Annotated in this window: 47 protein-coding genes and 1 riboswitch; of the genes, 23 read left to right on the top strand and 24 right to left on the bottom strand. The window is 63.6% G+C overall.

The genetic code is table 11. From position 1 onward, the window contains the following. The 7 genes from APH36_RS25100 to yccS all read left to right on the top strand — a co-directional run. Positions 1–1,673, top strand: a 1,673-nt coding sequence (locus APH36_RS25100) for an acyl-CoA dehydrogenase (protein ID WP_060500979.1), incomplete at its 5' end; no start/stop codon positions are given. A 32-nt stretch (positions 1,674–1,705) separates the two neighbouring features. Then, a complete protein-coding gene (locus tag APH36_RS25105) occupies positions 1,706–3,148 on the top strand; it encodes a TldD/PmbA family protein (RefSeq protein ID WP_060500981.1) in 1,443 nt (480 codons plus the stop codon). Beyond that, entirely contained in the window at positions 3,148–4,467 is a 1,320-nt protein-coding gene (locus tag APH36_RS25110) for a TldD/PmbA family protein (RefSeq protein WP_060500983.1), read from the top strand. Before APH36_RS25105 ends, APH36_RS25110 begins: the two co-directional genes overlap by 1 nt. A 127-nt stretch (positions 4,468–4,594) precedes the next feature. Then, positions 4,595–6,022, top strand: a complete 1,428-nt coding sequence (mdtD, locus tag APH36_RS25115) for a multidrug transporter subunit MdtD (protein ID WP_060500985.1) — start codon at positions 4,595–4,597, stop codon at positions 6,020–6,022. Positions 6,023–6,134: 112 nt separating this feature from the next. Beyond that, complete coding sequence (gene dbpA / locus APH36_RS25120) at positions 6,135–7,472, top strand: ATP-dependent RNA helicase DbpA (RefSeq protein ID WP_232333298.1); 1,338 nt, start codon at positions 6,135–6,137, stop codon at positions 7,470–7,472. Positions 7,473–7,533: 61 nt separating this feature from the next. Further along, the gene (locus APH36_RS25125; protein ID WP_060500990.1) at positions 7,534–8,715 is read left to right on the top strand and encodes an NAD(P)/FAD-dependent oxidoreductase; all 1,182 of its coding nucleotides are present in this window, start codon (positions 7,534–7,536) and stop codon (positions 8,713–8,715) included. A gap of 83 nt (positions 8,716–8,798) precedes the next feature. Then, positions 8,799–10,982, top strand: coding sequence for a YccS family putative transporter (gene yccS, locus APH36_RS25130; protein WP_060500992.1), 2,184 nt, complete (start codon positions 8,799–8,801; stop codon positions 10,980–10,982). Positions 10,983–11,050: 68 nt separating this feature from the next. On the opposite strand, the gene APH36_RS25135 is transcribed toward yccS, so the two are convergent. From APH36_RS25135 to tkt, 10 genes are all read right to left on the bottom strand, one after another. After that, positions 11,051–11,788, bottom strand: a complete 738-nt coding sequence (locus APH36_RS25135; RefSeq protein ID WP_060500994.1) for an ABC transporter substrate-binding protein — start codon at positions 11,786–11,788, stop codon at positions 11,051–11,053. A gap of 104 nt (positions 11,789–11,892) precedes the next feature. Further along, positions 11,893–12,189, bottom strand: a complete 297-nt coding sequence (locus tag APH36_RS25140; protein ID WP_016395304.1) for a helix-turn-helix domain-containing protein — start codon at positions 12,187–12,189, stop codon at positions 11,893–11,895. A gap of 12 nt (positions 12,190–12,201) precedes the next feature. Next, positions 12,202–12,702 (bottom strand): M48 family metallopeptidase, encoded by a 501-nt coding sequence (locus APH36_RS25145; RefSeq protein ID WP_060500996.1) that lies wholly within the window; start codon positions 12,700–12,702, stop codon positions 12,202–12,204. A 39-nt stretch (positions 12,703–12,741) separates the two neighbouring features. Continuing rightward, positions 12,742–14,874 (bottom strand): bifunctional diguanylate cyclase/phosphodiesterase, encoded by a 2,133-nt coding sequence (locus APH36_RS25150; RefSeq protein ID WP_060500998.1) that lies wholly within the window; start codon positions 14,872–14,874, stop codon positions 12,742–12,744. A gap of 209 nt (positions 14,875–15,083) precedes the next feature. Next, entirely contained in the window at positions 15,084–16,148 is a 1,065-nt protein-coding gene (fba, locus tag APH36_RS25155) for a class II fructose-bisphosphate aldolase (protein ID WP_012274520.1), read from the bottom strand. Between the two features lie 100 nt (positions 16,149–16,248). Next, positions 16,249–16,578, bottom strand: coding sequence for an MliC family protein (locus APH36_RS25160; protein ID WP_016712384.1), 330 nt, complete (start codon positions 16,576–16,578; stop codon positions 16,249–16,251). A 63-nt stretch (positions 16,579–16,641) separates the two neighbouring features. Next, positions 16,642–16,893, bottom strand: a complete 252-nt coding sequence (locus tag APH36_RS25165; RefSeq protein ID WP_060501000.1) for a hypothetical protein — start codon at positions 16,891–16,893, stop codon at positions 16,642–16,644. Beyond that, positions 16,893–18,056, bottom strand: coding sequence for a phosphoglycerate kinase (locus tag APH36_RS25170; RefSeq protein WP_060501003.1), 1,164 nt, complete (start codon positions 18,054–18,056; stop codon positions 16,893–16,895). The genes APH36_RS25165 and APH36_RS25170 overlap by 1 nt, the downstream gene beginning before the upstream one ends. 12 nt (positions 18,057–18,068) lie before the next feature. Continuing rightward, positions 18,069–19,130, bottom strand: coding sequence for an erythrose-4-phosphate dehydrogenase (gene epd, locus APH36_RS25175; RefSeq protein ID WP_012274524.1), 1,062 nt, complete (start codon positions 19,128–19,130; stop codon positions 18,069–18,071). A gap of 151 nt (positions 19,131–19,281) precedes the next feature. Next, positions 19,282–21,279 (bottom strand): transketolase, encoded by a 1,998-nt coding sequence (gene tkt / locus APH36_RS25180; RefSeq protein ID WP_060501005.1) that lies wholly within the window; start codon positions 21,277–21,279, stop codon positions 19,282–19,284. Between the two features lie 229 nt (positions 21,280–21,508). On the opposite strand from tkt, the gene APH36_RS25185 reads away from it, so the two are divergent. The 4 genes from APH36_RS25185 to APH36_RS25200 all read left to right on the top strand — a co-directional run bounded on the left by APH36_RS25185 (position 21,509) and on the right by APH36_RS25200 (position 26,081). After that, positions 21,509–22,501: a metalloregulator ArsR/SmtB family transcription factor gene (locus APH36_RS25185; protein ID WP_060501006.1), complete on the top strand. Its 993-nt coding sequence runs from the start codon at positions 21,509–21,511 to the stop codon at positions 22,499–22,501. An 18-nt stretch (positions 22,502–22,519) separates the two neighbouring features. Continuing rightward, positions 22,520–23,710, top strand: coding sequence for a methionine adenosyltransferase (gene metK, locus APH36_RS25190; protein ID WP_060501008.1), 1,191 nt, complete (start codon positions 22,520–22,522; stop codon positions 23,708–23,710). 145 nt (positions 23,711–23,855) lie between these two features. Next, complete coding sequence (ligB, locus tag APH36_RS25195; protein WP_060501010.1) at positions 23,856–25,556, top strand: NAD-dependent DNA ligase LigB; 1,701 nt, start codon at positions 23,856–23,858, stop codon at positions 25,554–25,556. A 132-nt stretch (positions 25,557–25,688) separates the two neighbouring features. Next, complete coding sequence (locus APH36_RS25200; protein WP_016712391.1) at positions 25,689–26,081, top strand: DUF1090 domain-containing protein; 393 nt, start codon at positions 25,689–25,691, stop codon at positions 26,079–26,081. A gap of 91 nt (positions 26,082–26,172) precedes the next feature. Here the strand turns inward: APH36_RS25200 and APH36_RS25205 are convergent, their stop codons facing one another. Further along, positions 26,173–26,619, bottom strand: coding sequence for a cytochrome c (locus APH36_RS25205; RefSeq protein ID WP_060501012.1), 447 nt, complete (start codon positions 26,617–26,619; stop codon positions 26,173–26,175). A gap of 119 nt (positions 26,620–26,738) precedes the next feature. Between APH36_RS25205 and APH36_RS25210 the strand changes: the two genes are divergently transcribed. Continuing rightward, positions 26,739–27,890, top strand: coding sequence for a murein transglycosylase A (locus APH36_RS25210; protein WP_060501014.1), 1,152 nt, complete (start codon positions 26,739–26,741; stop codon positions 27,888–27,890). Between the two features lie 111 nt (positions 27,891–28,001). On the opposite strand, the gene APH36_RS25215 is transcribed toward APH36_RS25210, so the two are convergent. After that, entirely contained in the window at positions 28,002–28,388 is a 387-nt protein-coding gene (locus tag APH36_RS25215; protein ID WP_060501016.1) for an MAPEG family protein, read from the bottom strand. Between the two features lie 27 nt (positions 28,389–28,415). Further along, the gene (locus tag APH36_RS25220; RefSeq protein WP_016712395.1) at positions 28,416–29,249 is read right to left on the bottom strand and encodes an EamA family transporter; all 834 of its coding nucleotides are present in this window, start codon (positions 29,247–29,249) and stop codon (positions 28,416–28,418) included. A gap of 188 nt (positions 29,250–29,437) precedes the next feature. On the opposite strand from APH36_RS25220, the gene APH36_RS25225 reads away from it, so the two are divergent. Next, a complete protein-coding gene (locus tag APH36_RS25225) occupies positions 29,438–30,676 on the top strand; it encodes a sodium:proton antiporter (protein WP_060501018.1) in 1,239 nt (412 codons plus the stop codon). Positions 30,677–30,749: 73 nt separating this feature from the next. Here APH36_RS25225 and APH36_RS25230 read toward each other — a convergent pair whose 3' ends face one another. Continuing rightward, on the bottom strand, positions 30,750–31,151 hold the full coding sequence (locus APH36_RS25230) for an acyl-CoA thioesterase (protein ID WP_016712397.1): 402 nt from the start codon (positions 31,149–31,151) through the stop codon (positions 30,750–30,752). A gap of 178 nt (positions 31,152–31,329) precedes the next feature. After that, positions 31,330–31,426, top strand: a riboswitch (S-adenosyl-L-homocysteine riboswitch). A 20-nt stretch (positions 31,427–31,446) separates the two neighbouring features. Between APH36_RS25230 and ahcY the strand changes: the two genes are divergently transcribed. From ahcY to APH36_RS25255, 5 genes are all read left to right on the top strand, one after another. Next, a complete protein-coding gene (gene ahcY / locus APH36_RS25235) occupies positions 31,447–32,856 on the top strand; it encodes an adenosylhomocysteinase (RefSeq protein WP_060501020.1) in 1,410 nt (469 codons plus the stop codon). 166 nt (positions 32,857–33,022) lie between these two features. After that, complete coding sequence (gene metF, locus APH36_RS25240; RefSeq protein ID WP_060501022.1) at positions 33,023–33,868, top strand: methylenetetrahydrofolate reductase [NAD(P)H]; 846 nt, start codon at positions 33,023–33,025, stop codon at positions 33,866–33,868. A gap of 93 nt (positions 33,869–33,961) precedes the next feature. Further along, entirely contained in the window at positions 33,962–35,035 is a 1,074-nt protein-coding gene (locus APH36_RS25245) for a hypothetical protein (protein WP_060501024.1), read from the top strand. A 67-nt stretch (positions 35,036–35,102) separates the two neighbouring features. Beyond that, positions 35,103–35,891, top strand: a complete 789-nt coding sequence (locus APH36_RS25250) for an ABC transporter substrate-binding protein (protein ID WP_060501026.1) — start codon at positions 35,103–35,105, stop codon at positions 35,889–35,891. 218 nt (positions 35,892–36,109) lie between these two features. Beyond that, complete coding sequence (locus APH36_RS25255; RefSeq protein ID WP_060501028.1) at positions 36,110–38,002, top strand: DEAD/DEAH box helicase; 1,893 nt, start codon at positions 36,110–36,112, stop codon at positions 38,000–38,002. A 51-nt stretch (positions 38,003–38,053) separates the two neighbouring features. On the opposite strand, the gene APH36_RS25260 is transcribed toward APH36_RS25255, so the two are convergent. The 3 genes from APH36_RS25260 to APH36_RS25270 form a co-directional block, all read right to left on the bottom strand. Next, the gene (locus APH36_RS25260; protein WP_060501030.1) at positions 38,054–38,632 is read right to left on the bottom strand and encodes a YceI family protein; all 579 of its coding nucleotides are present in this window, start codon (positions 38,630–38,632) and stop codon (positions 38,054–38,056) included. A 32-nt stretch (positions 38,633–38,664) separates the two neighbouring features. Further along, positions 38,665–39,216: a cytochrome b gene (locus tag APH36_RS25265; protein ID WP_019096619.1), complete on the bottom strand. Its 552-nt coding sequence runs from the start codon at positions 39,214–39,216 to the stop codon at positions 38,665–38,667. Positions 39,217–39,489: 273 nt separating this feature from the next. Further along, on the bottom strand, positions 39,490–41,334 hold the full coding sequence (locus APH36_RS25270) for a flavin monoamine oxidase family protein (RefSeq protein ID WP_060501032.1): 1,845 nt from the start codon (positions 41,332–41,334) through the stop codon (positions 39,490–39,492). A gap of 209 nt (positions 41,335–41,543) precedes the next feature. Here APH36_RS25270 and APH36_RS25275 point away from each other — a divergent pair, with 209 nt between their 5' ends. From APH36_RS25275 to APH36_RS25285, 3 genes are all read left to right on the top strand, one after another. Then, positions 41,544–42,035, top strand: coding sequence for a hypothetical protein (locus tag APH36_RS25275; protein ID WP_060501034.1), 492 nt, complete (start codon positions 41,544–41,546; stop codon positions 42,033–42,035). A gap of 79 nt (positions 42,036–42,114) precedes the next feature. Then, positions 42,115–43,521 (top strand): adenosylmethionine--8-amino-7-oxononanoate transaminase, encoded by a 1,407-nt coding sequence (locus APH36_RS25280; RefSeq protein ID WP_060501036.1) that lies wholly within the window; start codon positions 42,115–42,117, stop codon positions 43,519–43,521. A 130-nt stretch (positions 43,522–43,651) separates the two neighbouring features. After that, a complete protein-coding gene (locus tag APH36_RS25285) occupies positions 43,652–44,371 on the top strand; it encodes a 16S rRNA (uracil(1498)-N(3))-methyltransferase (RefSeq protein WP_060501038.1) in 720 nt (239 codons plus the stop codon). Here the strand turns inward: APH36_RS25285 and APH36_RS25290 are convergent, their stop codons facing one another. The 7 genes from APH36_RS25290 to APH36_RS25320 all read right to left on the bottom strand — a co-directional run bounded on the left by APH36_RS25290 (position 44,372) and on the right by APH36_RS25320 (position 53,973). Then, positions 44,372–44,989, bottom strand: a complete 618-nt coding sequence (locus APH36_RS25290) for a hemolysin III family protein (RefSeq protein WP_060501040.1) — start codon at positions 44,987–44,989, stop codon at positions 44,372–44,374. 106 nt (positions 44,990–45,095) lie between these two features. Further along, positions 45,096–45,569: a chemotaxis protein CheW gene (locus APH36_RS25295; RefSeq protein WP_060501042.1), complete on the bottom strand. Its 474-nt coding sequence runs from the start codon at positions 45,567–45,569 to the stop codon at positions 45,096–45,098. Further along, positions 45,562–50,511: an Hpt domain-containing protein gene (locus APH36_RS25300; RefSeq protein WP_060501044.1), complete on the bottom strand. Its 4,950-nt coding sequence runs from the start codon at positions 50,509–50,511 to the stop codon at positions 45,562–45,564. Before APH36_RS25300 ends, APH36_RS25295 begins: the two co-directional genes overlap by 8 nt. 9 nt (positions 50,512–50,520) lie before the next feature. After that, positions 50,521–52,560, bottom strand: coding sequence for a methyl-accepting chemotaxis protein (locus APH36_RS25305; RefSeq protein ID WP_223623663.1), 2,040 nt, complete (start codon positions 52,558–52,560; stop codon positions 50,521–50,523). A 47-nt stretch (positions 52,561–52,607) separates the two neighbouring features. After that, positions 52,608–53,162: a chemotaxis protein CheW gene (locus APH36_RS25310; protein WP_012274550.1), complete on the bottom strand. Its 555-nt coding sequence runs from the start codon at positions 53,160–53,162 to the stop codon at positions 52,608–52,610. Continuing rightward, on the bottom strand, positions 53,159–53,524 hold the full coding sequence (gene pilH, locus APH36_RS25315) for a twitching motility response regulator PilH (RefSeq protein WP_016712413.1): 366 nt from the start codon (positions 53,522–53,524) through the stop codon (positions 53,159–53,161). The genes APH36_RS25310 and pilH overlap by 4 nt, the downstream gene beginning before the upstream one ends. Positions 53,525–53,571: 47 nt before the next feature. After that, a complete protein-coding gene (locus APH36_RS25320; RefSeq protein WP_060501047.1) occupies positions 53,572–53,973 on the bottom strand; it encodes a PleD family two-component system response regulator in 402 nt (133 codons plus the stop codon). Positions 53,974–54,126: 153 nt separating this feature from the next. On the opposite strand from APH36_RS25320, the gene gshB reads away from it, so the two are divergent. Both gshB and APH36_RS25330 read left to right on the top strand, forming a co-directional pair. Beyond that, positions 54,127–55,080 carry a glutathione synthase gene (gshB, locus tag APH36_RS25325; protein ID WP_060501049.1) on the top strand — a complete coding sequence of 318 codons (954 nt, stop codon included), beginning with the start codon at positions 54,127–54,129 and terminating at the stop codon, positions 55,078–55,080. Positions 55,081–55,171: 91 nt separating this feature from the next. Continuing rightward, a partial coding sequence (locus APH36_RS25330; RefSeq protein WP_060501051.1) for an energy transducer TonB occupies positions 55,172–55,979 on the top strand: 808 nt, incomplete at its 3' end.

The following is a 55,979-nucleotide window of genomic DNA, read 5'->3' on the forward strand; positions in this document are numbered from 1 at the left end:
CCGCCCGCACCATCGCCGAAAAGTACTTCGCCCCGCACAACCGCAAGTCCGACGAAAACGAGCCGCGCTATGTTGACGGCCGCGCCGAACTGATCCCCGAGGTGAAACCTGCCGTCGATGCGTTCCTTGAAGCCGGTTTTCTCAACGCCAACCGCGACTTCGAAGCTGGCGGCATGCAACTGCCCAGCCTGGTCTCGCAGGCCTGCTTTGCCCACTTCCAGGCCGCCAACGCCAGCACCACGGCCTACCCGTTCCTGACCATGGGCGCAGCCAACCTCATTGAGAGCTTCGGCACCGACGAACAGAAGCGCCTGTTCCTGCAACCCATGATCGAAGGTCGCTACTTCGGCACAATGGCGCTCACCGAACCCCACGCAGGCTCATCGCTGGCCGACATCCGCACCCGGGCAGAACCGGAGGGCGACGGCAGCTACAGGCTCAAGGGCAACAAGATCTTCATCTCCGGCGGCGACCACGAGCTGTCGGAAAACATCGTGCACATGGTGCTGGCCAAGCTCCCGGACGCCCCGCCCGGAGTTAAGGGCATTTCGCTGTTCATCGTGCCCAAGTACCACGTCAATCCGGACGGCAGCCGTGGCCCACGCAACGATGTGCTGCTGGCCGGGCTGTTCCACAAGATGGGCTGGCGTGGCACCACCTCCACCGCGCTGAACTTCGGCGACAACGGCCAGTGCATCGGCTACTTGGTCGGCCAGCCTCATCAGGGCCTGGCCTGCATGTTCCAGATGATGAACGAGGCACGCATCGGTGTTGGCATGGGCGCAGTAATGCTCGGTTACGCCGGTTACCTGTACTCGCAGGAATACGCCCGCCAGCGCCCGCAGGGTCGGCTGCCGGATAACAAAGACCCACACAGCCCGGCCGTGCCGATCATCGAGCACAGCGATGTGAAGCGCATGCTGCTGGCCCAGAAGGCCTACGTAGAAGGCGCCTTCGACCTGGGCCTGTACGCCGCTCGCCTGTTCGACGACACCCAGACCGCCAGCGAAGAAAGCACTCGCAAGCAGGCTCAGGCATTGCTCGACCTGCTGACCCCTATCGTCAAATCCTGGCCCTCGGCCTTCTGCCTTAAGGCAAACGAACTGGCCATCCAGATTCTCGGCGGCCACGGCTATACCCGCGAATACCCGGTAGAACAGTACTACCGCGACAACCGCCTGAACCCGATTCACGAAGGCACCGAAGGCATCCAGTCGCTCGACCTGCTCGGCCGCAAGCTGGCACAGAACAACGGCGCCGGCCTCAAGCAACTGATCCGCCTGATCGCCAGCACAGGCGAACGTGCCAGCCATCACCCGAACCTCGACCCGCTGCGCCAGCCGCTGGAGCAATTGGTCAACCGGCTGCAAAGCGTGACCCTGGCGCTGCTCGGCGACCTGGCCCAGGGCAAAGTCGCAGGCGCCCTGGCCAACTCGGCCCTGTACCTCAAGGCGTTCGGCCACTGCGTGATCGGCTGGCGTTGGCTGGAACAGGCCATTCACGCCGAGCTTGGCTTATTCAAGGGCAACCCCGCTGACCGCGACTTCTACCTCGGCAAGCTGCAAGCGGCGCGTTATTTCCTGACCTGGGAAGTACCGGGCTGCCATAATGAGCTGGCATTGCTAGAGGCGCGCGACGACACTTGCCTCACCATGCAGGACGAGTGGTTCTAAGGGGGAGCCACCGGGTACACGGAGGCTTGTGCATGTTTGATTCCAGCGCCCTGCTGCGCCAGCGCTTTGCCGCGCTGCGCAGTACGGCCGAATTGTTTTCCCTGCGGCATGTGAAACAGTCGCACCAGGCGCTGTCGGTTCGCCGCAATGTTGCCGAACCACCCTTCTTCAGCCAGGACGAAGGCGCCATGCTCACCGTGCGGGTCAATGGTGTGGAGGCTTACGCGGCCACCGCCGACCTGTCCCAGGCGGGCCTGCAACACGCGTTGGAGCAGGCCGAGGCCCTGGCCCGGCAGATCGCCCGGCACAGCTTGCTCGATCTGCGCGACCAACCCGTGACCAACGCCCGTCACGACCATGTTTCACCCAACTTCGACCAGCCTGTGCCGTCCCTCGCCGACTGCCTTGGCTTGCTTGCCGCCGAGTCGGCCAGCGTCCCCAAGGACGACCGCCTGGTGGACTGGCAAGCCAGCCTGGGCCTGACCCTGGTCGAGCAAACCTACCTGAACTCGGCCGGCGCCGAACTGCGCCATGCCCAGCGTTTCCTGTTCCCGGGGCTGGGCGTGACCGCTAGCGACGGGCAGGACAGCCAGAGCCGCAGCCTGGGCCGCGACAACTTCGGCCAGCAGGGTGGCTTCGAGATCATCGAGCGCTGCGGGTTGGTGGGCGCCGCCCGACAGGTCGCCGACGAGGCGCTGCAACTGCTGCTGGCCCCCAACACCCCAAGCGGCCCGCGTGACCTGCTGCTGATGCCGGACCAGATGATGCTGCAGATCCACGAGTCCATCGGCCACCCGCTGGAAATGGACCGCATCCTCGGTGACGAGCGTAATTACGCTGGCACCAGCTTCGTCAAAGCCAGCGATTTCGGCCACCTGCAATACGGCTCCAGCCTGCTGAACGTGACGTTCGACCCGACCATCGGCGAAGAGCTGGCCAGCTACAGCTTTGACGACGACGGCACCCCGGCCAGCAAGCAGTTCCTGATCCGCGACGGCCTGCTGTTGCGCCCGCTGGGCGGCGCATTGTCGCAATTCCGCTCTGGTCTGGACGGCGTGGCCAACAGCCGCGCCTGCGGGTGGAACCGTGCACCGATCGACCGCATGGCCAACCTGAACATCGAGCCGGGCGACCAGAGCCTGGCGCAACTGGTGAAGGGCATCGAGCATGGCATCCTGATGCGCACCAACCGTTCCTGGTCCATCGACGACGCGCGCAACAAGTTCCAGTTCGGCTGCGAATGGGGCCAGCTGATCGAAAACGGCGAGCTCAAGGGCATCGTCAAGAACCCCAACTACCGCGGCATCTCCGCACAGTTCTGGCGCAACCTGGCGGCGGTTGGCGACCGCAGCACCTTCCAGGTACTTGGCACGCCCAACTGCGGCAAGGGCGAGCCCAACCAGGTGGTGCGGGTCGGTCATGCCTCGCCGGCCTGCGTATTCCGCCAGATTGACGTATTTGGAGGAGACGCCTGATGAAGCACGCTTTCGAAACCCTGGTCGGGGATGTGCGCGCCGCCCTGCAAGCAGGCGAGCAGTTCACCCTCGGCTACAGCGCCGAACAGTCGCAATTCGTGCGTTTCAACAATGCCAAGGTGCGCCAGGCCGGCACTGTAAGCCAGGCCAGCGCGCAACTGCGGTTGGTCCGTGATGGCCGCCAGGCGGAACAGCAGGTGACCTTGAGTGGCGACGCGCAACTGGACCGCCAGCGCCTTGGCGATGCGCTGGAGCAACTGCGCCAGACCTTGCCACTGTTGGCCGTTGACCCTTATCTGTGGCTAGACGAAAGTGCCTGGCAAAGCCACAGCCTGCAGGTGCAGCCCCTGCCCGAACTGGACGAAGTACTGGCCCTGCTCGACCACGAAGCAGGCGAGCTGGACCTGGTCGGTATCTACGCTGCCGGTCCGATCTGCCGGGGCTTTGCCAGTTCGTTCGGTGCCTTTGGCTGGCACCAGGCCAACAGCTTCAACTTCGACTGGAGCCTGTTCCATGAAAACGGCCAGGCGGTGAAGGCCAACTATGCCGGCCAGGTGTGGAGCGCGGATGACTTCATCGCACGTCTGCGACAGGCGCGGGAACAGCTGGGCTTCCTTGGCCGCCCGGTAGTCACCCTCAAGCCCGGCAGCTATCGCGCCTACTTGGCACCAGCCGCCATGGACGAAATCGCTGGCATGCTGTGCTGGGGCGGCTTTTCCGCACAGGCCCTGGCCACCGGCAATAGCGCATTGCAACGTTTGTACAACGGCGATGCACGGCTGAGCCCGCTGGTGAGCTTTACCGAGCAGGTCAGCGGCTCGCTGAGCCCGGCGTTTTCCGATGAGGGGGCTCCACGCCTGGATGTGCCATTGATCCAGCAAGGTGAGGCTCGGCAGCGATTGATCAGTGCGCGCAGTGCGGCCGAATTCGAGTTGCTGGCCAATGGTGCCGACAGCTACGAGTCGCCGTGCGCACTGAGCCTGGCACCGGGTAACTTGACGAGCGAGCACATTCTTGAGCGCCTGGGCACCGGGCTGTACATCAGCAACCTGTGGTACCTGAACTACTCTGACCTGCCGGCAGCGCGCATGACCGGGCTGACCCGGTTCGCGACTTTCTGGGTGGAAAACGGGCAGATCCAGGGGCCCGTGAGCACCATGCGCTTCGATGACAGCCTGTACAGCTTGCTCGGCAGCCAGTTGGAGGACCTGACCCGCGAGCGCGAGATGATCTTGTCGACCAGCACCTATGGACAGCGCAGTACCGGGTCGAGTCATTTGCCGGGGGCACTGGTCAAAGGCCTGACCCTGACACTGTGATAGGCATTAGCGGCCTCTTCGCGGGCAAGCCCGCTCTCACAGGGTATTCACCACCCTCAGATGTGGTGCAGTACCTGTGGGAGCGGGCTTGCCCGCGAAGGGGCCGGCACTGACAAACGAGGAAGTCATGCCCGATCGAGCACCGCTAGACCCCGTCACCGCCCGCTGGATCCCCTGGGTGGTGGCCATCGCCTTCTTCATGCAGTCCCTGGACGGCACCATCCTCAACACCGCGCTGCCGGCCATGGCCCGCTCGCTGGCCGAAGACCCGCTGCGCATGCAGGGCGTGATCATCGCCTACATGCTCACCGTAGCCCTACTGATCCCTGCTTCGGGCTGGATCGCCGACCGTTTCGGCACCAAGCGCATCTTCTTCAGTGCCATCCTGCTGTTCAGCTTCGGCTCGCTACTGTGCGCCGCAGCCAATAGCCTGGGCTTTCTGATCTTCGCCCGCGTCGTGCAGGGCCTGGGCGGTGCGCTGATGCTGCCGGTCGGGCGGCTGGTGGTGTTGCGCGCCTACCCGCGCAGCGAGCTGGTGCGAATCATGAGTTTCATCACCATCCCCGGCCTCCTCGGCCCGTTGCTGGGCCCGACGGTCGGCGGCTGGCTGGTGGAAATCCTCAGTTGGCACTGGATCTTCCTGCTCAACCTGCCCGTCGGCCTGCTCGGCTGCCTGGCCGTGTGGAAGTTCATCCCGGACCTGCGCGGCGCCGAGCGCACCACGTTCGACGGCCCCGGTTTCCTGCTGTTCGGCGCCGCGATGGTACTGATCACCATCGCCATGGAAGGCCTGGGCGAGCTGCACCTGCCGCACTTGCGGGTGATGTTGCTGCTGTTCGCCGGCATGGCGTGCCTGGCCGCCTACTGGCTGCGTGCCGGGCGCGACCCGGAGCCTTTGTTCTCGCCCAGCCTGTTCCGCGTGCGCACCTTCGCCATCGGCATCCTTGGCAACCTGTTCGCCCGCTTGGGCAGTGGCGCCCTGCCGTTCCTGGTGCCGTTGCTGCTACAGGTCGCACTGGGTTACTCACCGGCCCAGGCCGGCATGAGCATGATCCCGCTGGCGGCAGCGGCCATGCTGGCCAAGTCCGTTGCCCGCCCGCTGATCGAGCGCTTCGGTTACCGCATCATCCTCACCGGCAACACCCTGCTGCTGGGCCTGCTGCTGGCCAGCCTGGGGCTGGTCGACGAGCAGACGCCCTACGCCGTGCTGCTGATTCAGTTGGGCTTGCTGGGGGCGGTCAACTCGATGCAGTTCACCGCGATGAACACCGTGACCCTGATCGACCTGGACGACGCCAGCGCCAGCAGCGGCAACAGCCTGCTGTCGGTGGTCGCGCAGCTGGCCCTGAGCCTGGGCGTAGCCTGTGCTGGCGCACTACTCGGTGGCTTCACCGCTGCCGGCAGCGCTGAAGGCGTGGAGTCCACCTTGGGCGCCTTCCAGCTGACCTTCGTCACCATCGGCGTGATGGCCATGCTGGCGGCAGCGATCTTCCTGCAACTGGCGCCCACGGACGGAAGGCGTGCCCGTCGTCCGGAAGAACACATGGAGTCGTAGGGCGAATGGCCATGAGGCTGGTAGACTATGCGGCATTTTTCGCTTCGCACCGCAGGCCAGCCTCGTGACCACCGAATCCACCGCCTTTGCCACTCTGCCGTTGTCCGCCGCCATGCTGGCGAATCTGGACGCCCTCGGCTATGCCTCGATGACGCCGATCCAGGCCCAGAGCCTGCCGGTCATCCTCAAGGGCCAGGACCTGATCGCCCAGGCCAAGACCGGCAGCGGCAAGACCGCCGCCTTCGGCATCGGCCTGCTGAACCCGATCAACCCGCGCTACTTCGGCTGCCAGGCGCTGGTGCTGTGCCCTACCCGCGAGCTTGCCGACCAGGTGGCCAAGGAGCTGCGCCGCCTGGCCCGCGCCGAGGACAACATCAAGATCCTCACCCTGTGCGGCGGCGTTTCGCTGGGCCCGCAAATCGCCTCGCTGGAGCACGGTGCGCACATCATCGTCGGCACCCCGGGGCGTATCCAGCAACACCTGGACAAGGGCACTCTGGTACTCGATGGCCTGAACACGCTGGTACTGGACGAAGCCGACCGCATGCTCGACATGGGCTTCTTCGACGCCATCGCCAGCATCATCGGCAAGACCCCGTCACGCCGCCAGACCCTGCTGTTCTCGGCCACCTACCCGGCCGGCATCAAGCAACTGGCCGCCGACTTCATGCGCAACCCACAGCAGGTGAAAGTCGAAAGCCTGCACACCGACAACCAGATCGAACAGCGCTTCATCGAGATCGACCCGCAGCAGCGCCTGGAGGCCGTCACCCGCGTGCTCGGCCACTACCGCCCGCAGTCCTGCGTGGCGTTCTGCTTCACCAAGCAGCAGTGCGAGGACGTGGTTGCCCACCTGACCGCCAAGGGCATCGTCGCCCAGGCGCTGCACGGCGACCTGGAGCAGCGCGACCGCGACCAGGTGCTGACCATGTTCGCCAACCGCAGCAGCTCGGTGCTGGTGGCTACCGACGTGGCCGCGCGCGGCCTGGATATCGATGGCCTGGACATGGTCATCAACGTGGAGCTGGCGCGTGATGCCGAAATCCACGTACACCGCGTGGGCCGTACCGGCCGTGCAGGTGAGAAAGGTGTTGCAGTCAGCCTGGTGGCACCGGCCGAAGGCCACCGTGCCCAGGCTATCGAGGAGCTGCAGAATAGCCCACTGCGCTGGGACCAGCTGGACAGCCTGAAGAACAAAGGCGGCGAGCCGCTGCTGCCGGTGATGAGCACCCTGTGCATTGCAGCCGGGCGCAAGGACAAGCTGCGCCCAGGCGATATTCTCGGGGCACTGACCGGTGATGCCGGCATCCCGGGCAAGCAGGTGGGCAAGATTGCCATCTTCGACTTCCAGGCGTTCGTTGCCGTGGAGCGGGCGCTGGCCAAGCAGGCCATGCAGCGGCTGAACAGCGGCAAGATCAAGGGCCGCGCCCTGAAAGTCCGTATCGTTTGATATTTTTTGGGGCTGCTTCGCAGTCCATCGCAGCGGCCCCGGCTATTCATGAGGTAACACCGTGCATTCCACCGACGTCATCATCCTCGGCGCCGGCGCCGCCGGCCTGATGTGCGCCCAGCTCAGCGCCCGTCGTGGCCGCCGGGTGCTGCTGCTCGACCACGCCAACAAGCCCGGCAAGAAGATCCTCATGTCCGGCGGCGGGCGCTGCAATTTCACCAACATGTACACCGAGCCGGCCAACTTCCTGTCGCAGAACGCGCACTTCTGCAAGTCGGCCCTGGCCCGCTACACCCAGTGGGACTTCATCGAACTGGTGTGCAAGCACGGCGTGGCGTACCACGAGAAGAAGCTCGGCCAGCTGTTCTGCGACAACAAGGCCAGCGACATCCTCGACATGCTGCTGGCCGAGTGCGACGAGGCTGGCGCCGAAATCCGCATGCACACCAGCATCGAACAGATCGAAAAGACCGAAACCGGCTACCTGCTGCAGACCAGCGGTGGCCAGTTCGCCTGCCAGTCGCTGGTGATCGCCACCGGCGGCCTGTCGATCCCGACCCTGGGTGCCACCGGTTTCGGCTACCAAGTGGCGCGCCAGTTTGGCCACACCCTGCTGCCGACCCGCGCCGGGCTGGTGCCGTTCACCATCACCGAGCCCCAACTCAAGGCACTGTGCACCGAGTTGTCCGGCACCTCGCTGGACTGCACCGCCAGCTGCAATGGCAGCAGCTTCCGCGAGAACCTGCTGTTTACCCACCGCGGCCTGAGCGGCCCGGCGATCTTGCAGATTTCTTCGTTCTGGGAAGCCGGTGACACGGTGGAGATCAACCTGCTGCCGGACCGCGATGCGCTCACCTGGCTGCAACAGATGCAAACCGAGCGCGCCAACGCCGAACTGAAGACCGTGCTGGGCGAGGTGTTCACCCGCAAGCTGGCCAACCTGCTGGCCGAGCAATGGTTCGAGTCCAGGCCGATGAAGCAGTACACCCCGGCAGAGCTGGCACAGATCGCCGAAAAGCTGGCGAACTGGCAAGTGGTACCGGCCGGCACCGAAGGCTACCGCACCGCCGAAGTCACCCTGGGCGGCGTGGATACGCGCGAAGTGTCGTCCAAGACCATGGAATCGCTGAAAAGCCCGGGGCTGTACTTCATTGGCGAAGTGCTCGACGTCACCGGCCACCTGGGCGGGTTCAACTTCCAGTGGGCCTGGGCATCGGCCAACGCCGCAGCGCAGTTCGTGTAGAGTAGAATCCATTCAGCAGCACGGAACGCTTCTTGCTGGCCCGTGCTGCAATGCATTCTTCGCTTACTGCCTAGCAGGCCATCATGTCATCGAGCTCGTTCCGTCAGTCACTGCGTCGCCTGTGGGGCCAAGACAAGTTCAGCTACAGCATCCGGGTCACCATCGCCCTCACCGGCAGCCTGGCCCTGTGCTGGTACCAGAACGAGATGGCCCTGCTGATCCCCCTGTTCCTCGGCATCATCGCCAGTGCCCTGGCCGAAACCGACGACAGCTGGCAAGGCCGTCTCAGCGCCCTTGCCGTTACCCTCGTGTGTTTTGCCATCGCCGCGTTGGCGGTGGAGCTACTGTTCCCCTACCCCTGGGTTTTCGTTGTTGCCTTGGCCTTGGCCGCATTCGGCCTGACCATGCTCGGTGCCTTGGGCGAACGCTACGGTGCCATCGCTTCAGCGACCTTGATCACAGCGGTTTACACCATGATCGGCGTGGACCAGCGCGGAGGCCAGGTGACGGACTTCTGGCACGAGCCTTTGCTGCTGGTGACGGGGGCGGCCTGGTACGGGCTGCTGTCGGTGCTGTGGCAGGCACTGTTCTCCAACCAGCCGGTGCAGCAAAGCCTGGCCAAGCTGTTCTTCGAGCTGGGCAGCTACCTCAAGCTCAAGGCCAGCCTGTTCGAGCCGGTACGCACCCTCGACGTCGAGGCCCGGCGCCTTGAGCTGGCGCAGCAAAACGGCAAGGTGGTGGCGGCGCTCAACGCAGCCAAGGAAATCATCCTGCACCGGGTCGGCAACAGCCAGCCGAACTCCAAGGTCAGCCGCTACCTCAAGCTGTATTTCCTGGCCCAGGACATCCACGAGCGGGTCAGTGCCTCGCACTACCCCTATAACGCCCTGACCGACGCGTTCTTCCACAGTGATGTGATGTTTCGCTGCCAGCGCCTGCTGCGCAAGCAGGGTTCGTCCTGCCAGGAACTGGCGCGCTCGATCCGCCTGCGCCAGCCGTTCGTGTTGGCCAGCGGTTATCCCGAAGCCCTCGAAGACCTCAACGCTTCGCTAGAGCACCTGCGCATCCAGAGCAACCCGGCCTGGCGTGGCCTGTTGCGTTCGCTGCGGGCACTGGCCGCAAACCTGGCAACACTGGACCGCCTGCTAAGCGCCGCCAGCAACCCGGACAGCCTGGCCGACGCCAGCGACAGCAGCCTGCTCGACCGCTCCCCACGCTCGCTTAAAGACGTGTGGACACGCCTGCGCACCCAGCTGACGCCGACCTCGCTGTTGTTCCGTCATGCCCTGCGGCTGCCGCTGGCACTGTCGATCGGCTACGGCATGGTGCACCTGATCCACCCCACCCAAGGCTACTGGATCATCCTGACCACGTTGTTCGTGTGCCAGCCCAACTACGGCGCAACCCGGCGCAAGCTGGTACAGCGAATCGTCGGCACCGCCGTCGGCCTGACAGTGGGCTGGGCGTTGTTCGACCTGTTCCCCAACCCGGTCATCCAGTCGCTGTTCGCCGTGGTCGCCGGGGTGGTGTTCTTCGTCAACCGCACCACCCGCTACACCCTGGCCACGGCGGCGATCACCCTGATGGTACTGTTCTGCTTCAATCAGATCGGCGATGGCTATGGGCTGTTCCTGCCGCGCCTGTTCGATACCCTGGTGGGCAGCCTGATCGCCATCCTGGCGGTGTTCCTGTTCCTGCCTGACTGGCAAGGGCGGCGGCTGAACAAGGCACTGGCCAATACCCTCGCGTGCGCCAGCGTATACCTGCGCCAGATCATGCAGCAGTATGCCCACGGCAAGCGCGACGACCTGGCCTACCGCCTGGCCCGGCGCAATGCCCACAACGCCGACGCGGCGCTGTCCACCACCTTGGCCAACATGCTGATGGAGCCTGGGCATTTCCGTAAGGAAGCGGATGTGGGCTTCCGTTTCCTGGTGCTGTCACACACCCTGCTCAGCTACCTCTCCGGGCTGGGTGCACACCGCGACACGGCGTTGCCGGCGGAGGTCCAGGAGCAGCTGATCGAGGGTGCCGGGCAAAGCCTGGCCAGCAGCCTGGACGAAATAGCCAATGGGCTGGCGGCGCGCTTGCCGGTGGCGATTCACAGTGATGAAGAAGAGGCGCTGGCCAATGCCCTGGAGCAGATGCCGGAAGAACTGGATGAGCACCAGCGGCTGGTGCAGACGCAGTTGGCGTTGATTTGCCGGCAGTTGGCGCCGTTGCGGACCTTGGCGGCGCATTTGATCAAGGAAGGAGCACCCGCCTGACTTTTGTGTGGCCTGTGCCGGCCCGTTCGCGGGTTTACCCGCGAACGGGCCGGCACAGGCAAAAGAGATCAGAAGCCATGTTCACGCAGCAGCCGGGCATAACTGCCATCCGCCTTCATCGCCACAACCGCCCGTTCGAACCGCTCGACAATCCGCGCATGCTCCGGATGCTTCAGGCTAACCAGTATATGCAAGGTGTTCTCCCCCAGCGGCGGCTCCACCAGCATCACCCCATCGCGCACCTCCTGCGGTTCACGCTGCAAGTTGTAACGCGCCACATACTCGTCCTCCACCGCCAGGTTCACCCGCCCGGCCGCCAGCATGCGCACCGCCGACGAAAAGTTGCGCACCGCCACCTTGTTCAACCGGGTATCGCCGTCGAACTCAGGTGAGTAGGCGTAATCACGCACCACAGCAATGCTGTAAGGGTACAAGTCCGATTGACGCTGATAGCGGAACTCATCGCCCGTGCGTTGTAGCAAGCGAATGCGGTTAGTCAGGTAGGCGCTGGAGAACTGCCCGATGCGGGCGCGCGAATCGCTCTGCCAGGCATTGATCAGCACGTCGTAACGCCCTTCGCTTATCCCCAGCAACGCCCGGGCCCATGGTGCCTCTTCGACTGCACTGGCATAACCGGCTCGGGTTAGCGCCGTAGTGACGATACTGGTCGCCAAGCCACCACCCGGCATGCTGGCATCAGTGAACGGTGGCCAGTTGTCGGCCACCAGGCGTAGCTTGGCGTGACCCGGTACGGGTGTTGCCAGCATCATTGCCAGTAAACCCAGAACACAAAGCAGTGGCCGCATGCTCACGTCCTTTCGCAATGGGGGGACACACTGGCGATGAGATTACACAAACCTGTTGCCGGGAGCAGCGGCCAATAGTGTCAATTTGCCTCTATTTTGGCCGTTCAGGGATACCCGAGCACTTCCCGGATCTGCCGCAGATGCTGGATGATCCACTGCTTGTCGATGGCGCCCCAGTCATGAATGCGGTAATGCCCGGCGTGGTTGCGTGCGCCCTCTTGCTGTTCGAACTCGCAGACGATGTCCAGGTCGGCCAGGGCGGCGATGGTGTCCTGGGCCGTGCGCCGTGGCATCCCGGTGGCCTCCATCAACGCGGGTACGCTGGTCGCGGTCTGGCTGTCGATCAGCCAGGCCACGTACAAACGGCGGTAGAAGCTGCTCTTGGTCTTGCTCACTTCCATGCTGCGTGGTCCTTAAACGTTGCCCGGCAGCTCCCGATAAGTCAGGTAGACGCGCAGGTCGAATTCCAGTTGGTGGTAGTCCGGCTCCATGTGCTGGCAGAGCTGGTAGAACGCCTTGTTGTGATCGCGCTCGCGCAGGTGCGCCAGTTCGTGCACCACGATCATGCGCAAGAACTGTGGCGCGGCCTCCTTGAACAACGAGGCAATGCGGATTTCCTTTTTCGCCTTGAGCTTGCCGCCCTGCACCCGCGACACCGCCGTATTGAGGCCCAAGGCCCGATGGGTCAGGTCGAGGCGGTTGTCGAACAATACCTTGTCCAGGCCCGGCGCGGTGCGCAGGTACTGCTGGCGCAGGTCCTGGGCATAGCCGTACAGCGCCTTGTCGCTTTGCACGTCATGGCGGTCGGGGTAGCGTCGCTGCAGGTACTCGCCCAGGCGGCCGCTGTCGATCATCTGCCGCACCTGCGCTTGCAGGTGCGGGGGATAGGCTTGCAAGTAACGTAATACGGTCATGGCGCTGCATTCGGCGTAACGAATGCCGATTCTAGCCAATCATGGCCCAGGCCACGAGAAAATTGCCGGAAAGCCGCTGGCGTCCGCTGCGATCATTGGGTAAGCCACCAGGAAGCCCTGCACATATTCACAACCATTGGCCTTGAGCCAGGCCGCCTGAGCCGGGGTCTCCACCCCTTCGGCAATCACCGTGATGCGGTAGTCGGCACACAGGCCAATCACACTGCGGACCAAGGCCGCATCCACCGCCGAGTCGGGCAGGCGTGCCACCAGGTGGCGGTCAAGCTTGAGGGTGTCGATTGGCAGGTCGCGCAGCATGCGCAATGAACAGTCACCCGCCCCAAAGTCATCCAGCGCTACCCGCACCCCCAACTCGCGGAGGCGGTGTATCTGTTTCACGGCCGCATCGATGTTGTACATCAACGAGGTTTCCGCCACTTCCACCTCCAGCTGCGCCGGGTCCAGTTGGTAAAGCTGGATGACCCGCTGCAACTCTTCAACCAGGCTGGGCATGACGAACTGCGCACGGCTCAAACTGATGCCGAGTACCAGGTCTGCGGGGAAGCGTTCATACCAGGCCTGGCGCTGAGCGGCCCCCTGCCGATAAATCCAGCTGGCCAGCCGGTTGATCAGCCGTGCTTCCTCCAGCAACGGAATGAACAGCCCCGGCGGCACATCGCCAACGCTAGGGTGCTGCCAGCGCAACAATGCTTCGAAACCACGCAGACGGCCATCGATGAACGACACCTGCGGCTGATAGACCAAGGTGAAGTCCTGCTGCTCGATGGCGGCGCGCACGCTGTCTTCAAGCATCAGGCGCGAACGTGCCCGGCCGTTGAGTTCCTGGTCATAGAAGCGGTACTGCTGGCGCCCGGCCTGCTTCGCGGCGTACATCGCCGCATCGGCTGCACGCAACAGGCCTTCCACATTGGCGCCGCAGTCCGGGTAGGTGGCGATGCCGATGCTCACCCCAAGGCTCACATCGAGCCCTTCGATCTGGTGACTGATCGAAATACGCTCAAGCAGTTTCTCGGCGTAACGGCCCGCCTGCTCGGGGTAAGGCAGGCTATCAAACAGCGCGGTAAATTCATCACCGCCCATCCGCGCCAGCAACGCCTCGCTACCCAGGCAGTCCTTGAGTTGCTCGCCTACCCAGCGCAGCACGCGATCACCGGTTTCGTGGCCCAGCGAGTCGTTGATGCGCTTGAAGCCATCCAGGTCCATGTACATCAGCGCCTGCGCCTTGTCCGAGCGCTCGTTACGCAGCAGCGCACCTTCGGCGGCCTGGTAGAAACCCCGCCGGTTGAGCAACCCGGTGAGCGGGTCGGTAACCGCCTGGTACTCCAGCTGCTGGTGCAGGTTGCGCACCACCGACATGTCCAGCACCGTCACCACCATGGCCTGCTGGTCGGCCGGCAGCGGTGCACAGGACAGCGCCACCGGCACCAGCTCGCCCCCCAAAGTGCGCAACTGGGCATCGTGTACGCGGAAAATGCGCCGCCCCAGGTAGGCCTGGTAGAAGTCGGACTCACCCCACAGGCTGGCATTGGCCAGTTGCACCAGGTCAAGCAGGTGAGCGCCCTGCAATTGCTGCACCGGTGCCGCCAGCAAGCGCGAAATGGCCGGGTTGGCAAAACTGATGACACCTTGGGCATCTACCACCAGGATGCCCTCGGCAGCATTCTCCAGGATCGATGCGTTGAATGCCCGCGCGGCTTCCAGCTCTCGGCTCAGACGTTGCAGCATGCGCCGGTTGCGCTGCTGTTCGAGCAAGGCCTGAACCTTGGGCTTGAGGATTTGCGGGTCGAACGGCTTGAACATGTAGTCGACGGCGCCGCTGGCGTAGCCTTTGAGTACGGCGGCTTCGGACTGTTCGTTGGCGGTGAGGAAAATAATCGGGGTCAGCCGGGTGCGTTGGCTGCCACGCATTAACCGGGCGACTTCGAAACCGTCCATTTCCGGCATTTGCACATCCAGCAGGACCAGGTCGACATCGTGCTCGAGCAACGCGCTCAAGGCTTCCATCCCTGAGCTTGCCGTCAACACTTGCCAATCCTGCCGGGCCAGCAAGGCCCGCATGCTGATGAGGTTCTCGGGGTAGTCGTCTACCACCAGAAGAACCGAGCTGCCATCCAGTGGCTGCGGTTGAGCTTGAGCTTGAGCGCCATCCATGCTGCTTCTCTGTTATGTGACCGACTTCAAAATACGGTTGGATCCATTAATACTCTAGACCCAAGGCCGTAACGCGCAATGCAATCAGAACGCTATCAGTGGCTCAACTGTACCGTAGCCGACTAACGGTAAGTCTGCCGGGATTATGTGCAGGTTCTGTCGCCCATAAAAAAACCCGCATCGCTGCGGGTTTTCATGCTGCCGGTCGATCAGTTGACCTTGGCGGCCAGCTCACCTTTCAGGTAGCGCTGGTACATGCCTTCCAGGGAGATCGGCTTGATCTTGGAGGCATTGCCGGCGGTGCCGAAGGCTTCGTAACGGGCGATGCACACGTCGCGCATGGCCTTGACGGTTTCACCGAAGAACTTGCGTGGGTCGAACTCGCTCGGGTTGGTCGCCATCAGGCGGCGCATGGCACCGGTAGAGGCCAGACGCAGGTCGGTGTCGATGTTGACCTTGCGTACGCCGTACTTGATGCCTTCGACGATCTCTTCAACCGGTACACCGTAGGTTTCCTTGATGTCGCCGCCGTACTGATTGATGATCGCCAGCCACTCTTGCGGTACCGAGGAAGAACCGTGCATCACCAGGTGGGTGTTGGGGATGCGCTTGTGGATTTCCTTGATACGGTCGATGGCCAGCACGTCACCGGTAGGTGGCTTGGTGAACTTGTAGGCACCGTGGCTGGTACCGATGGCAATCGCCAGGGCGTCGACCTGGGTCTTCTTGACGAAGTCGGCAGCCTCTTCCGGGTCGGTCAGCATCTGGCTGTGGTCCAGCACGCCTTCGGCGCCGATGCCGTCTTCTTCACCGGCCATGCCGGTTTCCAGCGAACCCAGGCAGCCCAGCTCGCCTTCTACCGAAACGCCACAGGCGTGTGCCATAGCAACGGTCTGCTGGGTAACGCGGACGTTGTACTCGTAGTCGGTCGGGGTCTTGCCGTCTTCACCCAGCGAGCCGTCCATCATCACCGAGCTGAAGCCCAGCTGGATCGAGCGCTGGCAGACGTCAGGGCTGGTGCCGTGGTCCTGGTGCATGCACACCGGGATGTGCGGGAATTCTTCGATGGCCGCCAGAATCAGGTGGCGCAGGAACGGGGCGCCAGCGTATTTGCGGGCACCGGCCGAAGCCTGGACGATCACCGGGGAGTCGGTCTTGTCGGCCGCTTCCATGATGGCGCGCATCTGCTCGAGGTTGTTGACGTTGAAAGCTGGTACGCCGTAACCGAACTCGGCGGCGTGGTCCAGCATCTGGCGCATGCTAATGAGTGCCATTGTGTATCTCTCTCCCGACAAGCGTCGTTTGTTTCGTGCAAGCCTGCCGCAGGGGCGGTTGCTGTTCAAGTAGTGTGGGCCACCGTCGCGGCCCGGCCAGTCACGGTGCCTTGCAGCCCCGCCCAATCAGATCGTTGGTTGCCACCCAGTACACCAAGCCTTCTTCGCCCTTGGTGTGGAAGGCCAGCATGCCATCGCTGTACAGCGCACCCGAGGCACCCGGCTCGGACTTGAGCCGGTAGACCTGGTCGCCGCCACCCAGGCGCACGTCGACCTGGTCGCGTTGTGCATCGGCGAAGCGCCACAGCACTTCGGCCTGGGTGTCGCAGACCCAACGGGTCCAGTTGTCTGCCGGGGCGGGTTGCGCCGGCTGCAGCAGTGAGCATCCTGCCAGTGTCGCCAGGGCCGTAGCGGCCAAAAGCGCTTTCATTACATATCCTCTAGATGACCACACAGCGGTCGCTTGGTTGCCTGAGCCGACGAAACGCCGGGCTCAAGGGCAACCCAGCGCCTTGCGCTGGTGGTCTTCGTCGTACTTTTCCAGGCCTTCCGGGCCCACGCGCTTGCTGATGACCGGCACGGTTTCGGCCTGCCATTCGGACTGATAGCAGCCGCCCTTGGGCGAATGCGCCGGATCGGCATCGGAAGCCGGGCTGCCAGAGCAGGCGCTCAGCAGGCCGGCCAGCATCATCACAGGCAATTGCTTGACCATCAGGCCACTCCCTTTGCCAAGCGCCGACGTCATCAGGCCTTGGCCCGCTCTTCCAGGATTGCCACGGCGGGCAGGACCTTGCCCTCGACGAACTCGAGGAAGGCACCACCACCGGTAGAAATGTAGGAGATATCCTTGCTGACGCCATATTTGTCGATGGCTGCCAGGGTGTCACCGCCACCGGCGATGGAGAATGCAGCGCTGTCGGCGATGGCCTTGGCCAGTACCTGGGTGCCGTTGCCGAACTGGTCGAACTCGAACACGCCGACCGGGCCGTTCCACAGGATGGTCTTCGACGACTTCAGCAGCTCGGCGAAGTTGGCCGCGGTTTGCGGGCCGATGTCCAGGATCATGTCATCGGCTGCCACGTCGGCAATGGCCTTGACGGTAGCTTCGGCCGTTTCAGCGAATTCCTTGGCAACCACCACGTCCACCGGCAGTGGCACGCTGACCTTGGCGGCGATGGCCTTGGCGGTGTCGACCAGGTCAGGCTCGTACAGCGACTTGCCCACCGGGTGGCCAGCAGCAGCCAGGAAGGTGTTGGCGATGCCGCCACCGACGATCAGCTGGTCGCACACGGCGCTCAGGCTGTTCAGCACGTCCAGTTTGGTGGACACCTTAGAACCGGCAACGATGGCCGCCATCGGCTTGGCAGGCGCCTTCAGGGCTTTGCCCAGCGCGTCCAGCTCGGCAGCCAGCAGCGGGCCGGCAGCAGCGACCTTGGCGAACTTGGCCACACCATGGGTCGAACCTTCGGCGCGGTGAGCAGTGCCGAATGCGTCCATGACGAACACGTCGCACAGGGCAGCGTACTTCTGCGCCAGTTCGTCAGCGTTCTTTTTCTCGCCTTTGTTGAAGCGCACGTTCTCGAACAGCACCAGGTCACCGGCCTGTACCGCGACACCGTCCAGGTAGTCGCCAACCAGCGGCACGTCGCGGCCCAGGGCCTTGCTCAGGTAGTCGGCAACCGGCTTGAGGCTGTTCTCGGCAGAGAACTCGCCTTCGGTCGGGCGGCCCAGGTGCGAGCAGACCATTACCGCTGCGCCTTTCTCCAGGGCCAGCTTGATGGTCGGCAGCGCTGCCAGGATACGCGCATCGCTGGCTACCACACCGTCCTTCACAGGTACGTTGAGGTCTTCGCGGATCAGTACGCGCTTACCTTGCAGGTCGAGGTCGGTCATCTTCAACACGGTCATGAATGCAGTCCTTCAGGGCTGTTTGTTGCGGGTTGGGTGAACGACGTGCAGAAAGTGTTCGGCAACGTCGAGCATTCGGTTGGCAAAACCCCACTCGTTGTCGAACCAGGCCAGCAGGTTCACCAGGCGGGGGCCGGAAACGCGGGTCTGGCTGGCATCGACGATCGCCGAATGCGGGTCATGATTGAAATCACAGCTGGCGTGCGGCAGCTCGGTGTAGGCCAGCAAGCCTTTGAGCGGCCCTTCCAGTGCCGCCTCGCGCAGTACCCGGTTGACCTCGGCCGCGCTGGTGTCGCGGGCGGTCTGCAGGGTGATGTCCAGGCACGAGACGTTGACGGTGGGCACACGTACCGCTTTGGCCTGGATTCGCCCGGCAAGTTCCGGCAGCAGGCGCTCGATGCCACGCGCCAGACCAGTGGACACCGGGATCACCGACTGGAAGGCCGAACGCGTGCGGCGTAGGTCTTCGTGGTGGTAGGCGTCGATCACCGGCTGGTCGTTCATCGCCGAGTGAATGGTGGTGATCTGCACGTATTCGATGCCGAACGCCTGGTCCAGCACACGCAGCAGCGGCACACCGCAGTTGGTGGTGCACGAGGCGTTGGACACCAGGCGTTCGCTACCCGTCAGGCAGGCCTGGTTGATGCCGTAGACCACCGTGGCGTCAACGTCGGCTTCGCTGGCCATGGGCTGCGAGAACAGTACCCGGGGCGCACCGGCGTCGAGGAAACGCTGGCCATCGGCGCGGGTGTTGTAGGCGCCGGAGCATTCCAGCACCAGGTCGATGCCAAGCGCTGCCCAGTCGATGCCTTCAGGGGTAGCACTGCGCATGACTTTCACGCAATCGCCATTGATATGCAGACAATCGCCATCGACCTTCACCTCACCGGGGAAACGCCCGTGGGTGGAGTCGAAGCGTGTCAGGTATTCCAGGCTGGCCTGGTCGGCCAGGTCGTTCAGCGCGACGATCTCGAAACCGGCCTTTGCCCCCCGCTCGAACAGCGCGCGCAGGACACAGCGGCCGATACGGCCATAACCGTTGAGTGCAACTTTGTAGGGACGCAGGTGGGGCATTCGGGGCTCACGAGACAATATTATTTTCGTCAGCCTGCGGGAATTGCTGTGTGGCATTCGCGGGCAAGCCCGCTCCCACAGGGGTCGCATGTAACCCTGTGGGAGCGGGCTTGCCCGCGAATGCAGGCGACACCGCCCGCAGATCTTTACATCAGTCTTCCAACAGTTCTTCGGCAGTACCCAGGATGTTTTCCAGGGTGAAGCCGAATTCTTCGAAGAGTGCCGAAGCCGGCGCCGACTCACCGTAGGTGGTCATGCCAATGATACGGCCTTCCAGGCCGACGTACTTGTACCAGAAGTCGGCGTGGGCCGCTTCGATGGCGATACGCGCACCCACTTCCAGCGGCAGCACCGACTGCTTGTAGGCAGCGTCCTGGGCATCGAACACGCTGGTGCACGGCATGGAAACCACACGCACCTTGCGGCCTTGCTCGGTCAGCTTGTCGAACGCCTGAACGGCCAGGCCCACTTCGGAACCGGTGGCGATCAGGATCAGCTCCGGCTCGCCAGCGCAGTCCTTGAGCACGTAGCCACCACGGCTGATGTCGGCGATCTGCTGAGCGTCGCGTGCCTGGTGCTGCAGGTTCTGGCGCGAGAAGATCAGCGCCGAAGGGCCGTCCTTGCGCTCCAGGGCGTGTTTCCAGGACACGGCGGATTCCACCGCGTCGGCCGGGCGCCAAGTGTCCAGGTTCGGCGTGCTGCGCAGGCTGGTCAGTTGCTCGATTGGCTGGTGAGTCGGGCCGTCTTCACCCAGGCCGATGGAGTCGTGGGTGTAGACGTGGATCACACGCTGCTTCATCAGTGCCGACATGCGCACGGCGTTGCGGGCGTATTCCATGAACATCAGGAAGGTCGCGCCGTAAGGCACCAGGCCACCGTGCAGGGCAACGCCGTTCATGATGGCGGTCATGCCGAACTCGCGCACGCCGTAGAACACGTAGTTGCCGCTGGCGTCATTGGCTTCGACGCCCTTGCAGCCCTTCCACAGGGTCAGGTTGGAGCCTGCCAGGTCAGCCGAACCACCCAGGAACTCGGGCAGCAGTGGGCCAAAGGCGTTCAGGGCGTTCTGGCTGGCCTTGCGGCTGGCAATGGTTTCGCCCTTGGCGGCCACTTCGTTGATGTAGGCCTGGGCCTTCTCGCTGAAGTCGGCCGGCAGCTCGCCGCTGTCACGGCGCTTGAATTCGGCAGCCAGTTCCGGGAAGGCCTTGGCGTAGGCGTCGAAACGCTGGTTCCAGTCGGCTTCGGCCTTGGCACCGGCGGCCTTGGCGTCCCACTCGGAATAGATGTCGGCCGGGATTTCGAACGGGCCGTGGTTCCAGTTCAGTTCCTTGCGGGCCAGGGCGATTTCGTCGTTGCCCAGCGGGGCACCGTGGCAATCTTCCTTGCCCTGCTTGTTCGGCGAACCGAAACCGATGATGGTCTTGCAGCAGATCAGGGTCGGGCGGTCGCTCTTGCGCGCCGTCTCGATGGCCATCTTGATTTCTTCGGCATCGTGGCCGTCGACGTTGCGAATCACCTGCCAGTTGTACGCTTCGAAGCGCGCCGGGGTGTTGTCGGTGAACCAGCCGTGCACTTCACCGTCGATGGAGATGCCGTTGTCGTCGTAGAAGGCGATCAGCTTGTTCAGGCCCAGGGTGCCGGCCAGCGAGGCGACTTCGTGGGAGATACCTTCCATCATGCAGCCATCGCCCAGGAACACGTAGGTGTTGTGGTCGACGATGGTGTGGCCTTCACGGTTGAACTGGGCAGCCAGTACTTTTTCGGCCAGGGCGAAGCCCACGGCGTTGGCGATACCCTGGCCCAGTGGGCCGGTGGTGGTCTCGACGCCTGGGGTGTAGCCGTATTCCGGGTGGCCCGGGGTGCGGCTGTGCAGCTGGCGGAAGCCTTTGATGTCATCGAGGGTGACGTCGTAGCCGGTCAGGTGCAGCAGCGAGTAGATCAGCATCGAGCCGTGGCCGTTGGACAGCACGAAGCGGTCACGGTCGGCGAAGCTCGGGTTGCTCGGGTTGTGCTTCAGATAGTCGCGCCAAAGCACTTCGGCGATATCCGCCATGCCCATAGGGGCACCTGGGTGGCCGCTGTTGGCCTTTTGCACGGCATCCATGCTGAGGGCACGAATGGCGTTGGCACGTTCACGACGGCTGGGCATCGCTGATCTCCTGGGGGGCTTGAATAGGTGGTGTCACGAAAAAAGGCGGCCATTTTCGCCCACTGGGGGGGCTTGGGGCAATGACGTATGGTCGCAGTCGGGGGATTTTCCTGTGATTGGCCTTCAATTCGGGGCAAAACCGGGATAACCGCCCCGCCCATCACTCAATATCAAAACTTTTTGATATTGGCCTTGCTAGGGCATTGATGCCTGTCTAGACTGCCGCCCCATGAACCTCCGTGCGCAATCGATCACCGAGCAACGCGAAGCATTGGCCGCCCTGTGCAAGGCCAGTGGCGACGCGCTGCGCCTGAACGTATTGCGCGCCCTGGCCAACGACTCGTTCGGTGTGCTGGAACTGGCGCAGATCTTCGACATCGGCCAGTCGGGCATGAGCCACCACCTGAAGGTGCTGGCCCAGGCCGAGCTGGTGGCAACCCGTCGCGAAGGCAACGCCATCTTCTACCGCCGCGCCCTGCCCGACGGGCTGCGCCTGGGTGGCCGGCTGCACGCGGCGTTGCTTGAAGAAGTGGATGACATGGCCCTGCCGCCTGATGTGCAAGCGCGGATCGCCCAGGTGCAACAGCGCCGCGCGGCCACCAGCCAGGACTTCTTCCTGCGTGTGGAAGAGAAATTCCGCGCCCAGCAAGACCTGATCGCCGGCCTGCCGCAATACCGCGAAAGCCTGCTGACACTGCTCGACAAACTCAATTTCGACCCGGCCGCCAGCGCCTTGGAGGTTGGCCCCGGCGACGGCGGCTTCCTGCCAGACCTGGCCCGGCGCTTTGCCCAGGTCACCGCCCTGGACAACAGCCCGACCATGCTTGAGCTGGCGCGCCAGGTGTGCCAGCGCGAAGGGCTTCACAACGTCAACCTGCAGTTGGCCGATGCACTGGGTGCAACGGATGTGGCCGCCGACTGCGTAGTGCTGAACATGGTGCTGCACCATTTCAGCGACCCGGCCCTGGCCTTGCGCCAGCTGGCCAAACGGGTAAAGGCAGGCGGCAGCCTGCTGGTCACCGAACTGTGCAGCCATGACCAGGGGTGGGCGCGCGAAGCCTGCGGCGACCTGTGGCTTGGCTTCGAGCAGGACGACCTGGCCCGCTGGGCCAACGCTGCCGGGCTGGCCCACGGGGACAGCCTGTACGTAGGCTTGCGTAACGGTTTCCAGATCCAGGTCCGCCATTTCCAGCGGACGGCTGGCGACATACACCATCGGTAAATTTCAGGAACCTTCGAGATGAGCGAATACTCCCTTTTCACCTCCGAGTCCGTGTCCGAAGGGCATCCGGACAAGATCGCCGACCAGATTTCGGACGCAGTCCTCGATGCCATCATCGCCCAGGACAAATACGCCCGCGTAGCTTGCGAAACCCTGGTCAAGACCGGTGTTGCCATCATCGCCGGCGAAGTCACCACTTCGGCCTGGGTCGACCTGGAAGACCTGGTGCGTAAAGTCATCATCGACATCGGCTACAACAGCTCCGATGTTGGCTTCGACGGCGCCACCTGCGCCGTGATGAACATCATCGGCAAGCAGTCGGTGGACATCGCCCAAGGCGTGGACCGCTCCAAGCCTGAAGACCAGGGCGCCGGTGACCAAGGCCTGATGTTCGGCTACGCCAGCAACGAAACCGAAGTGCTGATGCCGGCACCGATCTGCTTCTCGCACCGCCTGGTCGAGCGCCAGGCCGAAGCGCGCAAATCCGGCCTGCTGCCATGGCTGCGCCCGGACGCCAAGTCGCAAGTCACCTGCCGCTATGAAGACGGCAAGGTGGTCGGTATCGACGCCGTGGTGCTGTCGACCCAGCACAACCCTGAGGTTTCGCAGAAAGACCTGCAAGAAGCCGTGATGGAACTGATCGTCAAGCACACCCTGCCTGCCGAGCTGCTGCACAAGGGCACCCAGTACCACATCAACCCGACCGGCAACTTCATCATCGGTGGCCCGGTGGGTGACTGCGGCCTGACCGGCCGCAAGATCATCGTCGACTCCTACGGCGGCATGGCCCGCCACGGTGGTGGCGCGTTCTCCGGCAAGGACCCGTCCAAGGTCGACCGCTCCGCTGCCTACGCTGGCCGCTACGTGGCCAAGAACATCGTTGCCGCCGGCCTGGCCGAGCGTTGCGAGATCCAGGTGTCGTACGCCATTGGCGTGGCCCAGCCGACCTCCATCTCGATCAACACCTTCGGTACCGGCAAGGTTTCCGACGACAAGATCATCCAGCTGGTGCGCGAGTGCTTCGACCTGCGTCCGTACGCCATCACCACCATGCTCGACCTGCTGCACCCGATGTACCAGGAAACCGCGGCCTACGGCCACTTCGGTCGCACCCCGCAGCAGAAGACTGTCGGCGACGACACCTTCACCACCTTCACCTGGGAGCGCACCGACCGCGCCCAGTCGCTGCGTGACGCTGCCGGCCTGTAAGTTTCCTACAGAGGCTGGCGAAAGCCCCTGCCGAGTGATCGGCAGGGGCTTTTTTGTGACATATCGGCTGACAATCGCGCTGCGGCAAGCACCAGTGAACCCGCCTAGGCTGGGGGCTCCTACACGCCACGCAAGGATGCTGGCCATGCGTTACCCTCTGTTGCTTACCCTGCTGCTGTTGCTGCAGGCCCCATTGGCCCGGGCCGAGCAGTGCCCCGACTGGTCTGCACAACACGTCGACGCCGAAGTAGCGCAACTGCGGGCCACACTTGCCCGCTGGGACGATCACTACCACCGACAAGGCGTTGCGCTGGTGGCCGACGCGCTTTACGACCAGAGCCGCCAACGCCTGGAGCATTTGCAGCAATGCTTTGGCCTGGCTACCGCTTCATCCCCCCTGGCCAGCGCGCGAGGCCCAATCCCCCACGCGGTACCGCACACCGGCATCGACAAGCTGGCCGACCGCCAGGCCGTCGCACGTTGGCTGGTCGGCAAAACCGGTGTATGGGTGCAGCCCAAGATCGACGGTGTTGCCGTCTCGCTCACCTATCGGCAAGGCCAGCTGGTGCAGTTGGTCAGTCGCGGAGACGGCGTGCAGGGGCACGACTGGAGCCGGCACATTCCCCAGCTGGGCACCCTCACCCGGCAGTTGCCTCAGGCAATCGACCTGCAATTGCAGGGTGAGCTGTATCTGCGCCTGGACCAGCATGTGCAAGCCCGGGCAGGCAGCGCCAACGCCCGGGGCACCGTGGCCGGGCTGCTCGCACGCAAACAGCTGACAACTGAACAAGGCGCCGGCATCGGCCTGTTCGTCTGGGACTGGCCGCACGGCCCCAGCCAGCAGGCTGAGCGCCTCAAGCAACTGGCGCAACTGGGCTTTCCGGAAAGCCTGCGCTACAGCATTGCCATTCGCACCACGGACGAGGCAGCCCATTGGCGCGACCACTGGTACCGCTCTGCCCTGCCCTTCGCCACCGATGGTGTGGTGCTGCGCCAGGGCAGTCGGCCGCCCGCAGCGCGCTGGCAGGCCAAGGCGCCTTACTGGATTGCGGCCTGGAAATACCCCTACGCGCAGGCCTTGGCCGAAGTGCGTGACGTACGCTTCCGGGTCGGTCGCACCGGCAAGGTCACGCCAGTTTTGCAATTGCTACCGGTTACCCTGGACGACCGGCGCATTACCCAGGTGAGCCTGGGCTCGCTGGCGCGCTGGCACAGCCTCGACATCCGCCCCGGTGACCAAGTGGCCATCAGCCTGGCCGGGTTGACCATTCCGCGTCTGGAGCAGGTGGTGCATCGCGCAGTCGAACGCCAGGCGGTCAGCGCACCGGCGCCCGACCGTTACCACGCCCACAGTTGCTGGCAGGCCAGCGAGGGCTGCGAGGAGCAATTCATTGCCCGCCTGACGTGGCTCAGCGGCAAACACGGGCTGGCCCTGCCACGCACGGGGCCTGGCACCTGGCGCCGGCTGGTGGACGCCGGGCTAGTGACATCGATGGCCGACTGGTTGTACCTGGATGCCGAGCGCCTGGGCCAGGTGGCAGGCATCAGTGATGCGACATCTGCGCAGTTGGCGAGCAGCTTCGATGCGGCCCGCTCAAGGCCTTTTGCCCAATGGTTGCGCGGGCTGGGTACACCCCTACCGTCGAGCCTGCAGCTGGCAGACGACTGGCCGGGGCTGGAAAAGCGCAGCAGCCGTGAATGGCAAGCCTTGGCCGGGATTGGCGAAAAGCGTGGGCAGCAACTGGCGGCGTTTATTGCTGCCGATGAGGTCAAAGCCCTTGCCGCAGAGCTGGCCCTGGCAGGGATCAACGGGTTCCAGAACGGCAGCGAACCCATCGAGCAATGATTTTTTACCAATTTACTTGCAGGGAAACCCTGAGATCGCACCAGAAAAGACCGACAAGGGTTTCTAAATGGGCAAAACCAAGGCAGGATTTCCACCAACTTTTGCTGCCCCGCCCCGTCCAGGAGGCTTTTCATGAAACGTATTTCGACCCTTTTGCTGCTTGCGACACTTGGCCTGGCCGCAGGCACCGCACAGGCTGCCCAGCCGGATGCCGGCCTGACCGGCTGCGCCGCCAAGCGCAGTGCCATCGAAAACCAGCTGAAAATTGCCCGTGACCATGGCAACAGCGACCAGGTTGCCGGACTGGAAGAAGCCCTGCGCGGGGTGGACAACTGCACCGACGCCAGTCTGCGCAAGGAACGTGAGCAGAAGGTGCTCGACGCCCGCCATGAAGTGGCGCAGCGGGAAAAAGACTTGAAGAAGGCCGAGAAAAAAGGCGACGCCGAGAAGATCAACAAGCGTAAAGACAAGCTGGCCGAGTCGCGTAAAGAATTGCAGGAAGCCGTGGACGACCTGGATCGCTGATAAGACGAACATAGCTTGATCAAGCACCGCTCCCACAGGGTTCCTGCCAGATCAGACGGTTATGCGCTGGTATGTAAAAGCGATGCAGTGTTCAGTGATTGCGGAATTCGGTATGACAGGCCTTGCACGCCGCTTCGACCTTGTCCATCGGCGCCTTCAACTGCGCGGCATCCAGCGGTTGGCTGCGGGTGACGCCGACCAGTTCGCCGGTAACGCCCTCCAGCTGCCGGGCCAGGTCATGAAAACGCGCCTGGCGCTCCCATACTTCGGCGCGGGCGGCGCTGTCGCCGCCATCGCGTACCTGTGGAAAATGCTGCCAGGGCTGATGTGCAAGGCTGTCCAGCTTCAGCGCACCGTCAGCAAACTTGATCCCGTCGAACGGCAACCGGCCACGCAGCATGCCACCCAGGTCCTCGCTGGTCTTGAGCATGTCCTTGAAAATCACTTTGCGCTTGCCCAGTGGCGAGTTCGGGTCAACCCCGTCACACCCCCCCAGGGCCAGTGCTGCCAGCAGAACAATGGTCAATCGCTTCAACATCACGGTCACTTCGGCCTACGCAAATGGGTGGCCAGTATCGCTGCCAACAGGCCAAAGACCAATAGCCACATAAAATACAGGGGCGAATATTCATGTTCGCCCATGACAGGAATGCACTCATGAACTCTGCCCTGCGCCACCTGGCCTGGACACTCCCTGTACTGGCGTTGTTGGCCGGCTGCAATGGCGGCGAGAACGCCAAGCCCGAGCCCCACGCCATCGCCACCTATGCCCCGGCCACCTGGAAAGACCTGCCGGCGGTCAGCGATGAAGACCTGCTGGCCGGTTTCTACGCCTGGCGCAGTGGCTGCGAGAAGCTCAAGCGCGACCCGGTTTGGGCCGCCACCTGCGAAGCAGCCGGAAGCGCCACGGCAAGCGCCGCGCAAGTGCGCACCTTTCTGGAGCAGAACCTGGAGGTGTACGGCCTGCGCTCTGCCGAGAACAACCCCAACGGCCTGATCACCGGCTACTACGAGCCGGTCTACCCCGGTAGCCTGAAGCAGTCGTCGACCAACCATGTGGCGGTTTATGGCATTCCTGAAGACATGATCGTGGTCGACCTGGCCAGCGTGTACCCCGAGCTGAAGGGCAAACGCCTGCGCGGTCGCCTCGATGGCCGGGTGCTCAAGCCTTACGACACTGCCGAGGTGATCAACCGTGACGGCGTCAAGGCGCCGGTGCTGGCCTGGCTGACCGACCCGATGGACCTGCAATTCCTGCAGATCCAGGGCTCTGGCCGCGTCCAGCTGGAGGACGGCCGGCAACTGCGCCTGGGCTACGCCGACCAGAACGGCCACCCCTACCGGCCAATCGGCCGCTGGCTGGTGGAACAGGGCCAGCTGAAAAAAGAAGAGGTGAGCATGGGCGCCATTCATGCCTGGGCCCAGGCCAACCCGCAGCGCGTGCCGGAACTGCTGGCCAGCAACCCCAGCTACGTGTTCTTCAGCACCCGCCCGGACAGCAACGAAGGCCCGCGCGGGTCGCTAAACGTGCCACTGACTGCCGGCTACAGCGTGGCCATCGACCGCAAGGTGATACCGCTGGGCAGCTTGTTGTGGCTGTCCACGACTCGCCCGGATGGCTCGCCAGTGGTGCGCCCGGTGGGAGCGCAAGACACTGGCGGGGCGATTGCTGGTGAAGTGCGTGCGGACCTGTTCTGGGGTACCGGGCCGCAAGCCGGTGAGCTGGCCGGGAACATGAAGCAGCAAGGGCAGATCTGGATGCTGTGGCCTAAGGGGCAACCACTGCCAGAAGTCCCTAAGGTGCCTTGATCGGCGCTGGGTTCTTCGCGGGCTCGCCCGCTCCCACAGGTACACCAAAGTATTCAAGGGCTGTGTTGTACATGTGGGAGCGGGCAAGCCCGCGAAGAAGGCAACCCGGTCTCAGATGGAAACCACAAAGAACGCCACAATCAGCGCCAACCCGGCAAACCACACCAGCGACCTTAAGGCAGCCCAATCCGCCAGATAGCAGATGATGTAAAGCAGGCGGCTGGTGATATACATCACCCCCAGCACATCCTGCGTCACCTGCTCGGCATTGCCGACGATATCCGCCACCAGGACCGCTGCGGCAAACGCCGGAAACGCCTCGTAGCCATTCTGCTGCGCAGCATGGGCACGCCGTGGCAAGCCCGACAAGGTATCGAGGAAGGCGCGCGGGTCATGGTTGTCCTTGAGACCAAAGCGGCCACTGCTCACCTTGGCGATCAAGGCACACAGCGGATTCAACAGCAGCGCGATCAAAATGCACCAGAGGGCAACGGTCATGCTCAGGACTCCTTGTTCGAAAATGGGTTAGAGCTTCATCACCAGCATGCCTGCCAGGACCAGCCCGCAAGCTAGGAGTCTTGGCCCACCAAAAGGTTCTTTGAGGTAGCGCATGCCCAGCAGCACCACCAGGATCACGCTTAACTCCCGCAACGCAGCTGCCTCGGCCACCGACCCCAGATGCATGGCCCAGAGCACCAGGGCGTAGCTGAACAATACACAAAAGCCCACCGCCAGCCCCAGGCGCCATTGTGTTCGCCAGAACAGCATGAACGGTGCGCGCCGAGCCACGCTGGCCAGCAGCGGAAATTGCCAGGCGCTGAGCAGGGTCAACCACACCAGGTAGTCCCAAGGCTTGCCCCATAAGCGCACGGCCTGGCCATCGAACCAGGTATAGCAGCCGATGCACAGGCCAATCAGGGCAACCACCGGCAGCATCGACCAAGGCAGCCGGTCGCCGCCACCGCCCTGCCACAACAGGCAGGCCATGCCACACGGGATCAACAGGATGCCGATGATTTGCTGCTGGCTCAGCGATTCCCCGGCGAAGGCCAGGGTCAGCCCCAGCACCACCAATGGTGACAACCCGCGCATCAGAGGATAGACCAGCCCCAGGTCGCCCACGCGATACGCCTGGATCAGCAAGTAGCGGTACAACTGCTCGGCGAGTGCCGAAGCGATCAACCAAGGCCAGATTTCAGCAGGCGGCACATCGACGAACGCCACGGCCAGCACCGCGAAAGCGAGTGCAACCGTGTCCATGCTGGCGATTACCAGCAGGCGCTCGCCGCTGAATTTGATCAGGGTGTTCCAGGTCGCATGCAGCAGGGCGGCGACCAGCACCAGGGATGTTGCCAACACGCCTTCTTATCCTTGCAGGGTTGTAAGGCGTCGAATATAGGGCATTCCGGGGGCCGCTGCGCCCCCGGCATGGGAACGATTTCAGGGAATCCGGTCAAACCCTGTGTCCCGACCCCCGCGCCAGGTCATCAAAGAACTGCCCGAGCTATTCGGGTAACGACTTGGAAGCCACTGTTACAGGATTCGGGATGCTTGAATTAGTTGCCGCGTTTATCTGCCTCACCACCCTTCTTACCTACGTCAATTACCGCTTCATCGGCCTGCCCCCCGCCATCGGCGTGATGGTCACGGCATTGCTGTTCTCCCTGATGCTGCAGGGCCTGAGCCTGATCGGCTTCCCTGGCCTGGAAGAACGCGTCGAAGGCTTGATGAACCAGATCGATTTCAACGACCTGCTGATGCACTGGATGCTGGCCTTCCTGCTGTTTGCCGGCGCACTGCACGTCAACCTCAGCGACCTGCGCAGTTACCGTTGGCCCATTGGCCTGCTGGCGACATTGGGCGTGCTGATCGCCACCGTGGTTATCGGCTACTTGTCGCACTGGGTATTCGCCCTGTTCGGCTGGCAGGTGCCGTTGATTTACTGCCTGCTGTTCGGTGCGCTGATTTCGCCCACCGACCCGATTGCCGTGCTGGGCGCGCTGCGCACCGCCAACGCCTCCAAACCGCTGAAAACCACTATCGTTGGCGAGTCGCTGTTCAACGATGGCACGGCGGTAGTGGTGTTCACCGTGCTGCTGGGCATCATCCAGCTGGGTGAAACACCGAGCATGACCGACACCGCCATCCTGTTCGCCCGGGAGGCCATCGGCGGCGTGGTGTTTGGCGGCCTGATCGGCTACGCCACCTACCGCATGATCAAAAGTGTCGAGCAGTACCAGGTCGAGGTCATGCTGACCCTGGCACTGGTCATTGGTGGCTCGGCCATGTGCTACGAGCTGCACGTCTCGGCGCCGATCGCCATGGTGGTGGCCGGCCTGATCATCGGTAACCTGGGCCGCAACCTGGCGATGAATGACATGACCCGTCGCTACATGGACGGTTTCTGGGAGTTGATCGATGACATGCTCAACGCCTTGTTGTTCGCGTTGATCGGCCTGGAGTTGTTGCTGCTGCCGTTCAACTGGATGCACCTGGCGGCCGGCGGCGTGCTGGCGCTGGCGGTGCTGCTGTCGCGGTTGCTGACCGTGGCCCCGGCCATTGTGCTGCTGCGGCGCTGGCGCCCGGTGCCGAAAGGCACGGTGCGGGTGCTGACCTGGGGTGGCTTGCGGGGTGGGGTGTCGGTGGCCCTGGCGCTGTCATTGCCGCTGGGCGAGGAGCGTGACCTGCTGCTGTCGATCACCTACATCGTGGTGCTGTCGTCGATTCTGGTGCAGGGGTTGAGCATCGGGCGGGTGGTGCGCAAGGTCAGCGCCCAGCCTCAGTAGCTACAAGCTACAAGCGAACCGCGTGCGGTCTGCTTTTTCTTGTAGCTTGCAGCTTAAGGCTTGCGGCGTCTATTTACTCCACCGCAGAATCCGGGAACTGGTCCTGGATGTACTTGATCTCGGTGCGCCCATGCGGCGCCGGCAGGCCGTCTTCACCCAGGTTGACGAAGACCATCTTGTCGACCGTGAGGATGGCCTTGCGGCTGATCTTGTTGCGCACTTCGCACTTGAGGGTGATCGAGGTGCGACCAAACTCGGTGGCGGTGATGCCCAGCTCGATGATGTCGCCCTGGCGCGAAGCGCTGACGAAGTTGATTTCCGAAATGTACTTGGTCACCACGCGCTGGTTGCCCAGCTGGACGATGGCGTAGATCGCCGCCTCTTCATCGATCCAGCGCAACAGGCTGCCACCGAACAGGGTGCCATTGGGGTTGAGGTCTTCGGGTTTAACCCACTTGCGGGTGTGAAAGTTCATCTGTACTCCTGACCTGCTTGGCTAACGTAGAGCAATGATGGCAGAGCGGCCGCCATCGCTCCATTGAACATCGACTATCGTCGCGATTAATCGACAGAAAACCTTGGGCAAGCGGGCGGGGGCGGCTATAATCTGCGCCGCTTCACATGGTTGCCCACAGCGGTGCCATGCCCGCCACCTGTCCGAGGGGCGCTGCAGCAGGCTAGGCCTGTCAGGCTCGGATGGGGCGTTGCTCGCGCTTGCGGGCGCTTAACGCACAACGGCGCCCATTCGCACACTACGAATGGAGGCTCTCATGAGCGCTGCAAACATGCCTGCTGGTTTTACCGATTACAAAGTCGCCGACATCTCCCTGGCCGCCTGGGGCCGTCGCGAAACCATCATTGCCGAATCGGAAATGCCTGCGCTGATGGGCCTGCGTCGCAAGTACCTGGCCGAGCAGCCGCTCAAGGGTGCGAAGATCCTGGGCTGCATCCACATGACCATCCAGACCGCCGTGCTGATCGAAACCCTGGTAGCCCTGGGTGCCGAAGTGCGCTGGTCGTCCTGCAACATCTTCTCCACTCAAGACCAGGCCGCCGCATCCATCGCCGCCGCCGGTATTCCGGTATTCGCCTGGAAAGGTGAAACCGAAGAAGAGTACGAGTGGTGCCTGGAGCAGACCATCCTGAAAGATGGCCAGCCTTGGGACGCCAACATGGTCCTCGACGACGGCGGCGACCTGACCGAGCTGCTGCACAAGAAGTACCCGCAGGTACTGGACCGCGTGCACGGTGTGACCGAAGAGACCACCACCGGCGTACACCGCCTGCTGGACATGCTGGCCAAGGGCGAGCTGAAAGTGCCGGCCATCAACGTCAACGACTCGGTCACCAAGAGCAAGAACGACAACAAGTACGGCTGCCGTCACAGCCTGAGCGACGCCATCAAGCGCGGCACCGACCACCTGCTGTCGGGCAAGCAAGCCCTGGTGATCGGCTACGGTGACGTGGGCAAGGGCTCGGCCCAATCCCTGCGTCAGGAAGGCATGATCGTCAAGGTCACCGAAGTTGACCCGATCTGCGCCATGCAGGCCTGCATGGACGGCTTCGAGCTGGTCTCGCCGTTCATCGACGGTATCAACAATGGCACCGAAGCCAGCATCGACAAGGCCCTGCTGGGCAAGATCGACCTGATCGTGACCACCACCGGTAACGTCAACGTCTGCGACGCCAACATGCTCAAGGCCCTGAAGAAGCGTGCGGTGGTCTGCAACATCGGCCACTTCGACAACGAGATCGACACTGCCTTCATGCGCAAGAACTGGGCCTGGGAAGAGGTCAAGCCGCAGGTGCACAAGATTCACCGTACCGGCGCTGGCAGCTTCGACCCACAGAACGACGACTACCTGATCCTGCTGGCCGAAGGCCGCCTGGTCAACCTGGGTAACGCCACCGGCCACCCAAGCCGCATCATGGACGGTTCGTTCGCCAACCAGGTTCTGGCCCAGATCTTCCTGTTCGAGCAGAAGTTCGCCGACCTGTCGGCCGAGAAGAAAGCCGAGCGCCTGACCGTTGAAGTGCTGCCGAAGAAACTCGACGAAGAAGTGGCCCTGGAAATGGTCCGCGGCTTCGGCGGCGTGGTTACCCAGCTGACCAAGCAACAAGCCGACTACATCGGTGTGACCGTCGAAGGCCCGTTCAAGCCGCACGCCTACCGCTACTAAGCGGCAAGCTTGAAGCTTCAAGCGGCAAGCAAAAGCAGCGCGTGCCGTTGCCGCTTGCAGCTCTCGCTTCAAGGATCTTGAATGATGCCCAAGCCAGATCGGCCAACACCGATCTGGCTTTTACTTGCAGCTTGCCGCTAGAAGCTCGCTGCTTGAGGAACGAGTGATGTCACAAGAACGCCGCTACAGTTTCGAGTTCTTCCCAACCAAGACCGACGCCGGTCACGAAAAGCTGATGGGCGTTGCCCGCCAGCTGGCCACCTACAACCCGGACTTCTTCTCCTGCACCTACGGTGCCGGCGGCTCCACCCGCGACCGCACGCTGAACACCGTGCTGCAGCTGGAAAGCGAAGTGAAGGTACCTGCCGCGCCGCACCTGTCGTGCGTGGGCGACTCCAAGGATGACCTGCGCGCCCTGCTGGCCGAGTACAAGGCCGCCGGCATCAAACGCATCGTCGCCCTGCGTGGCGACCTGCCGTCGGGCATGGGCATGGCCAGTGGCGAACTGCGCTACGCCAGCGACCTGGTCGAGTTCATCCGCCAGGAAACCGCCGATCACTTCCACCTGGAAGTGGCCGCCTACCCTGAGATGCACCCACAGGCGCGCAACTTCGAGGCCGACCTGGCCAACTTCGTGCACAAGGTCAAGGCCGGTGCCGACAGCGCCATTACCCAGTACTTCTTCAACGCCGACAGCTACTTCTACTTCGTCGAGCGTGCACAGAAGCTGGGCGTGGACATCCCGGTGGTGCCTGGCATCATGCCAATCACCAACTACAGCAAGCTGGCCCGCTTCTCCGACGCCTGTGGCGCCGAGATCCCGCGCTGGATCCGCAAGCAGCTGGAAGCCTATGCCGACGACACCGCCAGCATCCAGGCCTTCGGCGAAGAAGTGATCACCCGCATGTGCGAACAGCTGCTGCAAGGCGGCGCACCGGGCCTGCACTTCTACACCTTGAACCAGGCCGAACCGAGCCTGGCGATCTGGAACAACCTCAAGCTGCCGCGCTGAAATCTTTTGGCAAAGTCTGCTTAAGAAATGATTAAGGCTTTGGTCATAGACTAAAGCCTTATTCATTTTCGGGTTACACAGGTCTTGCCTGCCATGCAGCATCCCCAGCCACCGCGTCCACAGCTTGTCTACCTGGCTTTTGGCCCGGCAACCTATCACCAGGAAGCCTGCTTCAGCATCGTCAGCGCCCTTGCCCACCTGGGTACGGCACGTGAAGCCATGGACATCCAGGTGTACACCGACAACCCGCAGCCCTATGCCGAACTGCCTGTCAGCATCCAACTGCTGGACGAAGCCACGCGCCAGGCATGGAACGCCCCCCACGGTTATCACTTTCGCAGCAAGCACGTGCTGTTGCGCCAGGTGCTGCAGCAACACCCGCTGGCGGTGCTGATCGACACCGACACCTTTTTCCGGGCCTCGCCACTGCAGCTGTTCGCCCGCGTGGCACCGGGCAAGCTGCTGTGCAATGCCATCGGCCCGCGCTACGGCGCGAACCAGAAGTGCCTGCTGTACAAGAACCTGCTGACCATTTTGCAAGGCCGGGGCCTGGCCGACTGCCAGATGCCACTGATCAACTCCGGCGTGATCGGCCTTACGGCCGAGGACGCCAGCACACTCGACAGTTCCATCGCCATGATGGACGAGTTCTACCCGCTGGCGCGCGAGGCCTACACGCTAGAAGAGTTCTGCCTGGCGGTGGCGGCATACCGTAGGATGGCGGTGGCCGAGTGCACCGATGTCATCCACCACTACTGGAGCCGCAAGGCGCAATTCCGTGCCAAGATCCAGGCCTGGCTGCGCAAGCACGGCCACGACCCGCTGAGCCAGGCGGCGCTGGCTGACGTCAAGCTGGTCAACGACCAGCTACCCCGGCCACCCGCGCTGCACCGCCTGGGCTACAAGGCGTTGAGCATGACCCTGCCCAGGCACGAGCGCCAGTTCGCCCGCGAGTTGCTCTATGGCTGCTACCCCTACCCCAATGAGTTCGACCGTGCTTGCGCGCCGGCCTGGTGGGACAAGGCCCTGGAAAACCTCAACGCCCGCTACGGCCGGCTGCAGCCCGAGCAACTGCGCCAGTGCTTGCGCCACCCAGGGCTGCGGCTGTCGCTGGGTGAGCGGCGCAAGGAAATCGAGACACATTTGCTGAGGTCCTCCCACATTTGAGTGGGCCGGCACAGGAGAACGCCAGCCCCCTCTGGCCTAGAACAGGCCGAGCGCGTAATCTCCGGCCATGCCTCTCGTCGCCCGCCTGTTCTGCACCCTGCTGCTCGCCTGCCTGAGCCCGTCGGCCTTGGGCGAGCGTCTGCGCCTGGTGTCCGATGACTGGGCACCCTACATCTACCAGCAGAATGGCCAACCCCACGGCATCGACTACGAAGTCACCACCGAGGTGTTCAAACGCCTCGGCGTCCAGGTGGAATGGCAGTTCCTTCCATGGAAGCGCTGCCTGGCAATGATCGAGCAAGGCCTGGCTGACGGGATTATGGACATCTTCCAGACCGAAGCCCGGCGCCCCTACCTGGTCTATGCCCCCGAGCCCTTGTCGCAAGTCGAATTCGTGTTGTTCCAGGCGCGCGCACGCCGCCACCCTGTGACCGGCCCAGACGACCTCGCGGGCCTCACCATCGGCACCTCGCCCGGCTATGCCTACGGCGCCGCGTTCAACGAGGCTACAGATTTCCGTCGGGAAGCCGCCCCCACCCAGGAAGCCAACTTCGGCAAGCTGCTGCTGGGCCGTATCGACCTGGCAATCACCGATCGCACGGTTGGTCATTACCTGCTCCGGCAACTGGGCCTGGAACAGCAAGTCGAGGCGCTGCCGCTGGTGATCAACCGCCAGGCCCAGTACCTGGGGCTGGTACGCAAACCCGGGCGTGAGGCATTGGCCCAGGCCTTTGCCGAAGCACTGCAGCGCTTCAAACAGGAACCGGCCTTCGCCGCCATCAACCAGCGCTACACCGGCGACATCGGAAACATTCTCAACGCCGTTGAGCAGCAGGAAAGCAGCACAGCGCGTTAGCTCTGTTATACTCGGGCCTTCCCGCCCGGCTCACGCCCGGACGCTCGGCCTCGCAACAGGCATCCCGATCGGCACCGACGCCCCTTCGCGTCCACCCTCCGTTTCCCGGATGTGCAGTGAAAGCCCAGCTGGACCGGACGCGATCGCATCCCGCCGATGCCCGTCGCGCCAGGCAGAACATCCCAACGGGCCCAGCCCACACGAGAACAGGATCGCCCATGTCCTTTGCTTCCCTCGGTCTCTCCGAGGCTCTTGTCCGCGCTATCGAGGCTGCGGGCTATACCCAGCCGACCCCCGTGCAACAGCGGGCCATTCCCGCCGTGTTGCAAGGCCGTGACCTGATGGTTGCCGCACAGACAGGTACTGGTAAAACCGGCGGTTTCGCCCTGCCGATTCTCGAGCGCCTGTTCCCGGCCGGCCACCCCGACAAGTCGCAACGTCACGGCCCGCGCCAGCCACGCGTGCTGGTCCTGACCCCGACCCGCGAACTGGCAGCCCAGGTGCACGACAGCTTCAAGGTGTATGCCCGCGACCTGCCACTGGTCAGCGCCTGCATCTTCGGCGGCGTTGGCATGAACCCGCAGATCCAGGCCATCGCCAAAGGCGTTGACGTGCTGGTTGCCTGCCCGGGCCGCCTGCTCGACCTGGCCGGCCAAGGCAAGGTCGACCTGGCCCACGTGGAAATCCTGGTGCTCGACGAAGCCGACCGCATGCTCGACATGGGCTTCATCCACGACGTCAAGAAAGTACTGGCCCGCCTGCCGGCCAAGCGCCAGAACCTGCTGTTCTCGGCCACCTTCTCCAAGGACATCACCGACCTCGCCGACAAGCTTCTGCATAACCCGGAGCGTATCGAGGTCACCCCGCCGAACACCACGGTCGAGCGTATCGAGCAACGCGTCTACCGCCTGCCTGCCAGCCACAAGCGCGCGCTGCTGGCACACCTGATTACCCTGGGTGCCTGGGAACAGGTGCTGGTGTTCACCCGTACCAAGCACGGCGCCAACCGCCTGGCCGAGTACCTGGAAAAGCACGGCCTGACCGCCGCTGCGATCCACGGCAACAAGAGCCAGAACGCCCGCACCAAGGCGCTGGCCGACTTCAAGGCCAACAGCGTGCGCGTGCTGGTCGCCACCGACATCGCCGCTCGCGGTCTGGACATCGACCAACTGCCTCATGTGGTCAACTTCGAGCTGCCCAATGTCGAGGAAGATTACGTTCACCGCATTGGCCGTACCGGCCGTGCCGGTCGTTCGGGCGAGGCAATTTCCATGGTCGCGCCAGATGAAGAGAAGCTGCTCAAGAGCATCGAACGGGTGACCAAGCAGCGCATCCCGGATGGCGACCTGATGGGCTTTGACGCCAGCCAGGTAGAAGCCGAAAAGCCTGAAGTGCGCGAGCGCCCGCAAAACAACGGACGCGGTGGTCGTAACCAGCAGGCCCGTGGCGAAGGCGGCAAAGACGCCAACGGCGGCCGCAAGGACAAAGGCAAGGATAAAGGCAAGGCCAAGCAGCAGGCTGCGGACAAGCCGGCTGACAAGGAAAAGAGCGGCGACAAGCAACAGCAGCCGCGCAAGCCGCGTGACAAGAAGCCGCGCCAGCAGCAACAGCAGCAGGCCAGCAACAGCAGCGTGCCGAAAGCGCCAGCCGACCGTGACCCAGAAGAGTTCTTGGACGACGATATCGACAACTTCGGTAACCGCGCTGACTACGTCAGCCCCTACCAGGGCAAGAACCAGGGCCGCAACCGCCGCCCAGGTGGTGCCGGTCAGGGCCAGGGCAATGGCCAGCGCAGCAATGCCGGTGGCCAGGGCCAGGCCCGCAGTGGTGGCCAACAGCGCAGTGGCGGCGGCGGCGAAAAACGCCCACCTCGCGCCAACAACGGTGGCGGTGCCCGTCGCGATGGCGGCGGCGCAGGCCGTGGCCGCCCTGCCCGTGACGATGCCGCCCGGCAAGAGCCGGCCGTGCGCAACCCGCGCCAGCCGGAAAAACAGCCGGTGATCATCCGCAAGGAATCCAAGCTCGACCGTTACCCAACGCCTGAGCAGCTGGATGACCTGCCAAGCCGCCCGCGCGGTGAACGCCCAGCCTTGTTGACCCGAAAAGGCTAAGAAACGAAAACGCCGCCCAAAGGGCGGCGTTTTTTATTGCCGAAGCATCACTTACTTCTGCTTCACGCCTTCAACACTGATGTCCAGGTCCAGGGTCTGCGAAGTCGGGCCTGGGCCCTTGATGCCGAAGTCGTTCAGGTTCAGCGTGGTGGTGGCGTTAAAGCCAGCACGCTCGCCGCCCCATGGGTCCTTGCCTTCGCCATTGAAGGTAGCCTTGAAGGTGACCGGCTTGGTCACGCCGTGCATGGTCAGGTCGCCAGTCACGTCAGCCGTCTTGTCGCCAGTCGACTTGACGCTGGTGGAGACGAACTTGGCTTCCGGGTACTTCTTCACGTCGAGGAAATCGGCACTGGCGATGTGCTTGTCACGCTCGGCGTGGTTCGACCACAGGCTGGCGGTTTTCAGGTCGACGTTGATCTTGCTGGCTTCAGGCTTGGCGCTGTCCCAAGTGAAGTTACCGTCGAAGTCCTTGAAGGTACCGTGGATGAAGCTGTAGCCCAGGTGGCTGATTTTCCAGTCAACGAACGCGTGCTGGCCTTCCTTGTCGATCTTGTACTCGGCGGCCATGGCCTGGCCAGCGGAGAGCAGTGCGGTACCGAGCGCCAGAGCGGCAAAAGTCTTTTTCAACATCCTGTTCCTTCCTATGCAATTGAGGTTGAGGGTCAAGCTTTGCGGCCCAGCATGCGGGTCAGGGTCGCATCACGGTCGATGAAATGGTGCTTGAGCGCTGCCAAGGCATGCAGCACGGCAAAAATGACCAGGCCCCAGGCCAGCCACAGGTGAATCACACCCGCCACGTCTGCCTGATCGGGCAAGTCGCTGATCAATGCCGGCACTTCGAACAGGCCGAACACCGGAATGCCGACCCCGTCGGCGGTGGAAATCAGATAACCGGCCGCCATCACCGCAAACAGCCCAAGGTACAGGGCCAGGTGCCCCAGCTTGGCCGCCAGGCGGGTGAAGGCGCCATGGTTGGCCGGCGCCGGAGGTGGCGGGCTGACGAAGCGCCAGACTACGCGCAGCAACATCACCGCCAACAGCACCAGGCCGATGCTCTTGTGCAGGTCCGGGCCGGCTTTGCGCCAAGGGCTGTAATAGTCGAGGCCGACCATCCACAAGCCCAGGCCAAACAGGCCGAAGACTGCCAGCGCCACACCCCAGTGCAAGATGATGCTGACCACGCCGTAGCGAGAAGATGAATTGCGCAGTTGCATGTTGGCGTGTTTCCCCGTGAAAGCTGTACACAGACTAACGCGAAATGTATCGAATAAAAGCGGAAAAAATTGCTTCGGATTATCGAGAAATCCGATAGTTATTCTGTAACCTTCCCATTAAGGAAACATTAACGATAGCCGGAGAGTTCAGGGTTGCCAGTGCCGGCCCTTTCGCGGGTAAACCCGCTCCCACAAGGATCGCGCTGCTCTTGAAAACTATGCCGGACCTGTGGGAGCGGGTTTACCCGCGAAAGGGCCGGCACTGTCGATCAGTCAGCCAGCCTTGGCCTGGGTATTGGCCACAGGTTTCTTGGTCGGTTCGGACTTGGCAGTCGCCTTCTTGGTCTCGGCAGGCTTGTGCGCCGGCGCATGCTTGGCCGGGGCCGCCTTGGTCGCTGCTGGCTTGGCAGCCGCCTCCTTGACCACAGGTGCAGGCGCAACCGGGGCCGGCGCGGCTTGTGGAGCTGGCGCGGGTGCCGGCGCCACTTCCTCAGCCTTGGCGATCGGCTCGGCCTTCACTTGCGGCTTGTCCGCCCCGCCAAACAGGCGCTTGAAGAAGCCCGGTTTGTCCTGCTTGGCCTCTTCGACCTTTTTCGGCTCCTCTTTCACTGGCGCCTTGTCAGCCTTGTCGGACGAACCACCGAACAGATTGGAGAAGAAACCGCCCTTGCTTTCCTTGGCGGCCACCGCACCGGCTGCCGCTGCCGCCGCAACCGGCGCCACTTTGGCCGGGTCGAACGACTTGCCGGCCAACAGGTCCTGCACTTGGCTGGCCGCACGCTGGCCGCTGCGCAGGGCACCTTCCAGGGTGCCAGGGTACAGGGCATCGGTATGCTCACCGGCAAAGGTGATGCGTTGCACCGGGCGCTCCCACAAGCGCCAGTACTTGCTGATCTGCCCCGGGCCATAAGCCAGGTAGGCGCCACCGGTGCCGGCGTCGGTGCTGTAGCGCTTGAGCTCGTAACCGGTAAACGCACCACGGGCCTGTGGGTAGAACGCATGCAGGCGGATCAGCACCTGGTCGACCATCTGCTTGTCGCCAAATGCCTGCAGCAAGCGGGCGTTGTCGCCGGACAGGTTGATCACCACATTGGCGCCGCCCTTGAGCGCAGGCTCGATCCACAGCATGCCGAGGCCGGCGTTACTGAAGATTTCGCCCGACATGCGTGCGCGGCTTTCCCACACCGGCTTCTTGAACTTGAGCATCAGCTGGTCGCGCCAGCCATAGTTGGTGCCCTTCAACGCTGCCAGGTGCTGGTTGTCCAGGCCCGGGGTCATCTGGATCTTGGCCAGGGCGCGCAGCGGCACGGCCATGACCAGGTAATCGGCCTGGTAGCCGACGCTGCCGACTTTTACCGTTACCCCGTCCTTGTCCTGGACGATGGCGGTAACCGGCGAGCTGGTCTTGATGGTTTTCAGCTGTTTGACGAACGCCTGGGCCAGCACCGGGCTGCCACCTGGCAGGCGTGCGGCACGCAGGTCGCGGTCGCTGACGCCACGGTACACGCGGTTCTGCTGGGCGAAGTACAGCAGCGACAGGCGCGACGGCTCATCGTAGCGGGTACGGATCTGCTGGTTGACCAGCTGACGGGCCGTGGCCGGCAGCTGCAACTTGTCGAGCCAGGTAGAGACGTTGATCTGGTCGAGGGCAAACAATGTGCTGGTTGCCTGCGGGTTCAGCGGGTCGTCGATGGAGCGGGCCAGGTCGTCGAGGGTTTTCTCGTAGCGCTTGAGTGCTTCGGCGGTAGCCGGCTGCTTGGTGGCCAGGTCGGTGGCGCTGAAATACTCGCCGTCGATCAGGTAACCGGGGGTACGCACGAACTCCGGCGCCGGCAGTGTTTCAAGCTTGAAACGGTCCAGGTACTGATTAAGCACCGGCTGCGCCTTGGCGTTGCCGATCCATTCACTGGTGGCCAGGCCCGAACGCCCGCCCATGCCCGATTTGGCTTCCAGCAGGGTCACCTGCCAGCCTTTGTTCTGCAGCTCGTAGGCTGCCGTCAGGCCTGCCAGGCCGCCACCCACCACGATTGCCGTAGGCGTCTTGTCCTTTGCCAGCGCGGCGCCGCTGGACACACCAATCAATACCAACGCGCACAGGCGCACCCAAGCAGCAGCCATGTCGGCGAACTCCGAGTCAGAGGTTACAGATACGGGAAGAGGCAGGAATGCCCCGAGAAATGCGTTAAGAATACGTCACCTCCGCCAACCCTGCCAGCGCAGTGACATCAAGTGCTTTTGGCAACTGACATTTTTGCCAGTAGTCATGTCACACGGCCGCAGGCGAAGCTGGCGAAGATGGCCAAAAGCCCCGCCAGGAGGGCATGCGCATGATCTTCGAGGAGCATTTCCAGCACGTCGAACGGCAGTTTCTGTGGCACAAGCAGACGCTTCATATGGCCTCCGGCCTGAGCATCCGCTCGAATAGCACCTCGTGGACCGGCTTTCATGAAGCGTTCAAGGGTGAAGATGGCACCGAGCTGGTGATCGGTGAGCACAGCGATGTGGAAATCGTCTTCGCCCAGGAAGTCGAGTGCCTGCGGCTGGAATACTATGTGGTCAGCGACTTTCTTTGCGACGACCTGCACATGTTGTTCAATACTGAAAGCGTTGACTACGACCTGATTGCCCCGATCCCACGCAACTTCTACTGGCTCACCGTGGAAGGCAGCGGCTTACGCGACTTGCGCCCCGGCCCCATTGCCACGCATCCCTACCATCAGGTGATCGACGGCCCGTTCCGCCGCCTGACCATCTCTACCTCCCAGGCCGGCACCGTACACATCCGGCGCCTCGAATGGACCGGCACTCACCGCCATTGAAAGGCAGCGGTTGTCCTGCCCTGCGGCTTTGCTTAGGCTTACGCGGTCGAACCACGCCGCAAAGCCAGGAGAAGCGCCCATGGGCCTCAATGATCAGTGGATGCAACGTGACCTCAAGGTCCTGTGGCACCCCTGCACCCAGATGAAAGACCACGAGCAGCTGCCGCTGATCCCGATCAAGCGCGGCGAAGGTGTGTGGCTGGAGGACTTCGAAGGCAAGCGCTACCTGGACGCGGTGAGCAGCTGGTGGGTCAACGTGTTCGGCCATGCCAACCCGCGCATCAACCAGCGCATCAAGGACCAGGTCGACCAGCTGGAACATGTGATTCTGGCCGGTTTCAGCCACCAGCCTGTGATCGAGCTGTCCGAGCGCCTGGTGGCCATGACGCCGGCCGGACTCGACCGGGTGTTCTATGCCGACAATGGCTCGTCGTGCATCGAAGTGGCGCTGAAGATGAGCTTCCACTACTGGCAAAACGTCGGCAAGCCAGGCAAGAAGCGCTTCGTTACCCTGACCAACAGCTACCACGGCGAAACCATTGCCGCCATGTCGGTGGGCGATGTGCCGCTGTTCACCGAAACCTACAAGGCGCTGCTGCTGGATACCCTCAAGGTGCCCAGCCCCGACTGCTACCTGCGCCCCGAGGGCATGAGCTGGGAAGAGCACTCGCGCAACATGTTCCATGCCATGGAACAGACCCTGGCCGAGCACCACGCCTCCATCAGCGCCGTGATCGTCGAGCCGCTGATCCAGGGCGCTGGCGGCATGCGCATGTACCACCCGGTGTACCTCAAGCTGCTGCGTGAGGCCTGCGACCGCTACGACGTGCACCTGATCCACGACGAGATCGCCGTGGGCTTTGGCCGCACCGGCACGATGTTCGCGTGTGAACAGGCGGGCATCCGCCCAGACTTCCTGTGCCTGTCCAAGGCCCTGACCGGTGGTTACCTGCCGTTGGCCGCCTGCCTGACTACCGACAAGGTGTACCAGGCGTTCTACGACGACTACCCGACCCTGCGCGCATTCCTGCACTCGCACAGCTACACCGGCAACCCGCTGGCATGTGCTGCAGCGCTGGCCACCCTGGACATCTTTGAGCAGGACAACGTGATCGAGGCCAACAAGGCCTTGGCTACGCGCATGGCCAGCGCCACCGCGCACCTGGCCGATCATGCTCATGTTGCCGAAATTCGCCAGACCGGCATGGCCCTGGCCATCGAGATGGTCAAGGACAAGGCTGGCAAGGTTGCCTACCCTTGGCAGGAGCGGCGTGGCCTGAAGGTGTTCGAGCATGCCCTGACCCGCGGCGCACTGCTGCGCCCTCTGGGCAGCGTGGTGTACTTCCTGCCGCCTTACGTGATCACACCCGAGCAGATCGACTTCCTGGCGGAAGTGGCCAGTGAAGGCATCGACATTGCTACCCGGGAAAGCGTCAGCGTTGCCGTGCCGGCCAACTTCCACCCCGACTTCCGCGACCCGGGCTAGGTCCGGCGGCCAACCACCAAACCCTGTGGGAGCGAGTTCACCCGCGAATGCGATAGTGGATCCAGCATCGCATTCGCGGGTAAACCCGCTCCCACAGGGTCACATGATCCTTTTTCGTTCGAGCTGATCCATGAGACTGTCCCGCTTCTTCATCGACGCCCCCCTGAGCCTTGGCGAGCACGACCTGCCCGAAGCCCAAGCCCACTACATCGGCCGGGTACTGCGCATGGCCCCCGGCGATGCCGTGCAGCTGTTCGACGGCAGCGGCCAGGAATACCTCGGCCAGTTGCTTGAAGTGGGCAAGAAAACCGTACGCGTCAGCCTCGACCGGGCCCTGCCCGGCCAGGCCGACTCGCCACTGCACGTGCACCTCGGCCAGGGCCTCTCCCGTGGCGAGCGTATGGACTGGGCGATCCAGAAGGCCACCGAACTGGGTGCCAACGAGATCACCCCGATCGTCAGCGAACGCTGCGAAGTGCGCCTGAAAGACGAACGCGCCGACAAGCGACTGGCCCACTGGCGCCAGGTGGCGATCAGCGCTTGCGAACAATGCGGCCGGTCGACCTTGCCCGTCATCCACCCACCGATCACGCTGGCCGAATGGCTGAACAGCACCAAAGCCGAGCTGAGACTGGTATTGCACCCGGTGGCCGAGCCGCTCACCAGCCACGAAAAGCCTGCGACCCTGGCCTTCCTGATCGGCCCCGAAGGCGGCCTGAGCGAGGCCGAAGTCGAACAGGCCAAGGCATCCGGCTTCCATGCCGCACGCCTCGGCCCAAGGGTACTGCGTACCGAAACTGCGCCCGTGGTGGCGCTGTCGGTGGCACAGCAACTGTGGGGCGATTTTTAATTAGCGTACGTAGAACGACACCGCCACGAAGTGCATGAGGCTGCCGGCGATCACGAACAAGTGCCAGATGCCGTGCCCGTGGCGCAAGCGGCTGTCCAAGGCGAAGAAGATGATGCCGACGGTGTAGAACACCCCGCCGGCAGCCAGCCAGGCAAAACCGGCAGTGCCCAGCGAGTGGAGCAAGGGATTGACCGCCACCAGCACGATCCAGCCCATCACCGCGTAGATGATGATCGACAGAATCCGCGCCTCGGAGCGCGGTTTGATCTCTTGCAGCATGCCGATCACCGCCAGCCCCCAAACCACGCCAAACAAGCTCCAACCCCAGGGGCCGCGCAGGCTGACCAGGCAGAAGGGTGTGTAGCTTCCGGCGATCAGCAGGTAGATCGACAGGTGATCGAGCTTGCGCATGATCACCTTCGCCCGCCCACGGGTGCTGTGGTACAAGGTGGAGATGCTGTACAGCAACAACAGCGTGCTGCCGTAGATGGAGAAACTGACGATCTTCCAAGGGTCGCCTTGCAGGCCTGCGACCACGATCAGCCAGATGGCACCGATACAGGCCAGGACAGCACCCACCAGGTGGGTCCAGGCGTTGAAGCGTTCACCGTAATACATGCAAACACAGACCTCCCCCAACAGCTGTAAGTTTCAAGCGGCAAGCAGCAAGTGAATCGCGATAGCATTGATGTCATCGCTCTGGCTTGCAACTTTCCGCTGCAGCTTACAGCGCTCCTGGTTGCAGTTCCGCGTCACGCACCAGCCTTTCCAGCCCGGCCAGGTCCGGCACCCGCGCCACTTGCTCCCCCACCTGCACCGCCGCCAGTTCCAGGCGCCCCAGCGCCACATCCACATAATTCAGCTGGCTGTCGAGCTTGCACGAACGCGGAATGTCCTGCAGCAACAGCGCCAAATAACGCAGCCCGGTGTCGCCCAGGGCGTTGAGCACCACAACCCGCGCCCGCTCGCCGCACGGCGTCTCACCACCACACGCCGCTTCGAACCCGATCAGCGGCAGGCGCTGCTGTCGCCAGTCGATCCAGCCCAGGTGCCAGGCCGGCTCACCGCGCTGGCACACCAAATTGCGCTGACCGCTCAACTCGGCCACCGCAACGTTAGGCAACACCAAAGTACGGTCGCCCAAGGGCAGCAACAGCCCGGTCAGGCTGCTGCGCTGCCCGGCAATCAGTTCAAGCATGGGGCTGGCTCCAGTGTGCAATGCTCTGCAGCAACAACGACTCCTGATACGGCTTGCCCAGGTATTCGTTGACGCCGATGGCCATGGCGCGGTCGCGGTGCTTCTGCCCGGTACGCGAGGTGATCATGATGATCGGTAGGTCTTTCAGCCGCGCGTCACGGCGAATGCGGGTGGCCACCTCGAAGCCGTCCATGCGCGGCATCTCGATATCCAGCAGCAACACGTCGGGGCGGTGCTCTTCCAGCAAGGCCATGGCATCGACCCCGTCCTTGGCCGTCAGCACGCTCATGCCGTGGCGTTCCAGCAAGCGGCTGGTGACCTTGCGCACAGTCACCGAGTCGTCCACTACCATCACCAACAATGCGCGGCGCGGCACCGGGCCGAGCAACTGGCGCGGGGTGCCGCCACCGGGCAAACGGGCCAGGCGCCGCTGCTGGCCGCGCAGTTGGCCAAGCAGGTCGAGAATCAGCACGACCCGGCCATCGCCCAGCAGCGTCGCCCCCGACAGCCCGGCAACCGCAGCAAACTGCGGCCCCAGGCTCTTCACCACGATCTCGCGGCTGGGCGACAGGCTATCGGCCTGAATGGCGAACGATTGCTCCTTGGCGTGCACCAGCAGCACCGGCAACGGCACACTCTGCCCCAGCAAGGCGGGGCGCGGCAGGCCTTGCAGCAACTCGCCCAGATAACGCAGCTCATATTCATGGCCGGCATACACATAGCGGGGCGGGTCCAGCTGATAACACGCCGCCAGCTCTGCCGGCGGCACACGGACGATGCCCTCGATGGTATTCAGCGGGATCGCGTACTGCTCTTCGCCCAAATGCACCATCAGCGCACGGTTGATCGATACGGTGAACGGCAGGCGGATCAAGAAGCGTGCGCCCTTGCCCTGGGCCGACTCGATGCTCATCGAGCCCCCCAACTGCTTGACCTCTTCGTGCACCACGTCCATGCCCAGGCCACGCCCCGAAATCTGGGTGATCTTTTCAGCGGTGGAAAAGCCCGGGCGCAGGATGAACTGCAAGATCTCGTGATCGCTCAACTGTGCCTGCGGGTCCAGCAGGCCACGCTTGATCGCCTTGCGCCGCACGGCTTCAAGAGGCACACCGGCACCATCGTCGGTCATTTCGATGACGATATCGGCGCCTTCGTGCAGCAGGTTCAGGTGGATGGTGCCCTGCTCCGGCTTGCCGGCAGCCAGGCGCGCTTCGCGGCTTTCCAGGCCATGGTCCACAGCATTGCGCAGCATGTGCTCCAGCGGCGCCACCATGCGCTCCAGCACGCTGCGGTCAAGTTCGCCTTGGGCGTTGCCGACCACCAGTTCTACCTGCTTGCCCAGCTCGCTGGCCACCTGCCGCACCACGCGCTGCAAGCGCGGCACAAGGCGCTCGAACGGCACCATCAAGGTCGCGGTCAGGCCTTCCTGCAACTGGCTGTTCACCCGCGCCTGCTGCTGCAGCAGGCTGTAAGCCTCCTGGGCACGCTGAGCCAGGGTTTCCTTCAGGTCGAGCAAGTCCGAGGCGGACTCGAACAAGGCCCGCGACAACTGTTGCAACTGTGAATGGCGGTCCATTTCCAGCGGATCGAAATCGTCATAGGCATCGCCTTCGAACTGCTGACGACTGGAGATTCGCCCTTGGGTCTCGATGTCCAGGCGCAGCAGCTGGTCGCGCATGCGCTCAAGGGTGGTCTCCATCTCGTTGAGGGTAAACTGTGCATCGTTGACTTGCTGCTCGATGCGCCCACGAATGATCGAATGCTCACCCGCCAGGTTACCCAGGTCGTCGAGCAACTCGGCATCGACCTTGACCATGTCGCCTGGCGCCCGCTCTGGCGCTGCTGTCGGCACCTCGTTGGCGGCGGCTTCGACCGGCCCTTGGCCGGCAGCACTGTCGGTCAGGGCCGCGCTGCTGAAGTTACGGATATAGTCGATCAGCGCCGTGGCGGCATGCAGTGGCTGCCCCAGGCGCACGGCATCGAGCATGTGCGCCAGGCGGTCGTGGCAGTTCTGCAACAGCGCGAACAAAGGCGCGCTCGGCGGCAAGCGGCCGGCAGCCAGCAGTTCGTACAGAAACTCCAGTTCGTGAGCCAGGTCACCGATGGGGGCAATTTCGACCATGCGCGCCACACCCTTGAGGGTGTGCAGGTCGCGCATCAGGTTGTCTACCTCGACGCTGCTGCGCGGGTCGGCCTGCCATCGCGCCAGGGCTGCGGCGGCGCTTTCGACGATGTCCGAGCTTTCTTCGAGGAACACTTCCAGCAGCTCTTCGCCTGGGCTTTCAGGCTCCTCAACCAGAGGCTCGGTCATGTCAGGCAGCTGCGGCTGATGGGGCAGCCCCAGGCCCAGGGTATCGGCCACGTCCATGTCCGGGTGCAACGGCGTGACCGTGTCGATGCCCACCAGGCCAGTGGCCTCTGGCGCCAACGCTTGGTCCAGCAGATTGCGCAGGCCGTCGACCGTTTCGGACCGCGGCGCGATGTCCTGCCCGGCCGCCACTTCATCGAGCATGTCCAGCAGGGCTTCCTGGGCGCGCTGGGCGTGGGCGAAGAAGCGCGCATTGGCAGGCAGGCTGCCCTCTTCCACGGCGCCATACAGGTCCAGTAAGGCCTCGCACACCTCATCCATCTGCCACAAGTCGGCCAGGTGCGCGGCGTGGCCGAGGGTGGTCAGCTGGTCGAGCAGGGTGTCCAGCGCATCACGTTGCCCAGGCTGTTGCTGCCAGCGCGACAGCAACGACTCGGCATCGAGCAGGATATCCATCGCCTGGGCCAGGAAACTGGCGACCAACTGCGGGTCGCGCTTGCCGCGCCGGACATGCTGCGGGTCGTCATGCAAGCTGGCCAGGCGCGCGTCTACGGCCTGGCCAACCTGTTCGATCAGCTCCGCAGCACCAGGGATGGCGGCCAACGGCGTGCTGTCGAGTTGCGCCAGGCCCAGGTGGAACAGCGAGCGTGCGGCTTCCAGCCATTCGATCTCGGCCATTTGCAAAGGCAGTTGGTGGCCCTTGTATTCCCGGACCAGGCGGTCGAAGGCGGTGGCCAGCTCTGCGACCGGCATCACCCCGGCCATGGCAGCGCTGCCCTTGAGCGTATGCAGGGCGCGCTGCAGGCCATCGCTGACCGGCGTATCGTGGCCGTCTGCGCCCTGCAGAAACACATCGAGGCTGGCCAGGTGGCCTTGCGCCTCAGTGCGGAAAATATCCAGCAGCAACGGGTCGAGGCCATCGATATCGGCAGCACCCGGTACGTCGTTTTCTGCCAGGGCATGCAGGTGCCCAGCCAACTGTTCGATTTCGGTCAGTTGCGGCAACTGGCCAGCCGCAAAGTCGGCCAGCAAATCGGGTAGGTGGACGAACACTTGCTGCAGGGCCACCACGCCCTCCGGGCTCAGCACGCTACGGCCCTCCAGCACCCGGTTCAGCAGGTGCTCGGCGCCCCAGGCCAGCTCGGCCACCGCTTCGGCATGCACCATGCGACCGCTGCCCTTGAGCGTATGCAGCGCACGGCGTACTTCCCCCAGCGCCTCGCGCTGCTGGTTGTCGGCACGCCAGCGCAGCCAGTGCCGCTCGATCTCCGGCAGCAACTCACCGGCTTCATCGAGAAACACCCCGCGCAGCTCGTCATCAATGCCGTCGCCATTGGCATCCTGGCCTGCACGGGTGTCGGCCTGCGCACAATACACGCCCAGCGCTGCCAGGCTTGCACGGGCCATGTCGATGAACGGCTGGGCATCCGCCAGCGGGTCGGCCACCCGCCATTGCAGGTAGCATTCGGCGGCACTCATGGCTTCACCCAGGTGGGCCAGCTCATCGGCGGGCGGCTCGACATCCAGGTGCTGCAACCAGCGCTGCACATAGCTGACGCAGCCGGCGAACAGCTCGGCTACGGCGGGCAGCATCAACATGGCCAGCGCGCCGCGAATCTGCTGCAGCAGCCCCGGCAATGGTTGCAGACGTTGGCGCGGCCAGTCGGACTCCAGGTAGTCGCCGATCAGGTCCTTGGCCTGCTGCAGTACGTTCAGCGATTCGTTCAGCACCAGCTGACGTATCTCGGCCAAGTCCGAGCCTGGCAGCCCGCCCTGCCCGTTTTCTTCCAGCGGGCCGACCATGCCGTTCAGCGAAGCCTCCACGTACAGCAAGGCGCCCGCCACATCCATCAGTACCGCGTCGTCCACCACGCGCTCGCCCTGGGCCAGGGCCTGCAGCGCCAGCACCTGGTCGATGATGACCCGCCGTGGTTGCTGGAAGCCCAGCACAGCCAGGGTATCGGCCACATGACGCAGCGGCGCCAGCAGGGCATCGAGCTGCTCGCTGTGCTGGCGGTCGCTGCGCACGAACTGGTCCAGGCGCTCCTTGATGCGCATCAGGTCGTCGCACAGTGCGGTCACCACCGAGCGCAGGGCATCGCGGCCCGGCCCGGCCTGCAGTTGTTCACGCCAATTGCCCAGCGACAGGTCAAGGTTGGCCAGGTCGTCAGACCCGGCAAAACGCTGTGCTGCACCGCTGATCAGGCTGGCTTGGGCCAAGGGCTCGATACCTCGGCAGGCACGTAACTGATTGAGCAGCGGCAGCATCACCAAGGGCAGGTCGTGGCGGGCACCGCGCAAGCGCTCAAGGTACGAGGGCAATTGCTCCAGGCCACGAAACAGCGCCCCCAGGCAATCGCCCCGTGGGCTGACCTGGCCGTCGGCCAGCGCCTTGGCGAACAGTTCCAGCTCTTCGGCCAGGCGCGTCGCACCGCGCAGCTCAAGCATGCGCAGGCAACCCTGTACCTGATGCAGGTTGTCGACCACAAAGGCCAGCATCGACAGGTCGCCCGGTTCGCCGGCAAAACGCTCCAGCGCCTGGCGCGCCTGGCCCAGGCAGTCGAGGATGGCAGCCTTGGTCCAGGCCAGCGCTACCGTGTCGTGGCGCTCGGGACTTACAGCAGCAGAAGCCATGGGCACTCCTCAGCGCGGCGCATCGGTGGGGCTTTGCGCAGGTGGCGGCAGGGTGAAACCGGACACCGAACGGCGCATCTCGCTGGCCATGCGGGCCAAGTGGCGGATGCTGTCGGCGGTGGCACCGGAGCCGGCGGAGGTTTGCGCGGTAATCTGCTGGATCACCGCCATGGTGTGGGAAATCTGCCCGGCCGACGAGGTCTGCAACTGGGCGGCGTCAGAGATGCTGTGGATAAGATCGGCCAGGTTCTGCGATACCCCTTCGATCTCGGCCAGCGCCACCCCGGCATCCTGCGCCAGGCGAGCGCCACGCACCACTTCGGCGGTGGTCTGCTCCATGGAGATGACTGCCTCGTTGGTGTCGGCCTGAATGGTACGCACCAGCGCCTCGATCTGCCGGGTGGCCGACGACGAGCGCTCTGCCAGGCGCTGCACTTCGTCGGCAACCACGGCAAAACCACGGCCAGCCTCGCCGGCCAGCGAGGCCTGGATGGCCGCGTTGAGTGCAAGGATGTTGGTCTGATCGGCAATGTCGTCGATCAGGCTGACGATGTCGCCGATTTCCTGGGAAGACTCGCCCAGGCGTTTGATCCGCTTGGCGGTGTCCTGGATCTGCTCGCGAATGTTGTCCATGCCGTTGATGGTGTTATGCACCACCTCGTTACCCTTGTTGGCGATGGCCACCGAGCGCTCGGCCACCTTGGCCGACTCGTAGGCATGCGCCGAAACCCGGTCGATCGACTCGACCATGTCGCCGACCGCCTCGGAGGCCTCGCTGATCTGCTCGGCCTGGTGCTCGGAAGCCTTGGCCAGCTGGCGGGCGGTGTTCTGGGTGTCCTGTACGGCAGCGGCAACCTGCACGGCGCTGTGGTTGATGGTGGCGACCAGGTCGCGCAGCTGGTCCACGGAATAGTTGATCGAATCGGCAATGGCGCCGGTGAAGTCTTCGGTCACCGATACGGTCACGGTCAGATCGCCATCGGCGAGCTCTTCGATTTCATCCAGCAGACGCATGATTGCCTGCTGGTTGCGTTCGTTCTTTTCTGCCGTTTCGCGCAGCTGGCGGTTGGTGGTGCGCACCATGACCAAGCCGATGAGGATGATCGAGGCCAGCGCCAGCAGGCCCAAGGCATAGCCGCCAACGGTATCGAGGGTGCGTCCACCGGCCAGGTTCTCGAAACCGTTGGCCAGGTGTGACGCCTCGTCCAGCAGGGTTTGCGACAGGCTGAAGATGTTGCCCGCGGCCTCACGCACGCGGAACAGTTCGGGCGAGGTTTCGAGAATTTCGTCGACCGAGCCCGCGACGAACTGGAACAGCTCGGCGATTTCGGCCAGGCGTGCACGGGCATCGGCGTCCTCTACACGGGTTACCTGGATGGCCGCGTTACCACTGAGCATCCCCTCCAGCACCTGGCCAAAGCGCCCGGCATCGCGGCCAAAGGCATCCGCCGCCTGAGCGGCGGTATCGTCACCCGCCAGCACGGTGTTGACCGAGCCGAGGATGCGCTCGGCCAGCAACAGTTGGCGCTGCGCCACCGCCACCTGGTTGGCCGGAGCGCCGCTTTGCAGCAGGATCTCGACCACTTTTTCGTATTCCACCTGCAACTGCGGCACGGTTTCGGCCAGCGTGGCCGCTACCTGGTGCAGCGACAGCACGGTCTGCTCACTGGCCAGGATGGTGTCGGTATTCTTGCGCAGGTTTTCCCAGTCGCGGCGTACCGCTTCCATCTCGTCTCGCACCGTAGGCGGCGCAGCCGGCAACCCGGTGGACTTGTCACCCTGGCGCAGGTAGCCCCAGCGCCGCTCGAAGTCGTTGCGTGCATCCGACAGCAGCTTGAAGGCCAGGGCCTTGCCCGCGGCGGCTTCGGTGGCGTTCTTGGCAATGCGCTGAGACAGCACCCGCAGCTCGCCGGCATGGCCGATGTACTGCTTGTCGTAGTTGGACTGGGTGTTCAGGTAGGCAAAGTTGGCGAACAGCAGGATGATCGACAGGATCAGGATCAGAAACAGCACGGTGATCTGCGCGATGCTGCGGGTACGTGGGGTCACGGTGGTGGCAGTGACGGGGGTGGCAGGCTTGTTCACGTTCGCAGGTCCTATAACGCCACATCAAGAAAGCCCGGCGCCTGGGCCAAGGCGAAGGGGCTGAAAATTGCCCAGTTGCGTTCACGCGGGAAGTGCCCCTGCACGAAACGTGCAGCGGCGCGGATCAATGGCTGCGGCGGCGACAGTTGCAGGCTGTCGAGGGCGAAGTGTTGCAGGCCAAGTACCTCGTCCACCAGCAAACCAACGAACAGGTCGTCGTGGTCCAGCACCAGCACCCGCCGCTGCTTGCCCGGCGCGGCGTGGCCCAGGCCGAAGAAGCTGCTCAGGTCCATCACCGGCAACAGCCGGCCACGCAGGTTGGCCACCCCGCACACCCACGGTTGCACACCCGGGACGCGGCTGCTTCGCGGTTCGCGCAGTACCTCGGCCACCTCCCCCATGGGCGCGACGAACCACTGCCCGGCAATGCGAAAGCCGATACCGCTCCACTGTTGCAGGCGGTTGTCCTGTGGGGGCTGGTCGGCGACCAGCAGGCGGCAGCGCCGGTCGATGTCCAGCAACAACTCGAAGGCGGTCAGCGACGCGCCTTGCGGGCGGGTGGTCAAGCCCCCAGCACTTCTTTGAGCTTGGCGATCAGCGCGTCTTCTTCCACCGGTTTGGTCAGGAAGTCACGGGCGCCCTGGCGCGTGGCCCAGATGCGGTCGGTTTCCTGGTCCTTGGTGGTGACCACGATCACGGGGATGGCGGCGGTTTCCGGGTCCTTGCTGAGCTGGCGGGTGGCCTGAAAGCCGTTCATGCCGGGCATGACGATGTCCATCAGCACCGCGTCGGGCTTGTCCTGCCGGGCCAGCGCCACGCCATCGGCACCGTTGCTGGCCTTGAGCACCTGGTAGCCGTGCTTTTCCAGCCACTCGGTCAAGCGGTACATCTCTGTCGGCGAGTCGTCGACAATCAGAACTCGGGCCATGCTGTTTCCCCATCAGAAAAGTAAGGCCGTGCCATGGCGGGGCACGGTCAGGGTGCGGGTTGTTGGGTTGCGGCAAAACCGGGCACGTGGGCGCGGATCGCATCGAGCAGTTCTTCTTTGCTGAACGGCTTGGTCAGAAACTGATCAGAACCGACCACCCGGCCGCGGGCTTTGTCGAACAGGCCGTCGCGCGACGACAGCAGGATGACCGGCGTGTCCTTGAAAGCACTGTTGTGCTTGATCACGGCGCAGGTCTGGTAGCCGTCCAGGCGCGGCATCAGCACATCGACGAAGATGATGCCGGGCTGGTGGTCGACGATCTTGGCCAGGGCATCGAAGCCATCGCTGGCGGTGATCACCTCGCAGCCCGCTTCACCGAGCAACATCTGTGCAGTGCGGCGGATCGTGCGGGAATCGTCGATCACCATCACCTTCAGGGGTTGTTCCATAGACGCCTACCAATGGAAATTAGCTGCATTTTTAGCACACTCCGGGTGGCCATTCCATCTGCGCCGCCCCTTGACCGGCGGCGTTTGCGGCGCCACCCTGAGCCACTTTTCTTTCGAGCCATCGCGGCACCTGCCGCCAAGAGGAACCACCCCATGAGCGTACGCCTCGGCATTGTCATGGACCCCATCGCGTCCATCTCCTACAAGAAGGACAGCTCGCTGGCCATGCTGCTGGCCGCCCAGGCACGCGGCTGGAGCCTGTTCTACATGGAACAACAAGACCTGTACCAGGGCGAAAGCAAGGCCCGCGCCCGCATGCGCCCGCTGAAGGTGTTTGCCGACCCGGCGCACTGGTTCGAACTGGGCGAAGAGCAGGACAGCCCCCTGGCCGAACTGGACGTGATCCTGATGCGCAAGGACCCGCCGTTCGACATGGAATTCGTCTACAGCACCTACTTGCTGGAACAGGCCGAAAATGATGGCGTGCTGGTGGTCAACCGCCCGCAGAGCCTGCGCGACTGCAATGAGAAGATGTTCGCCACGCTGTTCCCGCAGTGCACCACGCCGACCCTGGTCAGCCGCCGCCCGGACATCATTCGTGAATTCGCGGCCAAGCATGCCGATGTGATCCTCAAGCCGCTGGACGGCATGGGCGGTACATCGATCTTCCGCCACCGGGCTGGCGACCCCAACCTGTCGGTGATCCTGGAAACCCTGACCGCGCTGGGCACCCAGCAGATCATGGCCCAGGCCTACCTGCCGGCGATCAAAGACGGTGACAAGCGGATCCTGATGATCGACGGCGAGCCCGTGGACTATTGCCTGGCGCGCATCCCGGCCAGCGGCGAAACCCGCGGCAACCTGGCCGCCGGCGGCCGTGGCGAGGCCCGCCCGTTGACCGACCGCGACCGCTGGATTGCCGCCCAGGTGGGCCCGACCCTGCGCGAAAAGGGCCTGCTGTTCGTGGGCCTGGACGTGATCGGCGATTACCTCACCGAAATCAACGTCACCAGCCCTACCTGCATCCGCGAAATCGATGCCGCCTACAACACCGATATCGGTGGCAAGTTGATGGATGCCATTGATCGCAAGCTGAAGGCGCGCTGACAGCCAACGCGAAGCAAAACCGCAGAGTGGGGTATGATGCCGGTCCTATTCGACTGAGCTGCTGCCCCGCCCTGCGGTTGCTGGATACCTGATGACGCTGCCCGCTGACATCCCCGCCACCCTGCTGCCTCCCCGTGTTCGCCCGGTGGACCGGCTTGGCTTTACCCTGTTCCTGGCTGCCCTGGTGCACCTGGCGCTGATCCTTGGCGTCGGCTTCAGCGTGGTCAAGCCTGCCGAAATCCGCCACACCATGGACATCACCCTGGCCACCTTCAAGAGCGAGAAACCGCCCGAGAAGGCCGATTTCCAGGCCCAGGACAACCAGCAGGGCAGCGGCACCCTGGACAAGAAAGCGGTGCCCACAACCACTGAATTGGCACCGTTCCAGGACAGCAAGATCAACAAGATCACCCCGCCGCCTGCCGCCAAGCCCGAGGTGGTGCCGCCCCCTACCCCACAAAAGTCGGCGGTAGTGACCACAGCGCCCAAGCCGCAGAAGGTTGAGCCCAAACCCAAGGAAAGCAAGCCACAGCCCAAGCCGGCGGCGCCAGCGCCAGACTTCGACAGCTCGCAGCTGTCCAGCCAGATCGCCAGCCTGGAAGCGGAGCTGTCCAACGAACAGCAGATGTACGCCAAGCGGCCGAAGATTCACCGGCTGAATGCTGCATCGACCATGCGCGACAAGGGCGCCTGGTACAAGGAAGAGTGGCGCAAGAAGGTCGAGCGGGTGGGTAACCTGAACTACCCCGACGAAGCGCGCCGGCAACAGATTTACGGCAATTTGCGGATGATGGTGTCGATCAACCGCGATGGTTCGTTGTATGAGGTGCTGGTGCTGGAATCGTCGGGGCAGCCGGTGCTGGACCAGGCGGCGCAACGTATTGTGCGACTGGCGGCGC

Origin of the sequence: Pseudomonas sp. NBRC 111133 (assembly GCF_001320605.1) — a bacterium.
Lineage (GTDB): Bacteria > Pseudomonadota > Gammaproteobacteria > Pseudomonadales > Pseudomonadaceae > Aquipseudomonas > Aquipseudomonas monteilii.

Coding starts and splice junctions, on each gene's coding strand:
- APH36_RS25250 (WP_060501026.1), top strand. CDS start 35,103: ATGCCTCTCGTCGCCCGCCTGTTCTGCACCCTGCTGCTCGCCTGCCTG.
- APH36_RS25215 (WP_060501016.1), bottom strand. CDS start 28,388: ATGACCGTTGCCCTCTGGTGCATTTTGATCGCGCTGCTGTTGAATCCG.
- ahcY (WP_060501020.1), top strand. CDS start 31,447: ATGAGCGCTGCAAACATGCCTGCTGGTTTTACCGATTACAAAGTCGCC.
- APH36_RS25290 (WP_060501040.1), bottom strand. CDS start 44,989: ATGTATTACGGTGAACGCTTCAACGCCTGGACCCACCTGGTGGGTGCT.
- pilH (WP_016712413.1), bottom strand. CDS start 53,524: ATGGCCCGAGTTCTGATTGTCGACGACTCGCCGACAGAGATGTACCGC.
- tkt (WP_060501005.1), bottom strand. CDS start 21,279: ATGCCCAGCCGTCGTGAACGTGCCAACGCCATTCGTGCCCTCAGCATG.
- APH36_RS25320 (WP_060501047.1), bottom strand. CDS start 53,973: ATGGAACAACCCCTGAAGGTGATGGTGATCGACGATTCCCGCACGATC.
- dbpA (WP_232333298.1), top strand. CDS start 6,135: ATGCTGGCGAATCTGGACGCCCTCGGCTATGCCTCGATGACGCCGATC.
- APH36_RS25170 (WP_060501003.1), bottom strand. CDS start 18,056: ATGACCGTGTTGAAGATGACCGACCTCGACCTGCAAGGTAAGCGCGTA.
- APH36_RS25245 (WP_060501024.1), top strand. CDS start 33,962: ATGCAGCATCCCCAGCCACCGCGTCCACAGCTTGTCTACCTGGCTTTT.
- APH36_RS25145 (WP_060500996.1), bottom strand. CDS start 12,702: ATGACCGTATTACGTTACTTGCAAGCCTATCCCCCGCACCTGCAAGCG.
- APH36_RS25185 (WP_060501006.1), top strand. CDS start 21,509: ATGAACCTCCGTGCGCAATCGATCACCGAGCAACGCGAAGCATTGGCC.
- yccS (WP_060500992.1), top strand. CDS start 8,799: ATGTCATCGAGCTCGTTCCGTCAGTCACTGCGTCGCCTGTGGGGCCAA.
- ligB (WP_060501010.1), top strand. CDS start 23,856: ATGCGTTACCCTCTGTTGCTTACCCTGCTGCTGTTGCTGCAGGCCCCA.
- APH36_RS25135 (WP_060500994.1), bottom strand. CDS start 11,788: ATGCGGCCACTGCTTTGTGTTCTGGGTTTACTGGCAATGATGCTGGCA.
- APH36_RS25105 (WP_060500981.1), top strand. CDS start 1,706: ATGTTTGATTCCAGCGCCCTGCTGCGCCAGCGCTTTGCCGCGCTGCGC.
- fba (WP_012274520.1), bottom strand. CDS start 16,148: ATGGCACTCATTAGCATGCGCCAGATGCTGGACCACGCCGCCGAGTTC.
- APH36_RS25230 (WP_016712397.1), bottom strand. CDS start 31,151: ATGAACTTTCACACCCGCAAGTGGGTTAAACCCGAAGACCTCAACCCC.
- APH36_RS25225 (WP_060501018.1), top strand. CDS start 29,438: ATGCTTGAATTAGTTGCCGCGTTTATCTGCCTCACCACCCTTCTTACC.
- APH36_RS25260 (WP_060501030.1), bottom strand. CDS start 38,632: ATGTTGAAAAAGACTTTTGCCGCTCTGGCGCTCGGTACCGCACTGCTC.
- APH36_RS25165 (WP_060501000.1), bottom strand. CDS start 16,893: ATGACGTCGGCGCTTGGCAAAGGGAGTGGCCTGATGGTCAAGCAATTG.
- APH36_RS25150 (WP_060500998.1), bottom strand. CDS start 14,874: ATGGATGGCGCTCAAGCTCAAGCTCAACCGCAGCCACTGGATGGCAGC.
- gshB (WP_060501049.1), top strand. CDS start 54,127: ATGAGCGTACGCCTCGGCATTGTCATGGACCCCATCGCGTCCATCTCC.
- APH36_RS25205 (WP_060501012.1), bottom strand. CDS start 26,619: ATGTTGAAGCGATTGACCATTGTTCTGCTGGCAGCACTGGCCCTGGGG.
- APH36_RS25270 (WP_060501032.1), bottom strand. CDS start 41,334: ATGGCTGCTGCTTGGGTGCGCCTGTGCGCGTTGGTATTGATTGGTGTG.
- APH36_RS25140 (WP_016395304.1), bottom strand. CDS start 12,189: ATGGAAGTGAGCAAGACCAAGAGCAGCTTCTACCGCCGTTTGTACGTG.
- APH36_RS25210 (WP_060501014.1), top strand. CDS start 26,739: ATGAACTCTGCCCTGCGCCACCTGGCCTGGACACTCCCTGTACTGGCG.
- APH36_RS25285 (WP_060501038.1), top strand. CDS start 43,652: ATGAGACTGTCCCGCTTCTTCATCGACGCCCCCCTGAGCCTTGGCGAG.
- APH36_RS25160 (WP_016712384.1), bottom strand. CDS start 16,578: ATGAAAGCGCTTTTGGCCGCTACGGCCCTGGCGACACTGGCAGGATGC.
- metK (WP_060501008.1), top strand. CDS start 22,520: ATGAGCGAATACTCCCTTTTCACCTCCGAGTCCGTGTCCGAAGGGCAT.
- APH36_RS25265 (WP_019096619.1), bottom strand. CDS start 39,216: ATGCAACTGCGCAATTCATCTTCTCGCTACGGCGTGGTCAGCATCATC.
- APH36_RS25300 (WP_060501044.1), bottom strand. CDS start 50,511: ATGGCTTCTGCTGCTGTAAGTCCCGAGCGCCACGACACGGTAGCGCTG.
- epd (WP_012274524.1), bottom strand. CDS start 19,130: ATGCCCCACCTGCGTCCCTACAAAGTTGCACTCAACGGTTATGGCCGT.
- APH36_RS25275 (WP_060501034.1), top strand. CDS start 41,544: ATGATCTTCGAGGAGCATTTCCAGCACGTCGAACGGCAGTTTCTGTGG.
- APH36_RS25200 (WP_016712391.1), top strand. CDS start 25,689: ATGAAACGTATTTCGACCCTTTTGCTGCTTGCGACACTTGGCCTGGCC.
- APH36_RS25295 (WP_060501042.1), bottom strand. CDS start 45,569: ATGCTTGAACTGATTGCCGGGCAGCGCAGCAGCCTGACCGGGCTGTTG.
- mdtD (WP_060500985.1), top strand. CDS start 4,595: ATGCCCGATCGAGCACCGCTAGACCCCGTCACCGCCCGCTGGATCCCC.
- APH36_RS25255 (WP_060501028.1), top strand. CDS start 36,110: ATGTCCTTTGCTTCCCTCGGTCTCTCCGAGGCTCTTGTCCGCGCTATC.
- APH36_RS25110 (WP_060500983.1), top strand. CDS start 3,148: ATGAAGCACGCTTTCGAAACCCTGGTCGGGGATGTGCGCGCCGCCCTG.
- APH36_RS25280 (WP_060501036.1), top strand. CDS start 42,115: ATGGGCCTCAATGATCAGTGGATGCAACGTGACCTCAAGGTCCTGTGG.
- metF (WP_060501022.1), top strand. CDS start 33,023: ATGTCACAAGAACGCCGCTACAGTTTCGAGTTCTTCCCAACCAAGACC.